The 57,671-nt window shown below is 50.1% G+C and carries 53 protein-coding genes, 1 tRNA gene and 4 pseudogenes (2 of these 58 running past the window's edge); 37 read left to right on the top strand and 21 right to left on the bottom strand.

Annotation, left to right across the window (positions count from 1 at the left end; genetic code table 11):
• The 7 genes from DCL27_RS07745 to DCL27_RS07715 form a co-directional block, all read left to right on the top strand.
• On the top strand, positions 1 to 115 hold the end of the coding sequence (locus DCL27_RS07745) for a hypothetical protein (RefSeq protein WP_223931126.1). 236 nt of this gene lie to the left of the window's left edge; only the last 115 of its 351 coding nucleotides appear in the window; the start codon falls outside the window, past its left edge; it ends in the stop codon at positions 113 to 115.
• Between the two features lie 245 nt (positions 116 to 360).
• A complete protein-coding gene (locus DCL27_RS07740; protein ID WP_146196425.1) occupies positions 361 to 1,944 on the top strand; it encodes a P-loop ATPase, Sll1717 family in 1,584 nt (527 codons plus the stop codon).
• An 823-nt stretch (positions 1,945 to 2,767) separates the two neighbouring features.
• A complete protein-coding gene (locus DCL27_RS07735; protein WP_080582854.1) occupies positions 2,768 to 3,391 on the top strand; it encodes a Rha family transcriptional regulator in 624 nt (207 codons plus the stop codon).
• Between the two features lie 197 nt (positions 3,392 to 3,588).
• On the top strand, positions 3,589 to 3,870 hold the full coding sequence (locus tag DCL27_RS07730; protein WP_035599856.1) for a RecE family exodeoxyribonuclease: 282 nt from the start codon (positions 3,589 to 3,591) through the stop codon (positions 3,868 to 3,870).
• Between the two features lie 75 nt (positions 3,871 to 3,945).
• On the top strand, positions 3,946 to 4,191 hold the full coding sequence (locus tag DCL27_RS07725) for an excisionase (protein WP_035599853.1): 246 nt from the start codon (positions 3,946 to 3,948) through the stop codon (positions 4,189 to 4,191).
• A complete protein-coding gene (locus DCL27_RS07720; protein ID WP_035599850.1) occupies positions 4,178 to 5,293 on the top strand; it encodes a site-specific integrase in 1,116 nt (371 codons plus the stop codon). The genes DCL27_RS07725 and DCL27_RS07720 overlap by 14 nt, the downstream gene beginning before the upstream one ends.
• A gap of 67 nt (positions 5,294 to 5,360) precedes the next feature.
• Positions 5,361 to 5,567 carry a hypothetical protein gene (locus tag DCL27_RS07715; protein ID WP_161598460.1) on the top strand — a complete coding sequence of 69 codons (207 nt, stop codon included), beginning with the start codon at positions 5,361 to 5,363 and terminating at the stop codon, positions 5,565 to 5,567.
• A 450-nt stretch (positions 5,568 to 6,017) separates the two neighbouring features.
• Here the strand turns inward: DCL27_RS07715 and DCL27_RS07710 are convergent, their stop codons facing one another.
• Positions 6,018 to 7,016 (bottom strand): phospholipase D family protein, encoded by a 999-nt coding sequence (locus DCL27_RS07710; protein ID WP_109691537.1) that lies wholly within the window; start codon positions 7,014 to 7,016, stop codon positions 6,018 to 6,020.
• Between the two features lie 610 nt (positions 7,017 to 7,626).
• A complete protein-coding gene (locus DCL27_RS07705) occupies positions 7,627 to 8,112 on the bottom strand; it encodes a hypothetical protein (RefSeq protein WP_223931127.1) in 486 nt (161 codons plus the stop codon).
• A gap of 325 nt (positions 8,113 to 8,437) precedes the next feature.
• Here DCL27_RS07705 and DCL27_RS07700 point away from each other — a divergent pair, with 325 nt between their 5' ends.
• The 4 genes and pseudogenes from DCL27_RS07700 to DCL27_RS07690 all read left to right on the top strand — a co-directional run bounded on the left by DCL27_RS07700 (position 8,438) and on the right by DCL27_RS07690 (position 11,381).
• Complete coding sequence (locus tag DCL27_RS07700) at positions 8,438 to 8,614, top strand: NUDIX hydrolase (protein ID WP_161598457.1); 177 nt, start codon at positions 8,438 to 8,440, stop codon at positions 8,612 to 8,614.
• Between the two features lie 403 nt (positions 8,615 to 9,017).
• Positions 9,018 to 9,293 (top strand): annotated as a pseudogene (locus DCL27_RS17775) (hypothetical protein); the annotation flags it as partial.
• A 289-nt stretch (positions 9,294 to 9,582) separates the two neighbouring features.
• Positions 9,583 to 10,503 (top strand): LysR family transcriptional regulator, encoded by a 921-nt coding sequence (locus DCL27_RS07695; protein ID WP_035598551.1) that lies wholly within the window; start codon positions 9,583 to 9,585, stop codon positions 10,501 to 10,503.
• Complete coding sequence (locus DCL27_RS07690) at positions 10,500 to 11,381, top strand: dihydrodipicolinate synthase family protein (RefSeq protein WP_169315082.1); 882 nt, start codon at positions 10,500 to 10,502, stop codon at positions 11,379 to 11,381. Before DCL27_RS07695 ends, DCL27_RS07690 begins: the two co-directional genes overlap by 4 nt.
• Before the next feature lie 70 nt (positions 11,382 to 11,451).
• Here DCL27_RS07690 and DCL27_RS07685 read toward each other — a convergent pair whose 3' ends face one another.
• Both DCL27_RS07685 and purB read right to left on the bottom strand, forming a co-directional pair.
• Entirely contained in the window at positions 11,452 to 12,837 is a 1,386-nt protein-coding gene (locus DCL27_RS07685) for an MmgE/PrpD family protein (RefSeq protein ID WP_223931128.1), read from the bottom strand.
• A gap of 109 nt (positions 12,838 to 12,946) precedes the next feature.
• Positions 12,947 to 14,311 (bottom strand): adenylosuccinate lyase, encoded by a 1,365-nt coding sequence (purB, locus tag DCL27_RS07680; protein WP_035598545.1) that lies wholly within the window; start codon positions 14,309 to 14,311, stop codon positions 12,947 to 12,949.
• Between the two features lie 504 nt (positions 14,312 to 14,815).
• Here purB and metC point away from each other — a divergent pair.
• From metC to DCL27_RS07660, 4 genes are all read left to right on the top strand, one after another.
• Positions 14,816 to 15,985: a cystathionine beta-lyase gene (gene metC / locus DCL27_RS07675; protein ID WP_035598543.1), complete on the top strand. Its 1,170-nt coding sequence runs from the start codon at positions 14,816 to 14,818 to the stop codon at positions 15,983 to 15,985.
• Between the two features lie 36 nt (positions 15,986 to 16,021).
• The gene (gene dcuC, locus DCL27_RS07670; protein ID WP_035598540.1) at positions 16,022 to 17,386 is read left to right on the top strand and encodes a C4-dicarboxylate transporter DcuC; all 1,365 of its coding nucleotides are present in this window, start codon (positions 16,022 to 16,024) and stop codon (positions 17,384 to 17,386) included.
• A 367-nt stretch (positions 17,387 to 17,753) separates the two neighbouring features.
• The gene (fumC, locus tag DCL27_RS07665; protein ID WP_047059785.1) at positions 17,754 to 19,166 is read left to right on the top strand and encodes a class II fumarate hydratase; all 1,413 of its coding nucleotides are present in this window, start codon (positions 17,754 to 17,756) and stop codon (positions 19,164 to 19,166) included.
• A 441-nt stretch (positions 19,167 to 19,607) separates the two neighbouring features.
• A complete protein-coding gene (locus DCL27_RS07660) occupies positions 19,608 to 19,964 on the top strand; it encodes an ASCH domain-containing protein (RefSeq protein WP_035600564.1) in 357 nt (118 codons plus the stop codon).
• Between the two features lie 183 nt (positions 19,965 to 20,147).
• On the opposite strand, the gene DCL27_RS07655 is transcribed toward DCL27_RS07660, so the two are convergent.
• The gene (locus DCL27_RS07655; protein ID WP_005286518.1) at positions 20,148 to 20,429 is read right to left on the bottom strand and encodes a hypothetical protein; all 282 of its coding nucleotides are present in this window, start codon (positions 20,427 to 20,429) and stop codon (positions 20,148 to 20,150) included.
• 237 nt (positions 20,430 to 20,666) lie between these two features.
• Between DCL27_RS07655 and DCL27_RS07650 the strand changes: the two are divergent.
• Both DCL27_RS07650 and DCL27_RS07645 read left to right on the top strand, forming a co-directional pair.
• Positions 20,667 to 21,593 (top strand): annotated as a pseudogene (locus DCL27_RS07650) (IS5 family transposase).
• A gap of 352 nt (positions 21,594 to 21,945) precedes the next feature.
• On the top strand, positions 21,946 to 22,083 hold the full coding sequence (locus DCL27_RS07645; RefSeq protein WP_158409446.1) for a hypothetical protein: 138 nt from the start codon (positions 21,946 to 21,948) through the stop codon (positions 22,081 to 22,083).
• Positions 22,084 to 22,558: 475 nt separating this feature from the next.
• Here DCL27_RS07645 and DCL27_RS07640 read toward each other — a convergent pair whose 3' ends face one another.
• The 3 genes from DCL27_RS07640 to DCL27_RS07630 all read right to left on the bottom strand — a co-directional run bounded on the left by DCL27_RS07640 (position 22,559) and on the right by DCL27_RS07630 (position 27,470).
• The gene (locus DCL27_RS07640) at positions 22,559 to 24,820 is read right to left on the bottom strand and encodes a hydratase (RefSeq protein ID WP_035600380.1); all 2,262 of its coding nucleotides are present in this window, start codon (positions 24,818 to 24,820) and stop codon (positions 22,559 to 22,561) included.
• Positions 24,821 to 24,905: 85 nt separating this feature from the next.
• Entirely contained in the window at positions 24,906 to 26,339 is a 1,434-nt protein-coding gene (locus DCL27_RS07635; protein ID WP_005294187.1) for an anion permease, read from the bottom strand.
• A gap of 78 nt (positions 26,340 to 26,417) precedes the next feature.
• Complete coding sequence (locus tag DCL27_RS07630; protein ID WP_035600378.1) at positions 26,418 to 27,470, bottom strand: 4-oxalomesaconate tautomerase; 1,053 nt, start codon at positions 27,468 to 27,470, stop codon at positions 26,418 to 26,420.
• A 187-nt stretch (positions 27,471 to 27,657) separates the two neighbouring features.
• Here DCL27_RS07630 and DCL27_RS07625 point away from each other — a divergent pair, with 187 nt between their 5' ends.
• Positions 27,658 to 28,584, top strand: a complete 927-nt coding sequence (locus DCL27_RS07625; protein WP_005286543.1) for a LysR family transcriptional regulator — start codon at positions 27,658 to 27,660, stop codon at positions 28,582 to 28,584.
• A 229-nt stretch (positions 28,585 to 28,813) separates the two neighbouring features.
• Here the strand turns inward: DCL27_RS07625 and DCL27_RS07620 are convergent, their stop codons facing one another.
• The gene (locus DCL27_RS07620; RefSeq protein ID WP_223931129.1) at positions 28,814 to 29,287 is read right to left on the bottom strand and encodes an anti-virulence regulator CigR family protein; all 474 of its coding nucleotides are present in this window, start codon (positions 29,285 to 29,287) and stop codon (positions 28,814 to 28,816) included.
• 524 nt (positions 29,288 to 29,811) lie between these two features.
• Here DCL27_RS07620 and DCL27_RS07615 point away from each other — a divergent pair.
• The 3 genes from DCL27_RS07615 (at position 29,812) to DCL27_RS07605 (ending at position 31,038) form a co-directional block, all read left to right on the top strand.
• Positions 29,812 to 30,093 (top strand): ribbon-helix-helix domain-containing protein, encoded by a 282-nt coding sequence (locus DCL27_RS07615; RefSeq protein ID WP_035594579.1) that lies wholly within the window; start codon positions 29,812 to 29,814, stop codon positions 30,091 to 30,093.
• 211 nt (positions 30,094 to 30,304) lie between these two features.
• Complete coding sequence (locus tag DCL27_RS07610; protein ID WP_035599897.1) at positions 30,305 to 30,700, top strand: VOC family protein; 396 nt, start codon at positions 30,305 to 30,307, stop codon at positions 30,698 to 30,700.
• A gap of 41 nt (positions 30,701 to 30,741) precedes the next feature.
• Positions 30,742 to 31,038, top strand: a complete 297-nt coding sequence (locus DCL27_RS07605) for a putative quinol monooxygenase (RefSeq protein ID WP_035599900.1) — start codon at positions 30,742 to 30,744, stop codon at positions 31,036 to 31,038.
• 228 nt (positions 31,039 to 31,266) lie between these two features.
• Here DCL27_RS07605 and DCL27_RS07600 read toward each other — a convergent pair whose 3' ends face one another.
• Both DCL27_RS07600 and DCL27_RS07595 read right to left on the bottom strand, forming a co-directional pair.
• Positions 31,267 to 32,712: an AbgT family transporter gene (locus tag DCL27_RS07600; protein ID WP_241210826.1), complete on the bottom strand. Its 1,446-nt coding sequence runs from the start codon at positions 32,710 to 32,712 to the stop codon at positions 31,267 to 31,269.
• A 67-nt stretch (positions 32,713 to 32,779) separates the two neighbouring features.
• The gene (locus tag DCL27_RS07595) at positions 32,780 to 33,988 is read right to left on the bottom strand and encodes an amidohydrolase (protein ID WP_035599906.1); all 1,209 of its coding nucleotides are present in this window, start codon (positions 33,986 to 33,988) and stop codon (positions 32,780 to 32,782) included.
• 856 nt (positions 33,989 to 34,844) lie between these two features.
• On the opposite strand from DCL27_RS07595, the pseudogene DCL27_RS07590 reads away from it, so the two are divergent.
• The 5 genes and pseudogenes from DCL27_RS07590 to DCL27_RS07570 all read left to right on the top strand — a co-directional run.
• Positions 34,845 to 35,202, top strand: a pseudogene (locus DCL27_RS07590) (transposase); the annotation flags it as partial.
• A 129-nt stretch (positions 35,203 to 35,331) separates the two neighbouring features.
• The gene (locus DCL27_RS07585; RefSeq protein ID WP_005286570.1) at positions 35,332 to 35,712 is read left to right on the top strand and encodes an ArsR/SmtB family transcription factor; all 381 of its coding nucleotides are present in this window, start codon (positions 35,332 to 35,334) and stop codon (positions 35,710 to 35,712) included.
• Positions 35,713 to 35,716: 4 nt separating this feature from the next.
• Complete coding sequence (locus tag DCL27_RS07580) at positions 35,717 to 36,196, top strand: arsenate reductase ArsC (protein WP_005294177.1); 480 nt, start codon at positions 35,717 to 35,719, stop codon at positions 36,194 to 36,196.
• A gap of 754 nt (positions 36,197 to 36,950) precedes the next feature.
• A complete protein-coding gene (gene arsB / locus DCL27_RS07575) occupies positions 36,951 to 37,979 on the top strand; it encodes an ACR3 family arsenite efflux transporter (protein WP_396120474.1) in 1,029 nt (342 codons plus the stop codon).
• Positions 37,979 to 38,542, top strand: a complete 564-nt coding sequence (locus DCL27_RS07570) for a sigma-70 family RNA polymerase sigma factor (RefSeq protein ID WP_005286587.1) — start codon at positions 37,979 to 37,981, stop codon at positions 38,540 to 38,542. The genes arsB and DCL27_RS07570 overlap by 1 nt, the downstream gene beginning before the upstream one ends.
• A 205-nt stretch (positions 38,543 to 38,747) precedes the next feature.
• On the opposite strand, the gene DCL27_RS07565 is transcribed toward DCL27_RS07570, so the two are convergent.
• On the bottom strand, positions 38,748 to 39,830 hold the full coding sequence (locus DCL27_RS07565) for a permease (protein ID WP_035594585.1): 1,083 nt from the start codon (positions 39,828 to 39,830) through the stop codon (positions 38,748 to 38,750).
• A 100-nt stretch (positions 39,831 to 39,930) separates the two neighbouring features.
• Here DCL27_RS07565 and DCL27_RS07560 point away from each other — a divergent pair, with 100 nt between their 5' ends.
• From DCL27_RS07560 to DCL27_RS07545, 4 genes and pseudogenes are all read left to right on the top strand, one after another.
• Positions 39,931 to 40,230, top strand: a complete 300-nt coding sequence (locus DCL27_RS07560) for an ArsR/SmtB family transcription factor (RefSeq protein ID WP_005286594.1) — start codon at positions 39,931 to 39,933, stop codon at positions 40,228 to 40,230.
• A 179-nt stretch (positions 40,231 to 40,409) separates the two neighbouring features.
• Positions 40,410 to 41,360, top strand: coding sequence for a permease (locus tag DCL27_RS07555; protein WP_200900972.1), 951 nt, complete (start codon positions 40,410 to 40,412; stop codon positions 41,358 to 41,360).
• A gap of 25 nt (positions 41,361 to 41,385) precedes the next feature.
• On the top strand, positions 41,386 to 41,625 hold the full coding sequence (locus DCL27_RS07550; RefSeq protein ID WP_005286599.1) for a thioredoxin family protein: 240 nt from the start codon (positions 41,386 to 41,388) through the stop codon (positions 41,623 to 41,625).
• Positions 41,626 to 41,681: 56 nt separating this feature from the next.
• Positions 41,682 to 41,852: pseudogene (locus DCL27_RS07545) on the top strand (DUF4942 domain-containing protein); the annotation flags it as partial.
• A gap of 387 nt (positions 41,853 to 42,239) precedes the next feature.
• On the opposite strand, the gene DCL27_RS07540 reads toward DCL27_RS07545, so the two are convergent.
• The 5 genes from DCL27_RS07540 to DCL27_RS07520 all read right to left on the bottom strand — a co-directional run bounded on the left by DCL27_RS07540 (position 42,240) and on the right by DCL27_RS07520 (position 45,025).
• Positions 42,240 to 42,327, bottom strand: a tRNA-Ser gene (locus tag DCL27_RS07540).
• Between the two features lie 108 nt (positions 42,328 to 42,435).
• Positions 42,436 to 42,573 (bottom strand): hypothetical protein, encoded by a 138-nt coding sequence (locus DCL27_RS07535; protein WP_165798010.1) that lies wholly within the window; start codon positions 42,571 to 42,573, stop codon positions 42,436 to 42,438.
• Between the two features lie 161 nt (positions 42,574 to 42,734).
• A complete protein-coding gene (locus DCL27_RS07530; RefSeq protein ID WP_005286605.1) occupies positions 42,735 to 43,223 on the bottom strand; it encodes an OmpA family protein in 489 nt (162 codons plus the stop codon).
• Positions 43,224 to 43,245: 22 nt separating this feature from the next.
• Entirely contained in the window at positions 43,246 to 44,472 is a 1,227-nt protein-coding gene (locus tag DCL27_RS07525; RefSeq protein WP_005294166.1) for a diguanylate cyclase domain-containing protein, read from the bottom strand.
• A gap of 4 nt (positions 44,473 to 44,476) precedes the next feature.
• Positions 44,477 to 45,025 (bottom strand): YfiR family protein, encoded by a 549-nt coding sequence (locus DCL27_RS07520; RefSeq protein WP_226086024.1) that lies wholly within the window; start codon positions 45,023 to 45,025, stop codon positions 44,477 to 44,479.
• A gap of 471 nt (positions 45,026 to 45,496) precedes the next feature.
• Between DCL27_RS07520 and DCL27_RS07515 the strand changes: the two genes are divergently transcribed.
• Positions 45,497 to 45,841 (top strand): nitrous oxide-stimulated promoter family protein, encoded by a 345-nt coding sequence (locus DCL27_RS07515; protein WP_080582863.1) that lies wholly within the window; start codon positions 45,497 to 45,499, stop codon positions 45,839 to 45,841.
• Positions 45,842 to 45,883: 42 nt separating this feature from the next.
• Here DCL27_RS07515 and DCL27_RS07510 read toward each other — a convergent pair whose 3' ends face one another.
• Positions 45,884 to 46,315 (bottom strand): universal stress protein, encoded by a 432-nt coding sequence (locus DCL27_RS07510; RefSeq protein ID WP_005294158.1) that lies wholly within the window; start codon positions 46,313 to 46,315, stop codon positions 45,884 to 45,886.
• A gap of 126 nt (positions 46,316 to 46,441) precedes the next feature.
• Positions 46,442 to 46,837 carry an acyl-CoA thioesterase gene (locus tag DCL27_RS07505; RefSeq protein ID WP_035594588.1) on the bottom strand — a complete coding sequence of 132 codons (396 nt, stop codon included), beginning with the start codon at positions 46,835 to 46,837 and terminating at the stop codon, positions 46,442 to 46,444.
• Between the two features lie 239 nt (positions 46,838 to 47,076).
• On the opposite strand from DCL27_RS07505, the gene DCL27_RS07500 reads away from it, so the two are divergent.
• The 4 genes from DCL27_RS07500 (at position 47,077) to DCL27_RS07485 (ending at position 53,997) form a co-directional block, all read left to right on the top strand.
• The gene (locus DCL27_RS07500; protein ID WP_071523961.1) at positions 47,077 to 47,283 is read left to right on the top strand and encodes a hypothetical protein; all 207 of its coding nucleotides are present in this window, start codon (positions 47,077 to 47,079) and stop codon (positions 47,281 to 47,283) included.
• A 976-nt stretch (positions 47,284 to 48,259) separates the two neighbouring features.
• The gene (locus DCL27_RS07495; RefSeq protein WP_035600138.1) at positions 48,260 to 52,825 is read left to right on the top strand and encodes a PAS domain-containing hybrid sensor histidine kinase/response regulator; all 4,566 of its coding nucleotides are present in this window, start codon (positions 48,260 to 48,262) and stop codon (positions 52,823 to 52,825) included.
• Positions 52,809 to 53,756 (top strand): diguanylate cyclase domain-containing protein, encoded by a 948-nt coding sequence (locus DCL27_RS07490; RefSeq protein ID WP_005294150.1) that lies wholly within the window; start codon positions 52,809 to 52,811, stop codon positions 53,754 to 53,756. Before DCL27_RS07495 ends, DCL27_RS07490 begins: the two co-directional genes overlap by 17 nt.
• Before the next feature lie 103 nt (positions 53,757 to 53,859).
• Entirely contained in the window at positions 53,860 to 53,997 is a 138-nt protein-coding gene (locus DCL27_RS07485; protein ID WP_005286630.1) for a hypothetical protein, read from the top strand.
• 69 nt (positions 53,998 to 54,066) lie between these two features.
• Here the strand turns inward: DCL27_RS07485 and DCL27_RS07480 are convergent, their stop codons facing one another.
• Complete coding sequence (locus tag DCL27_RS07480) at positions 54,067 to 54,603, bottom strand: beta/gamma crystallin-related protein (RefSeq protein ID WP_223931131.1); 537 nt, start codon at positions 54,601 to 54,603, stop codon at positions 54,067 to 54,069.
• Positions 54,604 to 54,772: 169 nt separating this feature from the next.
• Positions 54,773 to 56,125 (bottom strand): alpha-glucosidase/alpha-galactosidase, encoded by a 1,353-nt coding sequence (gene melA / locus DCL27_RS07475; RefSeq protein ID WP_035600137.1) that lies wholly within the window; start codon positions 56,123 to 56,125, stop codon positions 54,773 to 54,775.
• Between the two features lie 250 nt (positions 56,126 to 56,375).
• Here melA and melR point away from each other — a divergent pair, with 250 nt between their 5' ends.
• Positions 56,376 to 57,305 (top strand): transcriptional regulator MelR, encoded by a 930-nt coding sequence (melR, locus tag DCL27_RS07470; protein ID WP_035600134.1) that lies wholly within the window; start codon positions 56,376 to 56,378, stop codon positions 57,303 to 57,305.
• Between the two features lie 252 nt (positions 57,306 to 57,557).
• Positions 57,558 to 57,671 carry the 5' portion of a surface lipoprotein assembly modifier gene (locus tag DCL27_RS07465; RefSeq protein ID WP_035600132.1) on the top strand. The gene runs 1,257 nt beyond the window's last position, so 114 of the gene's 1,371 nt are visible here — the first part of the coding sequence; it begins with the start codon at positions 57,558 to 57,560; the stop codon falls past the right edge of the window.

The raw sequence follows: 57,671 nt of genomic DNA, 5'->3' as shown, positions 1-57,671 counted from the left end.
GCTCCAACATAAAACCAAGACCCAACGCCGCGCCTGGCAACAGGTCCACCAAAGCAACCGTCTACCGGGTAAGCGGGAGATCCTGGCGCAGTTGGCAAGGGAGTTGCCGGTGTGAGGGTTCTATTGGGTGGGGAGTATCGGCGTGTATTGAGGGGATGGATGGGAGCCAAGTCTACCCGTGGTAAACCGTTTACCACGGGTGACATTGGAGGCCATCTGTTTAGATGTCCGCTAAGAGCGAGGAACGGACATCATTGTTGCCGGAAACGCTAATATCCTTTGGCTAGTCCTTTAACATTCTAGTAATGGATTTTTTTTGTTTTTAGAGTATCATTAATAATTTATCTAAAGAAAAGCCAAATGCTAACACATTATTTGGCTACGTTAATCCAAGAAAGAGTATTAGGAACTAAAATGGTATTTAAAAATTTTATACGCAAGGAAAAAAATGCCCTCTATATTGGTGCACCTGAAGCAGAGGCAGAATCGTTGCCAACGTCAAAAGTCAATTTGCGAGATGTTTATGAAGATCTTCACAATCTCTACGAAGAACTTTCTGACGAGAAATTTATATTGATTGGACGCAAAGGTTGCGGGAAAAGTGCATTTGCAGAATATACATATTTGTCATCAATCGAACAAGCCAATTTATTTTGTTCATTTGTTAGCCAAGATAATTTAAGTTTGGAAAAGCTCGTTCAGTTAGGCAACGAACATAACTCGGAGCATACAAAAGAACACTTATTTAAATGGCTAATTTACACTAATATCATCAAGATGTTTTTTGAGAATGAAGCTGCTGCTCAAGCAAATGGATACAAATTACTGCAAGAATTCCTCAAAAAGAATAGTGGTTACATTGACATAAATACAGGTGAAATAGTTGAGTTAATAAAGAAACATTCCTTTGAGGTCAGCATTGAGCAATTTAAGAGATTTTTCAAAGGGAAGTTTAATTCTGACATACAAATTAAAGAATCAAGAGCAGCATTCTACAAATTGATACCTCATTTGGAAAAAGTTGTTGTAGAGGTTTTAACGAGTAAGCTCAATACGGATAATCAAAATTCTTACGCTTTGTTTTTTGATGATTTAGATATTGATTTTGATGCCAATGATAATAACTCAACAGACACACTGATACAGCTAATCAGAACATCTAAACATGTAAATAATACCGTGTTTGCTAAAAATAATGCATCCGCGAAAGTTATAATACTAATTAGAGATGATGTGGAGCGACTCTTATCCACACAAGCAGCTGATATATCTAAAATTTTCTCATCTTGCTCCACAAGACTATCTTGGAGTGAGGATGACAATGCTGGAAAGTCTGATGAGAACGATCTAGCCATTAAGAAAATGATAAATAAGCGGATTACAAATGCTTTCCGCCAAGCAAACCTACAGTTAAAAAACAAAAATACACCATGGGAAAGTCTTATAGATGATGACTTCTCTCCAAAGACAAGTTTTAAGTATGTATGCGACCACACACTAATTCGACCACGTGATTTGATACTTTTCTTCAAACCACTTGAGTCCGGTTACTACTCGATACCATTAAATAAAATGGATGTTAATAATTTGTTAGGGTTGTATTCAGCTGAACTTGTTAAGGAGTTAAGTAACGAACTTTCGTCGTTCTATAACCCATTTCAGATTCAAAATATTTTCGATGCTTTAAAAGACATTAGTTTGAAGTATGACTGTACTTATTCGGAAGCTGTTAAATTTATAGAAAACAATTGTGTAAACTTGTCACCTGTAAAATTACTACAAGAACTATATGATCGCTCCATGATTGGTTGTATTAATGGAACTAATGGTTATGCGCATTTTAAACATCGAACAAGTAAAAAAGATGCTCATGAGTATAGACTAGATCCTACAGGACTAGTTATAGTGCATTCAGGAATAAGTATAAACCTGCGTAACCGGTAGCTTATAGTCTCCAATATTTTTACTATAGGTTCAGACTGAATTAAGCCACTCATTGTTAGTTAAGCCTGACTTTTAACAGGCTTAACTATAAAACTAGAGATATGCTGCATAGACCTTACGAAAAAGAATATAAGCGAGTACAATCCAACTATACAAATACTAATATTAAAAGCAATTTTTGAATATTCCAGCTCTTACTAGTTTATATATAAATAGTTTCGATACACGAACTTTCAGATATTGTAATGTAATTTTAAATAAGTATTATATTCACACTTTCTTTCATAAATGTAGGTGCTTATAATTCCAGTAACGCTCGCTTTTGGCACCAAGGCGACTGTCATTATAATGACACCACGCAATCAACTATTAAGTAATATACAATAACCAAGGATATAATTTGCAATTGAAATAACCATGCTCACCTGCGGTCTGCACTGTCATAACGGGCGTCATGGCAGTGAGTCACAGACCGCAGCTGAGTATGCACCAGCCCACCCTGAGTTACTCATATACCGGGAAACCGATGGCCGATAGCCACTATCCTTATTGCACTCCTATGATTTATAAGTAAAGTATCATAAATTGGAATTAGTTTTACCCGCGATGCCGGGGGTATAGTCCGCTCAGGTGCTAGAAACACCTGCAAGCCGGAACCCGCACCTGTCAGACATGCGGATTTTTTATGGTCATATTTCGGATATGGCCGAGTGTGGGCGAATACAATACCAGCAATGGGAATAAGCCCGCTTGCCGCTTGTACAAGTTTCTAGCACTCGGCCACCCGAGCCATTCGGGTATCCTCTAGAAAAGGATACAAGCTATGACCATCTCTCACGCCTCAAACATTACCCGCCCTCCCAAAGTGTCGATCCACGATGGCAGGGCGGTGACAACTACCGATGACGTCGCTGCCTATTTTGGTAAGCAAGCCCATCACGTCGTACAAAAAGTAGAATCCCTTGATTGCTCAAGAGATTTCACCATCCGCAACTTTTCGCGGATGGTTAAAAATAAATCGATAGGCAGTGGTGCTGAGCGCCAAGTGGTCTACTACGAGATGACCAAAGATGGTTTCGTCTTTCTGGTCATGGGCTTCACCGGTAAGCGTGCCGCCGCGTTTAAAGAGGCGTATATCGCCGAGTTTAACCGCATGGAGGCACAGATACGGCATCAACGGCCAGAGCAGGCCGGTTATCTTGGGCGGACACACAAAAACATCAGTCAAGAAGAGCAGGACGCATATAACCTTCAATGTCTGGCGTTACATTACCGCGTGATCCTGGCTGCTTGGAAAGAGCAGATCTATCCCGCCCTGCGCCAGCTGGAGTCACCGTTAGCTGGGAGGCTGTACGATAGGTTTATCGATGGAGCGATATTTTTGACGTATGTCGAAAAATCTTTAAACAATAAGTTGCTGCCTGGGCAATACCCGAGAATTCGGTAGAAAGGCAAAGCGTATGGTGGATACGGCAAGCGCTCGCTGATATCACGCTAATCAAGACAGGCAAATAACCACCACCGCGCCAGCGTTCCCAGCCGTACCGCTGGCCGGATAACTCCCGTGTGCTCCGGCCATCATCCCTCTGATTTTCCCTTTGCTCCGCCCTTTCCGCTTCCTCTTTTCGCCAGGAGAGCCTCGCCATGCCTGAATATTTCGCCTTCTTTATTAAAGCCAAAAAACAGTCCGGTCAGCAGGACATGCTATTTTGCTGCCAGGCCGACAGTATGCGCGTCGCCTATTCTCAACTCTACCGCGCGCTAACGGCCAGCGCCCTGCATCTGGATGATTACTTCACCCCGCGCCGAACGCCTCTGCCGGTCGGTATCAAACTGCCCGCAGAAGGGAAACTCGACCGGGCGTTTTGCCGCCGCTATCACCTGGTCGGCGACCGTTGGTTAAAGCGTCCCCGCCCTGTTTGCTAAGCCCCTTCCTCTGCCCTAGACACGCGGCTGACTCTCTCTTATTAAAACGCATCCCCCAGACTCTCGGAGCCGGCTATGACAACCTACCTCACTATCCAGACGTGGGTGCAGCAGCACTATGGCGATAAACCGCCCTGTGTGGACACCGTCCGGCGCTGGATCCGGCGCGGCTATATTTATCCGCAACCCTACCGCCACGGCGGCGCCTACCGTATCCAGAGCGATGCCCGCTACCTGCCCCCCTGGCAACAGAAAGCCGCCAAAACCACGACGGCCTCCCCCCACACCTTGCTGGAGCGACTGAAACATGGCGAAAAATAGCCGAGGCAACGACGCTAGGCAAAATCTGCCGGATAACCTGGATAACCGGCACGGATTTTTCGTCTGGCGCCATCCCCTCACCGGCAGTGAACTGCCCTTAGGCTACATCACCCGGCGTGAGGCTATCCGCCAAGCCCGGGAGGCCAATCACTATCTCGCCGCGATCACGCCTAGCCCCTTACCCAATCCGCATGAGATCCCCACCGTCAGCCAATGGATCACCGAATACCTCCAACGTCTCGAACAGCGCGGCGTGGCGGCCAATACCTTGCGTGCCCGCCGCTCACAGAGCAAAACGGTACACGCGATGATCGGGCCGCGTTATCTGACGCAGATCAGCACGCGGGATATCGCCATCTTATTGCACCCCTACATACTCGATGGCCGCCTCACCGCCGCCAGCCTGATGCGCTCCTTCCTCAACGCCCTATTTCGTGAAGCGGTCGCGGCAGGCTTTATCGATCACAATCCGGTGGCCCAGACCCGCACGCCTCCCATCCGCGTCAAGCGTCGTCGCCTGAGTGAAGAGACATTGTTAGCCGTCTACCGTCTGGCATTACAAGGCGAGGCCAAAAAACCGTGGCTGGCCCGTGGCATCGAGCTGGCGCTGCTCACCGGTCAGCGGCGAGAAGATCTCTGTACCTTGCGCTGGCAAGATGTCCGGGAGAATAAGCTGTGGCTGATCCAGGGCAAGACCGGTGCCCGCCTGGCCATCACCACCCGCTTGCATCTTCAGTTGGGGCCATACGCGCTGCGTCTGAGCGAGGTGCTAGATCGTTGCCGGGCTCAAGGGCCGAGCGACTACCTGCTCAACTCCCGCCGCCCGCGCCTCCACCGCGCACCGGGCGGCCCGCTAGTGCCGGACACGTTAAGCAAGGGCTTTTCCCGCTTGCTCGATCAGAGTGGGCTGGTACACGCGCCCCATCCCCCCTCCTTCCACGAGATCCGCAGTCTCGCCTCACGGATGTACCAGGCACAGTACGGAACGGAGTTCTGCCAGCACTTGCTCGGCCACAAGAGCCGGCTGATGACGGAGAAGTACCTCGATCTACGGGAGAGCATGTGGAATGTGATCGACATACCGGACGAGGAGGAAGTATAAAAATTACTCAACCTAGGCTTACAATTAATTGTAAGGTTAATAACCCACTCAACTGGAGGCATATGTGATGACGAGTTACACCAGGCCGCAAGCGAAGAATAGTGCTAGATGGGAGATCTGGCGACGTATTGAAGAAGAGAAGGCGACATTAGAGCAGCTTTTAGCTGATCCACCCAAAAAAGCGAATGGTGCCCTTACCACTTCAGGAAACATCCTCACTGAATATCAGCAATGCCGTGGCTGGAACTCTGCGCTTAAAAAGAAAATGGGCTAAAACGGAGGTTAGGCGGGCAATCCATTGCGAAACCGGGCGCAGCGGATTGGGTTGCATGGTTATGCAGTGGGGGAAAAATCGGACGGTGCCATCGGCAGGAAAAGCGAGGGAGAAAATGATGATTTTTGGCGTACTGGGTTGGGAAATCATCACGCAGAGTGATGAGCGGTACGCCGATCAGATGTTATGGTAAATCCAGAACAGTAGTGAGAGAAAAAAGCCCCGCGGGGCTTTAAACCACTCTCGAACCAAGCTAAATGACTGGCGCGCCTAAACCATCGCTGAGAGTTTATGTACAGCCCTACGTCGCATATATAGTCTCTGGTAATAAAATACGTAACATCCACGATGACAAGTCGCTTCATCCTATGTCAAAAACAATCAACAACGATCATATCACCATATGATTATTTATTAATGATCACAATAAGCACAAACCACTTATTCAAGTCATTTGCTCGTATTAATATCTTTGATTTTTTCCTTCATATCATCAATAAGTTTAGGCAATTGTGTTTGCCCATAATTAGTATTATAAAACTCATCATCGGGTTGAACAAAATAATTCCTATTGACACCGCAGGCGACAACTTCCTTAAAGGCCTTAACTACATCCGGAGTTAATTCGAAAGGTGGCTCCGGTTTTTGGAGATCTTTTCGCTGAATAGCTACTTTAGTATAACCATATCCCGGTGTCACGATACCATTTTCAAATAACTCATGTATATAAAGCCAATTTAGCGCTACGCGCTTATGTGGCTTTCCGTCATTCGTTTTTTTCCATGTTAACACCCAACGGTTTTTCTCGATATTATCACTAGGAAGAAAGTGAATGTTATCATCTATATAATCCTCAACACCCTGAAGTTCCGCAGAGTACTCACAGTCGGAAATTTGATACCAACTGATATAGAAGTGATTATTAGATAGTAATTCAAAATCCTTAAATTGAGTTGCATGATGAGTATCATTAAGTAGCTTTTGAGAAACAGCCGCTCCCCAAACCTGAAACAATTCATCCAATTTATGCTTCTTCTGCTCAACGGTAGGATAGCTATCTTTAGCTTTAGACCTAATATGGTCAAAAAAAATCTTGAATGATTTTAGATGTTGTGGATTATGAGTTACCGTACATAATTCATGTAAAATATTTCCAGACAGACCATTTTTAGTTAAATTTGCACTACCACTGATAGCACTGTTCTCTCCCAGATATAATTTAGCATGAAGATTATCAAGAAACTCTACTTTCTCCCAACCCAATTCTTTTACAATCTCATGTATAGCTTTTGGGTTTGATCCCAACGTTGGTGAAACCACTATTGATTTTATTTTCTTCCAGTCAGGAATAAACTCTCGCCAATCAGCCCCAACAAAAGCCACAGCAATATATTCAGGGGAACAATTTTTTATATACTCTGCAATTTTTTCAGCAAAAACTATTCTCATTATATCCTCTAACCAATAGATTACCTGATAAAATAACACACTTACTATAATACAATCGACAATCAACCTGATAGGAAATACTCTATTGCATTAGTTAATGCGTCAGCGTTCTCCTTCAGCAAGATAGGGATGAAACCATATACTTGTTAAAAAGACACACTCTTAATATATCATCTCATTCTGATTAACGACCGTGCAATGAAAGTCTGATATGATTAAGAAAAATAGTATAGACCCACAGCAAAGACAGATCATAAATACATCATACAAATATAATTATACGAAAATAATAAAAAATAGACTTGGCTTTAAATATAAAAAACATGATTCTAATCATGGCAATAGCTATTGCTTTAAAAACCTACACATCAGCGAATAATAAATGAACAATTATATTGTTGTAGATGGTTTATTGTTTTGTCTGTAATAATGCTTAATAGGGAAGAACCGTGAGATATGGAAGAATTATGAAATAGTCTAGAAAAACAATAACCAATTATCTATCTGATAACATAAGATCCGCGTAAGGATCTATGTCAGGAGGCTAAAAAAACACGATAGCGAATGAATTTAACGAATAATCAAATGGATAGACTTAATGAAATCAGATCTACTCAAACCACCGATTCATCCGCTTCACCGCCTGCTGGACGATGTGGTTGCGGCGCGCCAGTAGCTTGTCGATGCGCTGGCGTTTCTCCTCGGCGCTGAGGCGGGTGTGCAGCTGTATCATCTGGATCTGGCTGTTTAGCTGGCGTACCTGCTGCTGCGTCCGGTTAAGCCGTGGCCGGCTGGCTAAGATGTGGCGCTGCTCCCGTTGTAGCGCACGGCTGTCCTGTAGCCGGCGTTCCCGTTTCCAGCGCTGCACCGAGCCATAAACCTGGTTGGCCTGCTGCATCATGCGGTAGAAATCGTCGCTGTACTGGGTCGATTTCGGTGCAGCCGATCCGCGCAGGAACGACTTGATCACCGGCAGTTCATCGACGCGCAGCGCCGGGCGTTCGCCGTACTCCCCCATGCCGTTTTTTCCAGACCCCATCCAGATGATGGTCACCCTGATCGCCGTAGTCAGAATGGCCAGCAGTACGCCACCCACCAGCGTATTACCCCGCCACCAGGATAGCCGCCGTTCACTGGTGGAGGGCTATGGTGCTATTCGCCCTCTCGTTATCCCTAGATCGTTTCAGATATAAAAACTCGGCATTTGCCAGGGGTGGCTATTCAGGGAAATGGGTAGCCATTACCCCCATGAGGTTAATGGTCAGCGTTACAGAGCTATCTCTACTCACGGTAAAAATTTTCGAGGTACCTAATCGTCTAAATCTCCCAGGGGCAAGCCAGCTAAATACGGCAGTCCAGTGCTCAGCATCGAGATTAATTGATAATATGACTTTTTGGGCTCATACAGGAGCAGAGGAAACATGTCAGGCCCCGAGCAACGCGGCGAGCACTTCGTGACCAGGCATGCCGTCAGAGTTATTCTTATTAACAGCAATCAATCCGTGTTACTGCTCAGCACCAAGGATGCTCACAACCCAGACTTTATCGAATCATGGGTGGTACCCGGTGGTAGCGCGCTGGTTCCATCGCCCCTCTGACACCATCGGGTAACCTCCACCCCATCGTATTCCAGGCTGGGATTATACCGCTCAGCATCACTGCCCGAAAAAACCAGTATCGTCGCGCGTGACGAATCCCCCAAGGCAGACACCTCCGCAGAAGGGCTCATCGCACTCCGCCGGCTTTTGATAAAACAGGAACCATCACCACAGGGAATGCCGCGGGAATCTACGATAGCGCGACGGCGTCAGCGGTGATGGAAGAGACTGCCGCTAGCGGTAGGATTAAAACCGCTGGCGCGGATTAGACACTATGCCAACACCGACTCACGCCTGCATTCATGGGAATGAGCCCCATGCTGGCCAAGAAAAAGGTATTGCAAAGCAATAGGTCACCGCTTTCCGATATCGCTCCGCTTGAAGCCTTCTCTTCTCCGCACGATTCTTGGCCGTCGGTAAAACACTGAGCGTTGATCCGCAGAAGGTCAACGCTAACGGTAGCGCAATCGCGTTGGGTCACCCATTAGCACCAGCGGAGCATGAATTTGGGGGGAGACGGGTTTATGCGCGGCCCGCAGGAGATCGGACGCTGGGGCAGGCAGAGGACGGCTTTCGGTATGGGAATGGGGTCCCCTCCTATCTGACAAATAAGCGAAATAGCGCAACCCGTATTCATTACCGCATTTACCCCATTCATGCTCATCTGCACGTCATATAACAGCACGCTACAACAACATACCCCCAAGGCGCTGGCAATATATCTGTGCTGGAGCAGGAGCGGCATTGCTGATAATCTGTTCACCGGATGTCGTCTGCAAGCATTAACGGCAACCGATACAAATGATACACAGAAAAAATTTGAGCAATGCCGACCGGCATATAACTAACACTACCCCCATCCATCGTTAACTGACCCGACGCCGGAAAAATTTCTTCAAAGCCTGCAAAAAAAACGGATTGTTGATTTAGCTTAGCACGGATAGTGTGAAAAGATGAAAGGTCAAACTATGATACAAATACAACGTCCTATACCCAATTTAGAATTGGATCTGTTACGTACTTTCATTGCAGTCGTTGAGGGGAATAGCTTTGCCGCTGCTGCCGAATCAGTACATCGTACGCAATCTGCTATCAGTCAACAAATGCAGCGCCTGGAGTCCCTAATCGGTAAAGAACTCTTTGTCCGCAGCGGTCGAGGCAAATCATTGACCGAGCATGGCGTGAAAATGCTGGGCTATGCCCGCCGTATCCTAAACCTAAACGACGAAGCATGCCTTTCATTAATGTACGACGATGTTGATGGCGTGCTGCGTATCGGTTCACCGGATGATACGGCCAACACAATCCTGCCGGAGTTACTGGCACGCTTTTCGAAAGCTTATCCGCGACTAATCATCGAAATCGTGGTTAAACGTAGTCCTTTCCTGATGGAAATGCTCAAAAACGATGAGATCGATATGGCAATCTCTACGGCAGAATGTACTGATTATTCAGGGTTTATTTTGCGTTCTTCACCTTCGCTATGGTTCTGTGGCCTCAATTACAAGTTTGACGCCGACACACCACTACCGCTGGTCTCGCTGGATGAACCCAGTACCTACCGTAACATGGCTATCAACCACCTGGAGCGCTTTGGTATTACCTGGCGGATTGCTTATACCGCGACCACCTTATCTGGTGCTAGGGCCGCCGTTGCAGCCGGACTTGGGGTAATGGCACGATCTATTGAGTTATTTGGCGATGATTTATGTATTTTAGGGGAGAGCGAAGGGCTTCCCAAACTACCGAATATTAAATTTAACTTATATATACGCAGAAATAACCCACCCAAGGCTGCTAAAGTTTTATTCGAATCTCTGTATCAGGAAAATTTTTCACCTGAGCGGCCTTATGTCAATGCTGTGATTTCTAAGGAGACATTATGCTGACTCAGTTTTCTGGTATTTTTCCCTATCTGGTCTCACCGGTCGATAATCATACTGGCAGAGTATTGGAGCACCCCCTGCGCAGGTTGGTTGAGTATCTGATCGGCTGTGGCGTCCAGGGGCTCAGTCCCCTCGGTAGCACGGGTGAGTTTGCCTATCTATCCCTTGAGCAGCGGGAGGATATCGTGCGCATTGTGCTTGATCAGGCGGCAGGAAGAGTCCCTGTGATTGCGGGTGTGGCAGGGTTCTCCACCCATGAGGCCCTGAGACAGACAGAGCGCTATAGCCGCCTGGGCGTTGATGGCATTGTCTTAATCATGCAGAAGATGTTTCCAGTCTCCCCTGCTGGACAAATGCACTTTTTTACCGATGTAGCGGAAAAATTTAGTGAAACCTCAATGACGCTGTATACCAACCCCGGTCTGCTCGGTGCTGACATCCCATTGGAGGTTCTGGATGAGCTTAGTTATGTAAATAATATTGAATATATTAAGGATGCCTCAGGGAATACCGGGCGTATTCTAACGATGATTAATCGTTTCGGTTCACGCTTACGTATATTTAGCGCCTCGGCACATATCCCACTATTGGTATTTCAGTTAGGGGGCGTGGGCTGGATGGCAGGCCCAGCCTGTGTGATTCCCAAACAGTGTGTCGAGCTCTTTAATCTTTTTCAGACTAATCAGATCGAACAGGCAATGGCACGGCAAAAACAGCTATGGCGAATTAATGAGGTATTTACCCAGTATGCGCTAGCCGCCTGTATCAAGGCGGCATTAAACATTCAGGGGTTTGCCGTCGGGGATCCGATTTCACCGCAGCAACCACTTGGTGCGGATGCCGTTAATGCGTTACATCAAGTGCTCGCTGAGATACAATAAAAATGACATTTGGCATCGTTATTCCGATGCCAAATCCTTTACGCCTTGAGCCTTAGCGCGCCCCATCACTTTAATTAATAATATCGCTTAACTGCTCGGAGAGTTCGGTAATAGGGTTATTGTCGAGAGAATTAACTAAATCAATAATCCGATCCGCTGCCCGTGGCTTAAGGACTCCATTGACATTATCACGGAATTTTCTTTCAACATCGCCAGGTAGCATAGGATTTTCCGGATGTCCATAGTTAATATCGAGGCGCTTAGTCACTTCACGGCCATCGGTTAACGTGACGATAATGCGTCCCGGAAAATATTCCGGGAATGGGATCTCTCCCTCTTCGCAATAACGGAACGAGATCTTTTCGGCCAGCGCGAGAACCTCTGGGCGATCCAGCTCCGTCGCGTCGAACGATCGGAGACTGAGTCCGTCATCGATCATGCCTGTTGCGGCTAACCAAGGCAGGCTAAACTTGGCGGCATAAGGGGTCCCGGGAGTAATTTTAGTTTCTGCCGGCTCACAAATCAGAGCCCCCGCCACCGGATCCACGACACACTGGATCTCAACGATGTCTTCGGGAGCAATGCCATCATGGCGTAACATGCGGACGCAATCGACGCTGGCATGAGCGAAGTGACAGCAGGGGTAAGGCTTGATTGAAACATTCAACAACTCCCACCGCTGCCCCAACCCCCTGCCGATCTGGCCCGGCACGGAGCTATGATGCAGACCGTGGGTCATGAAGAGGCCAAAGCGCCCTTCGAAAATGGTCAGCGGACCCGTCATGCCCGCCTGGGCAAGGCGCGCGGCCAAGATAGCTGAGTGGGCTGCCCAGCCGGCGTGAAAACACTTGGAGGAAGAACTGTTGCTCAGGTACTCCGCCACACCGGAGGCTTGGCTACCGGCCAGGCCGATAGCATGGGCACACTCTTGGCCCGAGAGTCCTAACAGACGAGAGGCCGCGCTGGCGGCACCGAAAATACCGGCGACGGGGGTCGTATGGAAGCCCCGCTTATGGAAACTTCCCTGCGAGGCCAAGCCAACGCGAGCCGCCACTTCCCAACCGATAATATAGGCTGACAGCATCTCTTTACCACTGAGATTCATATCTTCGCTCAGAGCCATCACCAGTGGGACCAATATGGCGCTGCCATGGGTGATCGAGTCGGTATGGGTATCATCAAAATCCAGCACATGAGCCGCGATGCCATTAGCCAGTACAGCATACTCCGGTGAGAGCGTAATCGTGCTTGCCCAAACATGGCAGTGGCTTGGGGCCTTCGCCAGGGTACTCAGTACACAGCGAGCATTAACCGCGGCCGCCTGACGTGTTCCGGCGATGGCAACCCCCAGCGTATCCAACAAATGGAGACGCGCCCGTACAATCACAGCTTCCGGAATAGTATCTAGATCAAATCGAGTAATAAATTCACTGATCTGTTCGCTTAAGGTCATCATATTCATTCCAAATCAGGATATATTTTCCAGAATAGTCATCTGAGAATTATCAATGCAGGGATAACGCCCCTGGAGTAATGCGGGAGGCCTCCCCCGCAATCCCCCGTGACTAATTCAACCATCCCTTCGCGTTGACTTGTGCGATAACCTGATCCACCTGCTCTGGTGCGCTACCAATATAAGTGGTGGGATCTAAGGCTGCATTCAGCTCAGACTGACTGAGTATCGCCATGATTCGTGGGTTTTCGGTCAGGGCGTGGGCAAAGGTAGTCCCCCCTTCCAGCCCCTGCATTGCGGCCTCATAGATCAACTCATGGGCAGTCTGCTTGCCAGCCTTCTCGGAGAGAATAAACATGACCCGCTCTGCCAGCATGAAGCCACCGAGGAGATCGAGATTACTGCGCATCTTATTTTTATTTACTACCAGGCCTGACAAGGTAAATTTCATGTTATCCAAGATGATGGACAACATCAGGCAAATCTCAGGCAGAACCTTCCACTCCATTTTCCAGATGGCGCCATCACGCTCATGCTGGTGTTTCATTAGGTCGAGAAGTAGGGAAACGTTACCTTTCAGTGTATTGCTAACACAGGCCGCATTCTCGGTCGTCGCGGGGTTACGTTTATGGGGCATTGTAGAGGAGCCGATCTGCCCCTTAGCAAACGGCTCGGCCACTTCATCCAGCTCATTATGGGCCAGCAAGAGAATTTCATTAGCAATTTTCCCCAGCGTCGCACCGATCATCCCGAGAACCATGCCATATTCACAGAAGCGGTCACGGGCCGGCTGCCAAGAGATCTCCGGCACATTCAGCCCCAAACGTGACAGAACGCGCCGCTCCAACTCATCGGCCTGCTCTCCAAATGAGGCTTTGGTCCCCACCGCGCCAACCACACTTCCAACAAAGAAACGCGACTCCAGCTGTACCAGACGCTCGTAATGGCGGGTAATCTCAGCGAGCCAGATAGCGCTCTTGTGGCCAAAGGTAATCGGAATGGCCTGCAGGGCCAGAGTACGGCCCGCCATCGGCGTATTACGGTGAGTTTCCGATAGGGTTAGCAATGCACGGCCAATGGATTTCAGCTCACGTAAAAAAACGTTATGGGCCATTTTAAATTGCAGCATCATCCCGGTATCCATCACATCTTGAGTCGTCGGACCGAAATGTACATACTCACCAAATCCCTTAGCACAGGCATGCTCTAGGCCGCGGATAGTCGGAACCAGCGGGTGTTTGGTCAGTCTGACCTGTTCCAGAATGTAATCCATATCCAAACATTCTACGTTGGCACATGCCACTATCTCATCAGCGGCTTCGCTGGGAATAATGCCTAGCTCAGCCTGCTCAATAGCCAGCGCGGCCTCGTAATCCAGCCACATCTGTATCCGAGTATTGTCAGAGAAGATTTCACGCATTTCTTCAGTAGACCATAGATTTTTTAGCAAAGCTGAGTCAAAAACACCGGTAGACATCGTATTTAATCTCCTGATAGTAGAATCCACCAAGCAGAGGAATATAATTACATTGGTCAGGCTTACGCTAATGTAAATATTTCCTAGAGCAAACAACCTGCCAACCAATACTAAAATAAAACGTACCCTGTTGATACGGACATAGGATTAATAATCCTTGATGACTCTTAAATATTTTTTATCTAAAACATGAAAATGCACATACCCATACCTGTTATTTATCCAACTCTTCTTCAACCCTCTATTTTTTATAAGATATTTGAAACTCATTAATTTAACTTTGGTTACCTTTAGAATAATTAACATTTCAAGATGAGAACTGGATCTATTTTTAGTGATGAATGATTTTCAAGCCAATTCGGACTATGTTAGCGTAATTAAGGCAAATAAAACCGGCTAATGCCACGTCTCCAACTAAAAGTAGTTTAGTATTTTGCGCATACACCTTTCTATAGGTGTATATGCATCATTTCATTAATGTATTTATTATAAGGCATGGACAAAATGACGCGAAACCGTAAAACACAACTAATTCATAGTGGTCGAAAGACATATCAGGGCATGACACCGGTAAACCCACCGGTAATGCGCGCAAGTACCATTCTTTTCGATTCATTAGAAATCTGGCGCGATGTCCGCAAACGTAGAGAAAGCGAACGGTTACTCAGCTACGGCGCTCGTGGTACGGATAATGCATTTGCTCTGGAGCAATTAGTCACCGAATTGGAGGGCGGATACCGTGCTTGGCTATTCCCTACGGGACTAGCGGCAATTGCGATGACCATCATGGGCTATGCCCGTTCCGGGGGACACGTTCTATTTGCAGATTCGATTTATGAACCGGTCCGGAAAATTGCCAACGCCTTCTTGGCCCCCAATAATATCCAATATGATTTTTTTAAAACTGACGGGAGTGATTTTGAGTCACTACTACGCCCGGAGACCCAACTAATATTCGTAGAGTCACCGGGCTCCTTGCTGTATGAAATTCTTGATCTGCCTGCTATCTGCCACATTGCCCATCAACGGGGAATTCCTGTTGCAGTGGATAATACCTGGGGATCTGGGTATCTCTATAATCCGCTGAAGCTAGGTGCCGATGTATCCGTCATTGCCGCGACCAAATACCTGTGCGGCCATTCTGATGTCATGATGGGAATCATTGTTGCCAATCAAGATGCATGGGAAAAGATTGGCTCTCTGCCGGAGGCATTGGGCCAGTGCAGTAGCCCTGATGATGCCGCTTTAGTCTTACGTGGGGCGAGAACTCTAGCCCCCCGCCTTGAGGTTCATGGCCAGTCGGCCCTGCTCGTTGCCAAATGGCTACAGCAACGTCGTGAAGTCAAAAAAGTATGGTTCCCCGCACTGGAAGATCATCCTGGCCATGGGTTGTGGGAACGTGATTGCATGGGAAGTAATGGATTACTGACCATTGAATTTAAAACGCAATACAACACGACGGATAGTGATAATTTTATTAATAGCCTAACGCTGTTTGGTATCGGCGCGTCTTGGGGGGGCTTTGAGAGTCTCGTATTACCGGCCAATGTGCACGGAGCCCGCAGCGCCACCGACTGGAGTACGCACGGCCCATTCGTTCGTCTACATATTGGGCTAGAAGATGTCAATGACCTTATTAACGATCTAGCACAAGCATTCCGGGTATTTCAATAAAGACTAAACCGTTGCCAATGGTGATGGGAGGAAACCATGTTGGAACTTATTTTAGCAGGACTAGTAACTACACTGGTGGTGTATCTACTGGCTAAAGGATACAAACCCCAACCAGTACTTTTACTGGGAGGGATACTATTACTTACCCTAACGGCAGTATTTGACTTAGGTACAATATTACCCGCAGAGAAAAGCACTCACTTAAAGTATTTTGATATCTTTAAGATATTTTCTGACATTCTTAGCCTAAGATTAGCAGGACTTGGCTTAACATTGATGGCGATAGCGGGTTTTGCCCGCTATATGGAGCACGTGGGGGCGAGTAAAGCGTTATTCTCAATTTTTGAAAAACCACTAAAATCGGTACGCTCACCTTATATGCTGTTAGTTATTTCATTCCTGGTAACCCAGATCTTGGTGATCTTTATCCCAAGCCATGCAGGATTGGGTATGCTGCTAATGGTGACAATGTATCCAATCCTGATCCGTGCAGGGGTCAGTCCACTCTCTGCCCTAGCCGTCATCGGTTGTTGCCAGTTTATTGATCACGGCCCGGGCTCCGGTAACGTCATCATGGCAGCTAAAACGGCTAATCTGGACACAGCGACATACTTTATAAAATATCAATTACCCGTGTCCCTTCCTATCATCTTTGTTGTGGCAATTACTCACTTTTTTATCCAGAAATGGTGGGATAAGCGTGAGGGCTTTGTATTCAACCCAGCACACATTGATAAGATCGATCACCAGGATAACGACTGCCCACCACGTTATTATGCCATATTGCCGATCATTCCGTTGATCCTAATTATAGGCTTCAGCCCATTAATGCAGAATGTAATCAAATTAGACGTTACTACTGCAATGATTATCAGCACCATTATCGCACTGTTCTTTGAATATTTTCGCCTACGTAGTGCTAAGGCCGTACTTGATAGCTTCATGCTCTTCTTTGAGGGGATGGGTAAACAATTTGTGGTAGTGGTATCGCTGATCGTTTCCGGCGAGTTATTTGCCAACGGCCTGCTCAAAATAGGTGCCGTAGATAAACTGATTACTACAGCGCAAAGCGCTGGCCTAGGCATTGGAACCATGATCGTTGTCATGAGTTTTATCCTGGCGCTGGCAGCTTTCCTGATGGGGTCAGGAAACGCGGCATTTTTCTCATTCGCGGCACTCACGCCAAGAATCGCCGCTTTCTTGAAGATCGATGTGGTGACCCTCATTTTGCCGATGCAGATTATGACCAGTTTTGGTCGAACGGTATCGCCCATTACAGCAGCAATAGTTGCCATCTCTGGCATCGCGGGCGTATCGCCATTCCAGGTAGTTAAACGCACGGCGATCCCTATGGCTGCCGCGGCAATAACCAACCTGACATTGACCTTTATCTACCTATGATAATATTACCTCTTATCTATCGCGTCGTGGAAAATAGAGAGAACAGCACTTGGTAAAATAGGCCTACTCAGCTCCCATCAGTATCATTAGGCTGGCGGACACTCTATTTTTAGAGTGTCTACTCCCTCATGTTTTATATAACGATAGAGAGCAAAACAGAGCGTGACCTAATTCCAAGATAAATAGCACACCAGCAATAGCAATGCACGTATTCACTCCCTCGTGAAGATCATGCCAGAGGTATCTAAAAACCAACGCAAGTTACAGAGAGAAGTTAGCGCTCTCCCCTGCTATCAATATACTTTGAGTAAATGTTGGATTACCACGATGCCCCGTTATTTATCACAATGTAACTAAGGAATTAATTATGGTAGATCACCGCAGTGAAAAAGACTCGATGGGGGTTATAGATGTAGCATCTGATAGACTATGGGGGGCGCAAACTCAACGCTCTCTGGAGTATTTCCAGATTTCTACCGAGAAAATGCCGCAGGTGTTGATCCATGCCTTGGCGCTGACCAAAAAGGCGGCGGCCAAGGTTAATCAGGATTTGGGACTGTTGGATACGGATAAAGCTGTGGCAATTATGCAGGCAGCGGATGAGGTTCTCGCCGATCGCCATCCCGATGAGTTTCCCCTGGTTATCTGGCAAACGGGCTCCGGTACCCAAAGTAATATGAATATAAATGAGGTATTAGCGAACAGGGCCAGCGAACTGCTGGGTGGGGAGCGCGGTATGATGCGGAAAGTTCACCCCAACGACGATGTCAATAAAAGCCAAAGTTCGAATGATGTCTTCCCCACCGCAATGCACATCGCCGCCGTACTGGCGTTACATCGTCATCTCACGCCACAACTAAACCAGTTGATAGCAACCTTAGAAAAAAAATCGCAGGCATTTTCCAATATAGTGAAGATAGGCCGAACCCATTTGCAAGATGCCACGCCACTGACGCTAGGACAGGAGATCTCCGGCTGGGTGGCGGCGCTAGAACATAGCCTAAAACATATTGAATCCACCTTACCGCATCTATCTGAATTGGCACTGGGGGGAACTGCTGTCGGCACCGGGTTAAATACCCATCCTGAATATGCCTGCAGCGTCGCCGATGAACTGACAGCGCTTACCTCAGAGCCCTTTGTCACCGCCCCAAATAAATTCGAGGCCCTGGCAGCCTGTGATGCGCTGGTTCATGCACACGGCGCGTTAAAAGGCCTAGCGGCGTCATTAATGAAAATTGCCAACGATGTCCGCTGGCTAGCTTCGGGTCCTCGTTGTGGGATCGGTGAGATCGTAATACCGGAGAACGAGCCTGGCAGTTCGATTATGCCGGGTAAAGTTAACCCGACGCAGTGCGAGGCGATGACCATGCTCTGCTGCCAAGTCATGGGAAATGACTTAGCCATCAATATGGGCGGGGCATCAGGGAATTTTGAACTCAATGTCTACCGCCCGATGGTGATCTATAACTTCTTGCAGTCGGTACGGTTGCTGGCCGATGGTATAGACAGTTTTAACCGGCACTGCGCGGTCGGTATCGAACCCAACCATCAGCGGATCGATCAGTTGCTCAATGAATCATTAATGTTAGTTACGGCGTTGAATACCCATATCGGTTATGACAAGGCCGCGGAAATTGCCAAGAAAGCGCACAAAGAGGGACTCACATTGAAAGCGGCGGCATTGGCACTCAACTACCTGACCGAGGTGGAGTTTGACACTTGGGTACGCCCGGAGGTCATGGTTGGCAACATGAAACCTACGCTAGGCAATGCATAGTGAATGGCCAGTAGACTTATTCAGGGCAGAAAATATCCCTCGGGGAACACTGCTGAGGAGCGGGCGCATTAAGTTTTTTACTGGGTGCGCCCCACTCAGCAGCACTATCTGCATGATGATCTCTTCCTGGACGATATGCAGGGAAATATCGAGCAGTGGCAACATGCATATAACCGAAACAGCCCCTATATATCGTTAAACAGCCAGATCCCGGAGAAATTTATCCAAAGTCTACAAAGGATCCGATGCTCTGATTTAGCCAAGTTCTAAGTTAGAACGAATAGCTAACTACATTATTCGAAGAAAATAATCACGGGTAATATTGGGACAACCCATAAAAAAAACTGTATAACACTTCTCTTCATCGACAATTAAGAGGAACTTTTAATGGTTGCGATTGATAAAATAACAATGAAGTATCCAGGCGTAGATGCCTGACAAATGGGTGACAGCCCGGAACTGGCTAGCGAGCTTGCAGACCTGATCAAAAGGGGAATCAAAACGGCCTCCTGCGGATCTTTTTTCTCCTACCAGCGGGAAGAGTCTGCCCCGAGGATCGGGGGATATAACATTATCCTTGATGGCCAGAATGTTCCGGTCTGCGTGATCAGACTGGTTTCAATGCGACTAATGCGTTTTTGTGATGTGACTGAGGCGTTTGCCCGCAAAGAGGGTGAAGGCGATTTAAGTCTTGAATACTGGCGGAAAGAGCACCAGCGATTTTTCACCCGCGAAGGTCATTTTTCTGAAGAGATGGAGTTGATCGCAGAAGAATTTGAACTGGTTGAACTGCTGTAAGGTGAGATAAGCGGGCTGACATCTTATCCATAGTCATTCATGACAATGTCCACTCCTGGCACAGGACAGACCAGCATAATAAACGAGTCAACATCATTAATAATGACAAGCGTAACAATATGCGCGTGATAATATCCAGCCACGCGCCATCTTGCCTTTGCAATATATCAACGACCTACCCCTCTATCCCTGTATCGCCTCTACCCGTGCCTCGGGCGGCAGCGACCAGCCCTCCATCTCCAGGGCCAGCGCTAAACGAATATCCTCATGAGACATCACCCGACTCTGCGCAATCGACCAATGATACTTATTGCACAAGTACAAGTAGATCGCCTCAAAGCCCGCGACTGCCGATGGATAGCCGTGCATCCTGGCCAGATAGTCGCCAAAACAGTCGAGAGTATAAGCGAGTTCGGCGCGGGCTTGATAATGCTGCCAACGGTCGGCGTAGTACGTATGGCTCATAAAGAAACTCCTAACGAATTTAGTTTAGTAAGGTAGCACCGCTATTTAACGCAATAACGCGACCGGGCGCACATCCCCTAGGCACCATGTGATCGAGCGCCGTTTTTATCACCGCTCGGATCGCCTCGTCATGCCTGCATACTGTGCCTTCTTCATTAAAGCGGTCTTGTTGAATAAATCGAACGTTTAGGTGACTGGCGGATCTGATCGCTATTGTCGTTTCAGCATCGGCAGCCCATGGCAAAGTTAACGTTTAAAATGACCAACGGGTCAGTCTACCTCAAGGCGCTCAGGCAACGCGGTTTGCTGACGATCTGGTTTGATGGGTCTGCCATTGCTGCATGGTCTGAGCCTGTACAGCCTGACGCTGAAGGTCGTGGTCGACCGCCTCATTACACCGACATGGCCGTCAGCATGCGGTTGATGATGAAACGCCTGTTCAATCTTTCGCGCCGGGCTTCGCAAGGCTTCGTTGAGTCCATTTTTAAGCTAATGGCTCCACCGCTGCGCTACCCGGGCTACCGCGGCATCAGTAAGCGTGCCACGCCGGTTAACGTCAGCTTTAAAACGTCCTGTTGGGGTGAAATCGCTCATTGAGTGATAGACTCCAGAAGTCTGAAGGTCTTGGGCGAAAACGAATGACGGGTCCGACAACATGGGCTGACAAACACTGGGTGTGGCACAAGCTTCACCTGGCAATAGACAGTGTGACGCATGAGATTATCTGTGCAATTTACCGCTCCATGATACGACATGCACAGGCACTGCCGAGATGACTTAGCCTGGCCCACCGAAAAATCAGAGAGGCCTCAGCAAAAGGCATTCATGGTACGCGGGACGTTCATCATGCATTACAGCGGGAAAAGATCAGGCTATTTATCCCACCACGGAGTGATACGCGATACTGGCCTGATACATACCATGTGTCACCACGCGGTGGCGGATCCATATCTGAACGGTAGCAATGGCATCTGGAAAAAGAAAGTGAGTTATTAGCAGTGTTCGATAGACGAAACGGCTACGATGCTCCACATCAAAACCTTGCTAGGTGGTCATCTGAGCCTGCGTGACGATGACGCGCAGGTGGGAGAAGCGATGGCAATGGTCAACGCGTTGAACCGCATGACGTTGCCAGGTATGCCGCACAGCGTCCAGATCGTATAACAAGCGCACCAGTGGGAACCATCTTACCGCTTAACGCTGATTTACTCAATACAGCCCGCATATCCAGCCATATTTTTGGGCCATTTGTCGAATGACGACTTCGGATACGCACTATTGAGCGCCGATGGCTCGCAAGGAGAGCTCACCGTTCTAGAATGCCACACCAATCGCCGCCCAGTTCGATTTTGTCATGATGGTTATCCTAGTTAGGATCGCACTATCGCCGTTTTTCATGAAAATTTATCGATGTGAAAAACGATCTCAACAGCACGATTTGTCATACTCACTGCGGTCATCACAACCTTATGGTGATAAATTAAAAGGCTAACGTTCATACATCCGGGATGAAAATATGAAAATTGTGTTCTCCTTACTGGTAACCCTCACCTTAACCGCCTGTACCGGCCCCTTTAACGCCAACTGGGGCGTTCTACCGGCCAGCAGCCAAGTCTGCCCTAATGGCACAAATAGCGCAGGTCAGTGCCATTGACTTTCTCCCCCGCGCTAAAAGGTGGGATTTTACGGCGCACTGGATAAAGTCATCGTAAGTGTCACATACAGAACTGCCCGGTAGGGCCTGACATCCCTGAGAGGATAATGGGCATTAAATATGGTGGATCCCCTCCACCAAATCACGCTCCTTTATTCGTAATAAAAACCGAATTACCCCGTTGAATTCAAGATTAAAATCGTACGTACAGTACGTGAGGATTATTCGCTTCGCTCACCCTTCGGGCCGCCCTGAAGGGCGTTCAAAACTTTGTTAAGTTTTTTGTGAACCCTGCCCAGAATCAAAATAGAAAATAAAATAGCCTAATGGGAGGCTCTCAGATACGCAATAAGACTAACGGGGTATTCAGCAAACGGCACTTAGCCACTTGGCACAGCTAACCCCGTCTCCCCGGCATGAGCGGGGGAGACAGAGGGAAACACGATTCAGAAAGCAAAAAAACAAAGCATTAATGTCACATATGGCGCTGCTTGTTGAAATTAATCAGACTCCCCGCCTTGATGATTTCACGCTCCTCTGCGGTCAGACTCTCCAGATAGAGAGCGATTTCTGTTATCACTGCTGTTTGATGAATAACATAAGCAGTAATTTCTGAGTCTTGATTGTCCAGTGCCGTTTTAATTCCCGGGATATAGATATAATCCCCAACCTCAAAGGTCGGTGCGTCAGCCATCAGTAATGGTAACATTCCCCAATTGATCATATTGGAGCGATAGCGTTTAGTAGCATACTCCTGGGCAATATTTGCCAAGCCCCCAATCACTCGTTGGCAGCTAGCCGCTTGCTCACGCGCGGAGCCATCTCCAGGCTTAATGGCGTAGATCACACTACCAACCTCGGTCTGCAACGGATCGACATGCTCTTGCCCGGCAATTTGCCGAATACGCTCAAAGAGTATGCTCAGTTCACTAACGTTACCCGCCTGCCTTTGTGCCTCCAGCATGGCACTCGCCTTGCTACGCGCCACATAGCCCGGATCACGACGAGACAGGGTAAACTCCGCCAGTCCCAATGGATTCGAGCGATAGGAGGAGGTTTCACCAGACGGGATTAATTCATCCGTGGTGGTCACCTCGTCGAGAATTTTCGCACACACCTGCAGAACGATATTCTCGGTTAGCGCGCCTAACTCTGGCCAATCTTTAATATTAGGACCATAAATCAGCGCTTGCGGTGTGACACCTTTAACGAACCCCTGATACACACGATTTTTATACGGCGTTTGATCAAAGACATAATCCGGCACGTTATCCCAACACGCCAGTTCGCTCGCTGCGGTTAGGTATCCACCATTCGCAGCGGTCGCGGCAATGGAGCGAGCATCCATCAGCGCAACCGCCGACATCTGTCCGTTACCCGGCTTAGAACCTTCGCGATTTGGAAAATTACGCGTCGTATGGCGAATACTCAAACCGTTGTTAATCGGCGTATCCCCCGCTCCGAAGCAGGGTCCACAAAATGCCGTTCTAATAATTGCCCCAGCACTAATCAGGTCAGCGACTATACCCTTTTTCGCTAAATCGAGTAGTACCGGTTGCGAAGAGGGATAAACCGCCAGAGAGAATGCATCATTACCACAAGCGTGTCCACGTAGGGCATTCGCGGCCGCAATAATGTTTTCGTAGCTACCGCCGGAACAGCCGGCGATAATCCCCTGTTGAATTCTTAGACGTCCTTTTTCCACCTTATCGACAAGCGAGAGTTTCGCTTTACCTTGGGCGATACGCTCAGACTCAATTTCGACCTCACGCAAAATATCACACAGATTTTGATTGAGTGTATCAATCTCGTAGACATTGCTTGGATGAAATGGCAAGGCAATCATCGGTTTAATTGCACTTAAATCAACGTGGATACAGCCATCGTAATAAGCTAATGGCTGTGGATGCAATGGGCGATAATCCTGCTCACGACCATGCAATCGTAGCCAGCGCTCAACCGTCTCATCCGTTTGCCAGACTGAACTTAAACAGGTTGTTTCGGTTGTCATCACATCGACACTATTACGGAAATCCATCGATAATGAACTAATCCCCGGGCCGACAAATTCCATGACCTTATTCTTAACGTAGCCATTTTTAAATACTGCAGCAATAATCGCCAACGCCACATCCTGTGGCCCTATCCCGGGAGCAGGTTTACCCGTCAGGTAGACAGCGACGACGTCGGGATAGTCAATATCCCAGGTATCACTAAGCAGTTGTTTTACCAATTCACCGCCGCCTTCACCGACAGCCATGGTTCCCAAGGCACCATAGCGGGTATGACTGTCTGATCCTAGGATCATCTTCCCGCCACCGGCCATCATTTCACGCATATATTGATGGATCACTGCAATATGAGGCGGGACGAAAATTCCCCCATAACGCTGTGCCGCCGATAGGCCAAAGAGATGATCATCACCATTAATCGTCCCCCCAACAGCACAGAGTGAATTATGGCAATTTGTTAATACATAAGGTAACGGGAAACGCTCCATACCCGAGGCCTTGGCAGTCTGAATGATACCAACAAAAGTAATATCATGAGAGGCTAAGGCATCAAATTTTATTCTAAGTTTAGCCATATTGCCCGAGGTGTTATGAGCAGATAGGATAGACCATGCTATCGTTCCTTGCTTAGCACGATCTTTATCCTTCTCATTGACATAGCACTCCTCAGTTATCAGCTCTTCATTATTAACGAGATATACACCATTTTCAGATAACGTGATCATCAGCGACTCCAACCATCCATGTGCCAATAGCACACAGATCTATACAAATATATATTCAGATAAGAGATTAACCGTTCGTGAATAATTACAGCATATTCCAGCCGATCAACAGATTCCACCACCAGACCCCGAGAGTCATATGTACCAAGAAGGTTAACAATGTCAGCACGGCACCGACTGACCACCATGACTTAATATCGTTATAACCCACACCAAAAATAATGGGGCCCGCTGCACCACCGTAGTGAGTCACCATGCCACCATAGGAGTTGGAGAAGAGTAAAGCCAATGCTGTTAACATGAGTGGCGCCCCAGAGACATCCGCCAACATGGCAAAGACGGGTAGCATTGCAACAATATAAGCACTACCCGAAGCAAAGAAATAGCGAACAATAATACTCATAAAGATAATGATAAAAAATGCAACATTACCATGATCGCCAAAAGCCAGGTTATTTTTAAAGAGTTCAGCCAACCAATCGAAGAAGTGAACCTTGGAGAGCATCGAACTTAAGCCAATAATGCCGCCGTACCAAATTAATGTGTTCCATCCCCCCTTGTTTTTCACCACATCATCCCAGGTAACGATCCCTAACAACAGCATGGCCGCCATAACCACCAGGGCGACGGTAGATTGATCGACACCGAGGCTCTTACTGAAGATCCAACCTAACAATGCTAGGATAAATACCCCAAGCAACATTTTTTCGCGGCACTTTATCGCGCCTAGCTCCGCCAGACCAGCCTTAGCAATCGCTTTGTTATCCACTTTTTTGATTTCAGGTGGATATAAGATATAAATAATCAACGGCACCAACAACAGCATCAGTAGACCGGGTAAACAGGCAGCCAATGCCCACCCCCCCCAACTAATTTGCAGATGCAAAATGTCATTAATCATTTTCAGCGCCAGAATATTTCCCGCCATCGCCGTAAAAAACATATAACTGGTGGTTTTGGTGACCATATAGATCGACATCATCAAATAGTGGCCAATACGACGTGGGCTTTTCTCCGGATCGGAGCCCAAGGCTACCGCCACACTATTAATGATCGGTAATACAATACCACCGGCACGGGCGGTATTAGACGGTGTCGCCGGTGCGAGGACTAAATCGAGGAAGACGGTAACGTACCCCAACCCCAGTGTGGTATGACCGATTTTACCAATCAGATGGTAGGCAATTCGTTTACCTAATCCGGTGGTAACAAAAGCCGCACTTAAGGTAAATGCGGAAAAGACTAACCAGGTAGTCCCGGAGGTATAGCCACTCAATACCGCAGTCGTTTTAAATGCTCCTGCGGATAAATTTCCTACTACCACCATCGATGCAGCCAGTGCCACTAATAATACAACGGGTTCCGGGAATGGTTTAAGCACCAATCCGACAATCGCCGCCAGATAAATACCAAACAGTACCCAAGCCAGCGTGCTTAATCCTGCCGGGGCGGGAATTATCCCAATAACACATGGAACCGCTAACATTAAAATTAGCTTCCATAAAGATTTCTTATTCATGGTGAATCCTTATTTATGCATTGTGGATTTAACAGTCCTTGCTTTGCTCTCCTTATCACAACCAAAGCGCATCACTCATCAGGGAAGATAAACCTCTCCGGAAAAAATTTTCCGCGCAGTGCGAATCACTGAAGCGCGTAATGTTGAAATTTCCTGCCCTGAGTTACTCAAATAAACATCGAGTGAGCCGCTGGGATGCTCAATATTAATATTTCCATAAGTCACCGCAGAAGATACTTGACGCGTCACCGTTTCCCCCAACACACAACTCGTCGAGATGGCAATAGCCCCGGTAATCGCTAATGCACGATGACAGGCATGCGGCATAAAATAACGCACATTAATCGCACCACCTCGTTGTGCCGGTGATATCAGCACAGGTTTCGGTATCACCTTATTACTGACATCCCCTAAGCCCATGGCCTTACCCGCTTGTAGACGAATAGATTCGATTCGCGCTAATAACTCTTTATCGGCATCCAACTCGGCTGGTGATTCATAACCCGTTTTATCCAGACATGCGGCCTTAATAATGACCAGTGGCATTGCCATATCAATACAGGTTACTGGTACACCATCGAAATAGTCGATCGGTTTATCCGTCGGAAAGAGCTTCCCGGTTTTTGCTCCCGCGGCATTCAGAAAGGTTAACGCCACTGGCGCCGCAGTACCCGGCACGCCATCGATTCTTGCGTTACCGTCATACTGCACAACACCATCGGGCGTCTGTACATCGGCCTCAATATAAGTGCCCGTATTGACATTGCGAATACGTACACGGGTGAGTGGCTGTGTAGCCTTAATCAAATTCTGTTCAATCGCAAAGGCACCCACGGCAGAGAGCATATTTCCGCAATTTGGGGTGGTATCAACGCGCCGCTCATGGACTAATACCTGGGCAAAGAGATAATCGACATCCGCACAAGGGTCATCGGAACGACTAATAATAGCGACTTTGCTAGTAAGTGGATTACCGCCACCAATACCATCTATCTCCAGTTCGTTACCAGACCCCATTATTGTTATTAGTATGTTATCTCGCCGTATGGGATCTGTCGGCAGATGCTCCGCTAACAGGAATGCCCCCCGTGACGTTCCTCCTCGCATCATAACGCAAGGTATTCTTTTCATAACCACGCCCTCTACTTAGGATGACTCACGCTATGGTTGCATCAAGAGAAAAGCAGAGCTAATGACTTTAGCTCGGCGATTGATAAGTTTTTTTTATTAATTTACTCTCTCTGTATTCCACCACACTACTCAAACCCCGTGATATGGGCTATGGCAAAGCCAGGCACTTTAGTTTCTTGGAGTGATAATGAAGCATGATTTATCAAGCATGAAGGCATTTGTGATGCTGGCAGAGTCGGGATCGTTTAACAACACCGCCAAGATGCTTAACATTACCCAGCCGGCGTTAACGCGTCGTATACAAAAGATGGAGGATGACTTACATGTTCAGCTCTTCGAGAGAACCACACGTCATGTTACGTTGACCAACGTAGGAGAGATGCTACTGCCAGAAGCGAAAGAACTAATAAAAAAATTCGATGAAACGCTATTTAACATTAGCAACATGAGCGCCTACCACCGCGGCATGGTTACCTTGTCCTGTATCCCAACCGCCGTGTTCTATTTTTTACCCTTGGCGATCGGCAAATTTAATGAGCTGTATCCCAACATTAAAGTACGGATTCTTGAGCAAGGTACAAATGACTGCATGGAATCTGTCTTGTGCAACGAGGTTGACTTTGGGATAAACATGAACAACATCACAAATTCATCCATTGACTTTACCCCACTGGTCAATGAACCGTTTGTGCTCGCCTGCCGGCGCGATCATCCGTTAGCGAAGAAACAATTGGTCGAATGGCAGGAGTTGATCGACTACAAGCTGATCGGGGTACGCTCCTCCAGTGGCAATCGATTATTGATAGAACAAAAGTTGGCGGATAAGCCCTGGAAACTGGACTGGTTTTACGAGGTGCGCCATTTATCGACATCTCTCGGTCTGGTTGAGGCGGGTCTGGGTATCTCGGCGCTCCCCGGGCTGGCGATGCCACAAACAGCACATGCCACGATCATGGGTATCCCCCTGGTCGAACCGGTTATCCGCCGCACGCTGGGCATTATTCGCCGCAAGGAGTCGGTACTCTCCCCTGCTGCCGAGCACTTTTTTACGCTACTGCTTAATTTATGGACCGACGATAAAGATAATCTGTGGACCAATATCGTCGAAAAATAATGAGCGGATATCTTTCCATCGTGTCCGCAACGCGTTACCTCGTCTCTTACAGGGAATCGATGCCACTCACCAATGACGCATCTGGACGCGTGATGTGGATCTCCTTTTCCCCAGATATCCACCATGAACTCAATATAAGAATATAACGCTACGCGTCCCCACGAGGGATCGCTCTCCGGGTAGATGTGATGGCCCCTTGTCTTTGATGACCATCAGCGAGCCGTTGCCCTCAATCAAACGCATGACGAATAATCTCGGCAACAATGGCCGTGCCGGTGATCACCGAGACCAAATCATTTCCCACGATGTTCCATTCGCGTCCCGGATAGCGCGGTAACAAGCGGGCAAGACTCGCTGGCAGAGCCTGTTTGGCGATCCCCGGGGGAAGCGGTTTTCCTTTAGCCAGGTTCTTGGCGATCCCTGGTGGTAAGGGCTTATAACCCGCGATCCCCAGTAGCCGACTCTGGCGACGAAAGTCGTGCCAATCGAAGGTTTCCTCCCGCCCTCGGGCGTTACCTTTCTCCCACTTCTCCGCGCGTTGCCACTCCTCTGAATCGCGCCATGCGCCATGGCGCTCTGCATTATGAGCACCATGTCCATGGCCGTTTCCGTTGCCATGCCCATTCCCAGCACAGGCCGCCATCGGCAGCAATGCGCCACTCCCCCATATTGCTAGCAGTGCGATCAAGCTCATTCTTCTCATCGGTGACGCTTCCCTATTAGAGACGTTATATGTCTGAACTAATTTTATCAGTGAATAACTCACTCACCTGCCATCTACATAGCCGCGGAGCTAGCAAATCGGAAACATCTGAGCTAGAGGGGGTCGCCTTCGCATCCTGTCGATTACGGCAATCCTCGTCATGGATCGCTCCGTTCCATCGCTTATCCGCTCACTCTGCTCACTGGCGATAACGAGGTGTATGCGTCACGCATTGTTCGCTATTGAGCGAATCACTCAAATCGCATGCTACAGTGAATACGCATCAACGTGCTCGGCGCGCCACCCAGCACTAAACCAGCACTCAGCACTCAGCACTCAGCACTCAGCACTCAGCACTCAGCACTCAGCACTCAGCACACCATAAGAAAAAAGAAGCAAGAAACAGAGTATTAGTGTGGTCGTTTCACCGCACGCCACCCTGGGCGTCAGGCGTAGTATTGGGGTACTACGTGATAACTGATGGCTATGTTATAGTGAGTGTGTTTAATGATAGGGTATATCTTATGTGTACGGTTTTTTCTGGACAAAATCCTTTTAATTACACCAGCAGCGCTCGCTCTGTGCGTATCTGTGGCCACGTCACCAGCATACGCCTGGAAAATAAATTTTGGCAAATATTGGAAAGCCTCGCGATCTCTCAAAATAAAACCTTAGGGCAGTTTATCTCTAAGCTGTATATGGAAGCCTTAGATAATAATATCGATATGAAAAACTTTTCTTCGCTACTCAGATGTTCATGCCTCATTCACCTCGAAAATCGTGTCGATCAAGTTAACGCGGCGTAAGGTTGATACACCTAACGTGCTACGCTGGCATCCCCATATGACTCACTCACGCGCGCACATAGCCTCGATATTAGTGACGGCAAACGCTATTATTCTGTTATTCCCCCCTGCCCTCTACCAATAAAGTCCCCCGCGTAGTAAATAACTACTACCTTACGTCTACGATAACACTTTATCTTATATTCATTGATGACTAGTGGAGTAACCCATTATGGCTAAAATGATACACTCAATGATTCGAGTGTTTGACTTGGATCGTTCAATTAAATTCTACGCTCAAGCATTACAACTCAAAGTCAAACAACGATGTGATTTTGATGTTTTTTCTCTCGTCTATCTCGCCAATGAGGAGAGCAGTTTCGAGTTGGAGTTAACCTATAACGCGGATAGATGCACACCCTATTCCCATGGCTCTGGCTATGGGCATCTTGCCGTCACGGTTGATGATATCAACGCCACGCATAATGCGTTACTGACTGCGCAATTAATGCCGGGTGAGGTTAAAGTATTCCATCAACAAGATCAGGTATTGGCAAAATTTTTCTTTATCACCGATCCGGATGGCTACCAAATTGAGTTTATCGAGAGAGCGGGCAGATATCAATAAGCTTTAAGCCGCGACAACGGCAATATAAAAAAGGAGTAACGATGATAAACCTAACCGCGACCTTCACTGCGAAGAAGGGGAAAGAGGCTATTCTGCGTGATATTTTGTTAAAGATGGTCAAGGTCAGCAGACAAGAGCCTGGCTGTATCCGCTATTTCTTATATGAGGATGCGATGAAATCTCATGTCTTAGTATTCCAAGAGCAATTTATCGATCAAATCGCCTTCGATCAACACTGTAAGATGCCCTACTTTATCTCACTACTCAACGAGATAAAGGGAATTGTAGAAAAAGATCCTGATATTCAATTTTTCAAACAAGTTGATCCGGCAGCATAAGCGCCACATGACTGTCAATTTTTAAGTGTGCGCATGAATATCCCCCTGTCATGCGACTCCTTTTGATTATCGGCACTACGGACTAGCGTTTAAATATCGAGTAACGATCTCTTTCGGGGTAGCGCGACTACCCCGCCTATGCGTCGCTTTCCCTACATGACTCGGGGACACATACCAACCTTGCTCCACCATACTCAGGCCACTACGCCCTCAAGCAGCACGATAGGCTCAAGAGAGCCAGATAACCCCCCCAGGGCCGACAGGCAGATCGAAGGTCATCCAAACGATCACCTGAAGAATAAACACGCCAAGAAAGGTCAATGAATACGGCAGCATCGCGGCAAAAAGTGTCCCCATTCCAGTATGTTTATCATAGCGTTGTGCCGTCGTCAGCAAAATAGCGAAATAGGCAAATAACGGGGTAAGATGGTTAGTAGAACAGTCACCTAATCTATATATCGCCTGAGTGAATGCCGGATGTATGTTGAGTTGCATCAGCATCGGAATAAAGATAGGCCCCATCAATAACCATTTCGTACCACCGCTGCCAATAAACAGATTGATCAAGGCAGTCAGTAACAGAAAACACACCACGATAATCTGGCTAGGGATGGGAAGAAAGGCCAGGAATCCTCCCCCCTTGATCGCTAAAATCTGCGCCAAATGAGATTTATCGAAGAGGAAGAGAAACTGTCCAATCACGACGGCTAAGGCGATAAACCCCGCCAACGAGGCGATCGATTCAGACATCATCGTATAAGCATCGCTAATATTTTTTATCTTCTTAACACTGATTGCATAGCTCAAGTCAGCAATGGAAAAAATAATAATGATGATAAATTGTAGACATTGCATCAAGGGGGCGCCAAAAATCAACGAATGTGTATTGGGATTACGCAGAAAGCTATTCTGTGGTATACAACTAAGGACTAATATAATTAAAAATATCAATACATTTCGCCCAGCCTTTCTGACGCCTCGCCGCTCCTCCTCACTCACGCTCATCTCTGCGTTACCCTGCTCGGCGAAATGATACGTGCCAAGCATCGGTTCAATTACTTTTATCGTAATGATTGAGGCAGAGAGGATCACCAACAGGGCCGAGACGAAGAGAAAGAAATAGCCATTTAATAGCGGCATGTCAAAGTCAGGACGAATACTGGCTGCAGATTGGATGGAGATCGGCGTGAGGATGATATCCCATCCTCCGGGGATCAAGGCGGTACTAAACCCGCCACCGACGGCGGCGTATCCTAAAAATACACCCGCGAGCGGATGCCTACGGATCCCATAGAATATGGCTCCCGCGATCGCAGGAATGAGGATGAAGGCAGCATCACCAGCCTGATTACTCAGCACGCCGATCGTCGCGATGACATAGATGGCGATATTCCCTTTCCGACCGGATAAACCCATCTTAATCGCCGCAGAGAAAAAACCGCTCCTATCGCAAAATCCGGTGGCAATGCCTAGGATAATCACCACACCCAGTACAGGGAAGCGTTGAAAGTTCTCCACGAAGCTCGTTGCAAATAGCATCAGCCCCTGCAGGCTGACTAAATTAACCACGGCAATCGTCTCACCGGAGGTCGGATGTAAGGCAGATACCTGCAAAGAACTTAAGATAAGCGAGAGAGCTAAAACTATCGCGATAATATAGAGAAAAAGGGCCATAGGGTGCGGCATCCTATTCCCCACCTGCTCTATCCAACTAAAAAAATCCACCAGCCTGTTTCATCACTCAGTCACTCCCCCAACCGTTGAGAAAAGCGTCAGCAAATTTCACTGTCGCGATAACGCCGTTCAAAAAGGCTCGCTCATCCAGGTCAAAATGGCTGCTATGATGCTCGGCTTGCGATCCGGCTGCCTCATCACCCGCACCGAGAAAGACAAAGAGGGCTGGGCAGAGTGAAGCGTAACGATTGAATGATTCCGAGGCATACCAACGAGGTTGATGAACCAGCGTACCGTCAGGAAAGATGTCTGTTAACTGCCGCTGCGCAAAGGCGGATAAACGCGCATCGTTGATCGTCGGACCCACCAGCAGTTTCATCTCTGCGGCAAACTCAATTTGACAGGCTTGCGACGCCGCAGCATGAGCCGCAACCGTCTTGATCAGGTTAAACGCCCTTTCCCCCTCGCTAACGTTGAAATATCGGATAGTCCCTGAAATAGAAACGCGATCGGGTATCACATTCGCCGCGGTTCCGCCATGGATCGTTGCCAGCCCTAAGGTAACCGTTTCATTCACATCGATACGATTAACCCAGGCCGAAGCGAGCGCCATCACCACATTCGCGGCGCCAAATAACGGATTGATGGAGAGATCGGGACGCGAACCATGCCCGCCTCGTCCGATCACATCCATATTGATCAACGCGGCGCCGGCCATTCTCGGGCCGGGATCGACACAGATCGTGCCCGACCGCATAAAAGAGACGATATGCATCCCCCAGACCGCATCCGGTGCCTTACGCGAGAGCGCGTGTAACATCTTCTCGATGCCGCAGCCCGTCTCCTCGCCCTCCTCAAAGCAAAAAAGCAGTGTGCCAGCCAGTGTATGCCGATACTTCACCAGAACTTTCATTGCGCCCAGCAACATCGCCATGTGGCTATCATGGCCGCAGGCATGGCAAGCGCCGGCGCGCTGTGAAACGTATCGCTTCTTCCCGGCCAGATTCATTTCGCTCTCATCCATCGCCAGCGCATCGATATCACAGCGTAAGGCTAAGGTTTTACCCGGCCGCTCACAGGATAAGATGGCAATAAAACCGGTATGCTCAACGTCTTCGATAGGCAAGCCTAACGCCCCCACCTCTTGCTTGAGAAAGGCGCTGGTTGCAAACTCTCTCCCCGATATCTCGGGATTCTGGTGCAGATAGCCACGCGTCGATCTGACATAGCCATCCACCTCCTGTGCCGCCGCGATAATCGCTTCATGGGATAACATACCCTTGCCTCCAGAGACCGATTGATGATCAGCCATAATATATATTTATCATTACGGTATTTATTTATCTTATTTATGCTCTCTACTGAGGGATATTTCACCCATCTCAATCGTGTACTAACGCCATCGACAAATACTGCTAGTGCATCAGCTTGTCAAAGCTATAAAGTAAAAATGAGAGGCCGAAAGAGGAAAAGCGTAAAACGAAGCGAATTTACCATTATTAAAGGAGCCATTATCAGCACCAGACTGACCCTTTATCACCATAACGAGTCATTTCCCCATTCCATCTCCCTCAGTGATTTTTTCTTCTATTTCTATTAGTAAGATATGATGTTATAAATTCCATAGCAAAATGCATGCATCAAGATATATTTAACATGCTGAAAATATTAATATATATCAATTAGATAGAAATATACAACGATGTGACCTAAAACGAACGGCTAGAATGCAAACCAAGCATCTTATTCAGGCTCCGGTGTCCTCACCATCTGCTCATCGCTATGCGATCTTACCCCTTCCCTAACTCGCGACATCACATGGATAATCGTAAAGATTACGCCTCCCTCAGTATCGGCTCTCCGATTATTTCGATTAATCATTATCTGCTAATTAGATAATGATGATTTGGGAAATTTCGTCATCTTCGACAAGACTCGCCCACATTAAGAGCAAACCCCATATTTTTTACGCGCGCTCTCACACCACGCCACACGCGCAAAATCACTCGAGATCACATAATACGAAATCTAATTTGCATTTATTTTATAAATATAATTTTATTTAATAGTGTGAGATAGATTAGGAATTCATTTCAATAGGGCTTTATTGAATAAATCGAACTTTTATTGAATTGAAGGATCAGAGCACGCATCCTCTGATAACGCAAGCAATCCCGTGGCAAAATAGAAGTCCAGGATCACCAACTGGCGCACTGACAACAAGCCCTTATCCATCGAGGTTCCATCACTTTCTGGCTGGATGACGAGTCGATTCAGGCCTGGTATGAGTCAGCAATACCTTCATCACGGGGGAGACCTCTGCGCTATTCTGATCTTGCCATCACGCCTGTCCTCGTGATTAAACGCCTATTCCGACAGATCCACCGAAAAATCAGGTCAGCAGCAGCCGATGGGGCTTACGATACCCGGTTATGTCACGATGAGCTACGCCGCAGGAAAATCAGCCTCCTCACTCCTCCCTCGAAAGGGAACAGCATCGTCTTTAGAGTAGTTTCTTTGTGAGTTACAGTACGCCTGACTTAAGCTAGAAGCGAGTCAGTATTCCCAAACGAGTTAAACTTCGATTGATTACTTCAATAACTCTTGTATCATTGAAGTATGAATAAAGAAACTGCGACACACGTATTTGAATCCCTGGCCTCCGGCGTACGGCTGGATATCTACCGCTTGCTGGTGAAGGCCGGGCTGGAGGGCATGGTGGCGGGGAAAATTGCTTCGACTCTAGCCATTGCGCCTAACAACCTCTCCTTTCATCTCAAGGCAATGACCCATGCGGGTCTACTGTCGGTGGTGCAAGAGGGGCGTTTCCAGCGCTATCGAGCCAATATTCCCTTGATGTTGGAGCTCATTGCCTTTCTGACCGAGGAGTGTTGCTCCGGTCATCCGGAACAATGCGCGTCGCTACGCAGCGCCTCCAGTTGTTCACCTGCGTTGTTGCCCACGCTTGACTTACCAACTCCTTGTGACTGTAAGGACTAATCTGATGAACGTACTATTCCTGTGTACCGGTAACTCGTGTCGCTCCATCCTTGGTGAAGCTACATTTAACCATCTGGCACCAGAAGGATGGCAGGCCATGAGTGCCGGGAGTAACCCCACCGGTCAGGTGCATCCGCGCTCACTGGCGCTATTGTCCCGTGAGGGCATCAATACCGATGGCTACTTCAGCAAGTCATGGGAAGATCTGTCCCAAGTGCCGGATATTGTCATTAGCGTGTGTGGCAATGCCGCCAATGAGCCCTGTCCAGTCTATCTGGGCCCTGTACTGCGGACCCATTGGGGGGTTGAAGACCCGGCTCATGCCACCGGCACCGATGAAGAGATCGACGCCGCTTTTATGACCGCCTACCGTATTCTGCGCGACCGCATCGAGGCATTTTTCGCCCTGCCACTGGCCGAACTGCAACAGGACAAGGCTAAACTCAAGGTCGAAATGGACCGCATTGCCGACCAGATTTCTTAAGGAAATCTATCTATGACCCAGCCTTATCATGAACTGATTGCCGGATATAGTGCCCAAGATATCCAGCTGATAGCCAACAGTGCGAATCGACTGGCTGCGCGGCCTGCCAGCCCGAACTGCAATGGGTACAGATCTCCCTGGGTAATCATGCTGGGCAACCCGAAGATGAGCTATTCCTTGATGCCATTCACGCTGTAGTTGAGGTCTATCAGCATGGCCAGAAGGCGGCCTTCCATTGTGGTGGTAAAGGTCGTACCGATACCTTCGCCTCAGGCGTGCTGCCGGCGTTAGGCGTATGCAAGACTCTGGTTAAGGCGGCAATCATGGCCAAGGTGACTCGTCAAGATATCAACATCAAGTCGGATCAATACTCGATATTGAGTCGCCTCTATCTGGATAGCCAACTGATGAGAGTGTCCTGATGCCCCCGCTTCCCAATTTTGAACCCGCGCAATGCTACTACACCGGGAGTGTACGAAGTGAGAGCGGATCAGTCATTGGTCATCTTTGCCGAACCAGCAACATCCGAGGGAAGTGAAGCGCAGCAATTGCATGAGTTCTGCCGTATTTACAACGAAATCGGTAACTGGAGCCGCATTTTCATGAGCCTGCCTCAGAACAAACTGGATCGGTTGTCCCCCCTACGGGAGCTAAACAGTATTGGCTTGATGCAAACCGCCGTTATCACAATACAAGGAGAACAATGATGTCGGCACAAAGTAAAATCACCGCTAAACAGGCGGCAGGTGCTCCCATGAGCTTTTTCGAACGCTACCTGACGGCTTGGGTTGCGCTGTGTATCGTTATCGGTATCGCCTTAGGGCAAGGCATGCCTAGCTTGTTCAAGGTCATCGGAGCCATGGAGATCGCCCAGGTCAACCTGCCTGTCGGTATACTCATCTGGGTGATGATCATCCCCATGCTGCTTAAAATCGACTTCGCAGCGTTGCATCAGGTCAAGGAGCATGTACGCGGCATCGGTGTCACTCTGTTCATCAACTGGTTAGTGAAGCCTTTCTCCATGGCGTTTCTTGGCTGGTTGTTCATCCGGGTGTTGTTTGCCGACTGGTTGCCTGCAGAGCAGCTCGATAGCTATATTGCTGGCCTCATTCTGCTGGCCGCTGCACCTTGCACTGCCATGGTGTTTGTCTGGAGTCGACTGACCAATGGTGATCCCTACTTCACCCTATCTCAGGTGGCGGTGAATGATCTCATCATGGTGTTTGTTTTTGCCCCCTTGGTTGGCTTGCTGTTAGGGGTGTCCAGCATCACGGTACCCTGGGATACCCTGCTGACTTCGGTAGTGCTCTATATCGTCATTCCGGTGATCATGGCACAGCTCATTCGTCGCGCGTTATTGCGCCAAGGAGCAGACGCCTTCGATAGCACCATGCATCGCATCCAGCCTTGGTCCATCGCGGCTCTGCTGCTGACTCTGGTGCTGCTGTTTGCCTTTCAAGGTGATGCCATCATCCAGCAACCGTTGGTGATCGCCCTCTTGGCGGTGCCTATTCTGATCCAGGTATTTTTCAACTCCAGCTTAGCTTACTGGCTAAATCGCAAGGTCGGCGAGAAGCACTCGGTGGCTTGTCCGTCAGCATTGATTGGCGCTTCCAACTTTTTCGAGCTAGCAGTGGCAACAGCCATCAGCCTGTTTGGCTTCCACTCCGGTGCCGCATTGGCGACTGTCGTAGGGGTGCTGATTGAAGTCCCTGTTATGCTGTTGGTGGTGAAGGTTGTCAATCGTAGCAAGCATTGGTACGAACAGGGGCTTCCTCGATAATGAAAACAGTTGCCCCGATCCCGGCTTGCTTGTTGCGGGCCTGGCAACAGCATAAAAGAGAATTACGCAGTTGGTTATTTCAGCAACTACGAGAGCCGGATCGTGTTGATGATGCATTGCAGGAAATCTTTATCAAAGCAATGAAACAGGGAACAGCGTTCTGCGCCATTGCCCAACCCCGCGCCTGGTTATTTGAAGTGGCGCGACATCACTTGATTGATGAATACCGCAAGCGGCGTGAGATGTTGCCCTTGTCCGATGAGCTCCCCCAGGATGAGCCAGAGCAAGCGGTGGTTGACCAACTGACCGCTTGCCTACCACGGGTTTTAGCAGAGCTCGAGAGCGCAGATCGTGACATTCTGATCCGCTGTGACATCGAAGGGATGACTCAGCAAGCGTATGCTAACCAGCAGGGGTTAAGCCTCTCTGCCGTCAAGTCTCGCCTACTACGAGCTCGAGTCCGCCTGAAAAACCGGCTCCACACCACCTGCGCTGTTCAACTCGACGACCAAGGTCAGGTCTGCTGCTACATTCCGCGCGCTCCGATGTCAGAACAGAAATGACCACTAAAGACAGATCAAGCCTTGGATAGTTTTTCGGTTAGTGGACAACAGCGCTTGGTTCCCCTCCAAAACGACTCACGGACAAGCAATCACGCGGTAACCGTACTTTTGGGAAACACTCGGTATCCTGAGCCAACCAATGGCGTCTTCTTGAATAAGATAGAACATTCGCTCATCAACCGACGATGGGTAGCAGCGCCTCTCGTTAGAAAAACAACAATGCGATATATCCCATGAGGATGGCCATACCCAATATGATGGATACGAACGCGACAATCATAGGCATTCTGAACATGGATTTGAGCAAAATTACTTCGGTAATACTGGCACCAGCACTGCCAATAATCAGTGCCATAACGGCACCGATGCTCATCCCTTTACCCAGTAATACTGATGCCAGAGGGATAACTGCTTCGGCTCGGATATAGAGCGGGATGCCAATCACGGCACTCAGAATGATAGCAAATGGATTATTTGAGCCAGCATGATTTGAAATCCATTCTGCGGGTACAAAGCCATAAATGATAGAACCAATAAGAATCCCGATGATGAGATAAGGAGCCACTTTTTTGAATTGTTGCCATGCTTCAGCAAATGAGCTCTTTAAGACAGACGATGACCACTGTGTTCTTCTCACGGAATTCTGCTTGGGACTGCAACAGATTGTGTTGATCATCCTCTTTTGTGATGGGCTCTTAATCGCCGAATTGGAACGGCAAGAGGTTGTCGTTGGCGAGAACAACTGGATCTGCAATTTCATGTTACCACTCACCTCTTGAGCCTCCTGCGGCTTAGATAGAGATGCTGATGGGCAGCTAATGGCATCGCGTTGCGCGTTGTCCCTCATCGGAATCACAAACCGACTGAACTCCAGCTTGTTTAGGGCCCAACCCGCTACTACGGAAACACTCAATGCGATCAGCGAATACAGGGTCGTAATTTTCCAGCCAAATGTAGCCCACATTAAGCCGATAATAATCGGATTCAGCAATGGGGAGACAAAAAGAAACGTCAATGTTGGCCCAAAACCCGCTCTGGCTTGCAGCATTCCTCTGAGCATGGGAATGGTGGAGCAACTGCAAAACGGTGTAATAGCACCGAGTAAAGAAGCGATAAGATAGCCTTTACCCTGTCGACTTCCCATGATCGTTTGGATCTTGTTGTTAGGTACTTTACAACGCAACCAATTGACTCCCGTACTGATTAACAAAAATAGCAATGATAATTCTATTGCCAGTACAAGTAGCATTTGGGCAGCATTTTGAACCATAAGTAACCAGTCAGTCATTTTCATCTCCTTCATTTCCTTATTTCTAGAATACTCGAAATATGTGCCATGGCAATATATTTCTGTTATTGTCGAAATATCAAGATTCGTTGGAGAGTATATGCAGTTAGATGAAGTCGCCAAGGCATTGAAGGAGTTGGGGCATCCAACTCGTTTGTTCATATACAAGCACCTAGTGAAGGCTGGTAGCGAGGGGCTCGCCGTCGGTGAGTTGCAACAACAACTGGCCATCCCCGGATCTACTCTAAGCCATCACATAGCAGCACTCGTTTCCGCTGGTCTTATCCGACAAAACCGGGAGGGTAGAACATTATTGTGCATTTCTCGATACGAAGTACTGGATGAGATCATTCGTTTTCTGCAAGAAGAGTGTTGTACCAATAGCAATGCCAAGGAGTAATTAACCGGAACAACAACTTTTCTTGCATCCTTTTGTGCACTCATGCGTCTTCATAAGCAGAATCACATTGTTTATGGGTAACCATCATGAGAGCGCTTGTTTCCATTAAAAAACTTCCCGAGCGGAGGCCGTCCTTATTTTTGTTCCTTAGTGCTGTTATCTGGTTGGGATTGTACCAATTGATTCTGCCGACTTCGGAGTTGCTGGTCGGTTGGCTACCGCTGGATCCCACAAGTCATCTAGGGGAAGCCTTACAATTCTTCCTCTACGACACACCTAAGGTACTGTTGCTGCTAACCGGCATCGTCTTCGTCATGGGGATGATCAACTCCTGGTTCACTCCAGAGCGGACTCGTGCCCTACTGGCTAAACGTGGCGAGGGGGACGCTAATGTATTAGCTGCCCTGCTCGGCATCGTTACCCCCTTTTGCTCTTGCTCGGCGGTGCCGCTGTTTATCGGCTTTGTCCAAGCTGGAGTGCCACTCGGCGTCACCTTCTCGTTTCTAATCTCGGCACCGATGGTCAATGAGGTCGCCTTGACTTTACTGTTCGGCCTATTTGGCTGGAAGATTGCTTTGCTCTATCTGGGATTAGGGCTCAGCGTCGCCATAGTGGCGGGTTGGATTATCGGTCGGATTAAAATGGAGGTGCAGCTTGAGGAATGGGTGCAACAGATGCCCCGCATCCATACGAATGATCCGTTGCAATCGATGACGCTGGCGGATCGGATACAGAGTGGCTTCAGTGCCGTGCGGCAGATCGTGGGGAAGGTGTGGCCTTACATATTGGTGGGGATCGCCATCGGTGCTGGTATTCACGGTTATGTGCCGGAATCCTTCATGGCCTCATTTATGGGTAAAGAGGCCTGGTGGTCGGTACCGCTGGCCGTGATCATGGGCGTACCCATGTATACCAACGCCGCCGGTATCATCCCCATCGTCCAGGCACTGCTAGCCAAAGGGGCGGCGTTGGGAACTGTATTGGCGTTTATGATGGCCGTCATTGCCTTGTCTTTTCCCGAGATGGTCATATTACGTAAGGTGCTAAAACCCAAGTTGATTGCCACCTTTGTGGCCGTGGTTGCTAGCGGCATCTTGTTGGTGGGTTATATCTTCAATGCGGTGTTATAGCCGCTATTCTTAAACCAGAGATAACATGATGAAAAACATTAAAGTACTGGGATCAGGCTGTGCCAACTGTAAAGCCGTTGCCAAACTAATCGCTGCCGTGGCAGAGGATAAAGGCATCGCCATCGAACTGGAAAAGATCGAGGAAATCCGCGAGATTATGAGCTTCGGTATCCTCTCTACACCAGGAGTAGTGGTAGATGGCCAAGTCGTGCACTCCGGTGGTATTCCCTCACGCGACAAAATTGAACAATGGCTTACCGCCTGATTCTTAAACAATGGAAACACACAACTTGTCATTCATAGGGACAAAATTACTATGATTGCAGAGGAGAAACATTTGAACGCAGTATCATTAATGTCTTCAGATCCCTGAGTTGGGGCTATCGCACCCACCGCCCGTATTACTTTGAGGAGAAGATTATCGTGAATACGCTGGTCAGAATGGCCAGTGAGGATTTCACTTCAGACCGGGCGCTCGTGCTCATCAATTGATCGGTCTGGAACACAGGCGACATCCACTGGACGGCAAACCTGTACCGGATAATCGAGCCAATATTGCATCACGTTTTGATGCGCACGCGAGCCGTCACAGAAAAAGTGCCGGGGACTACAGCGATGTAGTATCTCTTGATCCGCTACGTTCCAGAAACAGTCAGCATACATCACCTTAGGCAACTTAAGCTGGTAGAAAAATAGCATCGACGCAAAGCACTATCTGTAGATGATGGCAGCAAGATAGGGGGAGAAAACACGCCATACCGTCCGAGGAGAAACCATCGTGTCTCATACAAACCAAGCACTGATAGCATACTGGATGGCATACTGAAAAATACAGAAATGAAAAAACCCCAAGTTAATCAATAACTTGGGGTTAAAATTTGGCGGAAGGACAGAGATTCGAACTCTGGGAGCTGTTACACTCGACGGTTTTCAAGACCGTTGCCTTAAACCACTCGGCCATCCTTCCAATGGCTGAGGATATTAATCGGCTCGGCGTTTCTTGTCCAGTCCTAAAATCATCTTTTCACTCAAGCGGCTAGCAAATGAACGACATGTTCTCTTTCTATACGCCGCCTCAGCGCCGTGGTCCCATCTGGAGGCCGATGAGGGAGGCTTTGAGCATCTTCATCGCAATATTCCAACGGCTAGCGCTATGACTAGCCAAGGCGTATTTCGCGACACAACGGGCTACGTGTACTCTTCTGCTATTCATCAGCACCTCCTCATCAACATATTTCAGATAAAGCCTATACCCGTCGGCTTCAGTATATGTATGACTAATGTAAAGTTGCCGGAGGATTTGCCGTTTGCTGTAAAGCGCAGAGGTGGTCGACCGCACGGCTACCCCGCTAAGATAGCCGCTGACAATTGCGATTAAGGTGCCTGGATGATAATGGCGACGCGCCGGTTCTCCGCTCGCCCTTGCCGTGTCGCATTATCGGCAATCGGATCACGTTTGCCCATGCCACGCGTGGTGAGGTTCGCGCGAGGCATACCGCCGCTGGCCAGGGCATCCGCGACCTTATCGGCCCGCTTCAGGGACAACTGTTGATTATAGGCATCCGTCCCATAGTTATCGGTATAACCGTCCAAACGAGCATGCAGGATGGCGACCTTCGATAACGCTCGGCCAATCTCGGCGACATGCGCCTGGCTCTCTGGACGTAGAACAAATTGGTTATTACCGAATAGCACCTTCTCTGACATGCCAAAACTCCACCCATCATTACCTTGAATGAAGCCTTGTTGTTGTAACACCGCCACCTGCTGCGCCGAGAAGGTCTCTTTTCGCTGACAACCACTCAGCGCCATACCACCGATCAGCACGCCCATCAACCAGGCAATATGCTTCGTTCTGACCATATCTATTCCTTATTATTAGTAGCTAACCAATACTCCAACCACCGCCCCGCTGTTTACTCTGGTACATGGCGCTATCTGCCCTCTCCAACAAGTCACTCAGCTGACTATCAGGCACAGAAAAGGTCAACCCAATACTGAACGTCATGCTAACGTGTACCCCATTAGCCAGCGTGATCGGTTGTGGTACCGCCTGTAATATCCCCTGGGCAACGCGCTCAGCTTCGTCGGTATGCTCGATATTGCGCAATAAAATGGCAAACTCATCCCCGCCCAAACGCGCCACCATATCCGTTTTTCGAATCTGTTTGCTCAGGCGACTGGCCACCTCGATTAATACGTGGTCCCCTGCCGCATGACCCCAGCCGTCGTTAATACTCTTAAAACCATCCCCATCCAGAAACATCACGCATATCTGCTCCTGTTGCGGATTCAAGCTCTCCAACATATTCATAAAGCAGGTACGATTCGGCAAACCGGTCAACGGATCGTGTAACGCCTTATAGCTTAAGACCCCATTCTCATTCACTAATGAGTCATGTTGTGACTCCACTTCGATCAACAAGCTGTTAAACCCTCGGCTTAACTCTTCGATCTCCGCGATCTGCGAATGCGGTACGCGCAGCGAATAGCTGCGCCGCTCACGAACCTGACGCGCCACCTTCGCGATGGCATATAACTCATCCACAATACCGGTATGCATCCGCTGCACGAGATAGAGCGAAAGTAAGGCAATCAAGATCAGGCAACACAACATACCTAAGAGGAAATAGCCCAAGAAATGCATCAGCATCGAGCCATCCGCCTTCAAGGAAACATAACCGATCAATTGGCCATTGTGTTCGATCGGCCCGCTCACGGCGCTGGGTAGTAGCCAACCACGCAGCAGGCGGTTCACCCGCTCATCGGTCGGCGTCGGCGAATACCAACGAACCCAGACTTGATGTTGTGCATTACTAATCGTCGCCTCGGCGATCTGCTCGCGCTTAGCGATCATATTCAGGGCATCTAACGCAGCGGGTTTATCATTAAATACCACCGCCGCCTCACTGGTATAACTGATGGTCATCGCCACCAATTGCAGATTATGTTCTGCATAACTACGTAGCGTGAATAGCGATAATAATGATAGCGGTATTCCCGCCAGTAATAACGTCACGGCAATGATCATCAGGTGAATACGCTGAAACATGCGCCGTAATGTCGGGCGAGTTTGACGTGAGCTGACTCCCTTGGAAAATAAGCGTTTCACCCTGTTACCCTTTTCTCTTTGCCAAGAGCAGCACATTGGGGTTGACCTGTATGTTGCTGCGCGCCAGCGTATCCAAATTTAACTCGAAGTTGACGCTTTGTTTCCCCAATTGCAGGCAAAACGCACTGCCTTTACTGCATTCACGGTTATCTTCCGCGATGGTTAACAAACTTTTCCCCTGTAGCAAACTGATCACTGACTGTTGCTGTTCGGGCGTGACATCACCGTAATAGACGGCATCGCACTGCTGCAGAATAGTCTGCGGCGCAAAAGCAACCTCGCGCACACTGAGCTGAGCTGTCGCCGGCATAGACACTAACTGATGGGCAAAGCGTGTCGGTGGAATGATGCATAGGCGGATCGGCTGCGATGGCGGGCGCCAGCGAGTAAAGCTGATCATTCCAGTCACGATGCGGGCGACGTCTCGCTCCCGCTGCTGTTGTAGGTCATCCCGCTGCTCACCGCTAAGCGCATGCGCCGGCGAACAAAGGATCCCGAACAAGAGACAACAGGCCAGCACACACATGACCCCGTATTTAAGCGGATGATACATTGTGAAATTCATGCAGCAGACTCAATCACTCCCCATTTTATCTCTGTGAAAACTGGGGCTATTATCCCCACAACTATTTCATCCGCTCGAGGATGAAACCATTAAGTCTAAAAAAAGTACACAATTAAAGAATAGGATTTTTCTTTAGTCTGGATGCATGATAGCGCCAAACCAAATAAATGTGAGGCGAACCAGCACGGCAGAGGAAGAACGTATAGATAGCTGACGCTTCCCTCCGCTTAGGATCTATCGGACGCGATACGCTATTCTTTAATCGCTGTAGATAAGCGAGAGAAAATAGGTGACAACAGTGCGACTACAACCTCACGCAGACGCTATCCTCTTAACAATTTAGCGTAACTACCGTTATTATAGACAAGTTTGGTTAAACGGTACTGACCGCCCGGTCCGCATAGGGTCATCACATGCCATCGGCAACTGGCGCCAGCGGCGTCCCACAAGGGGTTAATGATGGGAAAACGGTTACAACGAGAGAAACTCACCATCCAGCGTATGATCGCGCTGTATCAATCGAGCGCCCCGGCAGCATTGGCCGATCCGGCACACTACCAGCAACTCTATCAGTACGCCTGCAATCGCCTAGACCGTTGCCCCTTTGGTGAGGAGAAGCCCGCCTGTAAACAATGCCCCATCCATTGTTACCAGCCGGCTAAACGGGAGGAGATGAAAAGCATCATGCGTTGGGCAGGGCCTCGCATGATATGGCGCCACCCGATCCTCGCGCTACGCCATCTACACGATGATCGCCGCCCGGTGCCGCCTATCCCTGAACGAAAACGGCGTGAGCGCAACTAATGTGGCTCACGCCGTCTGGCTGATGATGCCGCGTGGCGCGACTCAACGCACCACCAAGACGCTGGTCGCCGCATGGCGGACGATCTTGGTCGCGTTAGAACCGAGCAAATAGGTGGACATGCTCGGCCGGCGTGAGCCAATCACGATCAGATCGGCGTCGATCTCTTGGGCCTGTTTCAGCACCTCATCGTAGATCGACCCCTTGCGGATCTGACAGCTAATACGACTTGGCTCCGTCAACGGAATCGACTCGGCGAGCGTCTGCATCTTCGCCAGGCACTCGTCCGCCAAGATATCTTCGAAGCGCTGCGTCTCTTTATTTAAGCGACTCAAGGAGCAATCCGGAACCTGCATCACATAGAGCAAACTGATCTGCACGACATCCTGCGCCGCTAGCGCTCTCACCTCGGTCAGGGCGGCCTCGGTCAACGTCATCTCATCCAGATCGACAGGAACCAAAATCGTCTTATACATCATAAACCTCCTGTTATGTTTGCCTATTAGCGATGTTAGCACCGCCAAAATCAAAAAGGGCGCTATGTCGCTGGTTTATCGAGCCAGTTAACATTTTTCCCACAGGCAAACGTTTTAACAGGATGATCACGCGAATAAAGGCTGGGGCCGCCCATCATCATCCACCGCCACGAAGTTGAACTGACCATTGATCACTTCTTCGCACCCTTCGTGATACATATCCTCAAGAAAAATGGTCACACTCACCGTTAGGCTGGTACGGCCTACGCGAGTGACTCGCCCCACTAACTCGACGATCGATCCCGAAGGGATCGGGTGCTGAAAATTAATACGCTCCGTGGAGACCGTCACCAGGCGTTTACGACAGAAACGGGTGGCGGTAATAAAGGCGACCTCATCCATCCAGGCCAGGGCGGTGCCGCCAAACAGTGTGGAGTGATGATTAATCGTGGTGGGAAAAACGACTTTTGCCACCCGAGTGGCCGACTGGGCGATCTTTTGTTCGATAGCAGGTGAATTCATAATAATGATGTACAGCAAGCATAACTTATAGGAGCAATGATTTTACCATGCTGACGCTGCTAGCTAGGCCACATATTTTCCCCTTGCCAGCAATAATAGATTGAATTTCTGCATAGTAAGCACCATATACATAACAGCAGGTCGGACGAAGCCGCTATGCTAGCTAGCCATAAGCTGGCAATAGACTCGATAACACGCTAGACACATTACGCGGGTAGCATGAGGAATGGGATAGATAGATGGTCGATGTTTTAGTCGGATTTGTTCTGCTGGTCAGCCCATGTGGCCATGATGCCTGTGATGCTCTGCCCGTCACAGAAGATATATACCCCACACACCGCGAGTGCCAGCAGATGATCGACAAACTGCATCAGCGTCGTCCCAACGCGGTTCTCTTCTGCGGGGAAGTCTACCGCGACGAGCACGAAAAACCGCCACAGCCCTAGTACAACGCAATACACAACAGATGGGGCGCCGCCTCACGCCGCGCCCCATCACTCATCGTTCCTCATACCGCCTCAGAGCCATAAAACAGCGGGGACGCGTCTCTACGCGACTCACCCCGGCCCTCACCTTACTTCCCCTGGCCTTACAGCTTCTCCGGCGTAATCGGTGACGGCGCATCATTGGGGCCAAAGGCAATCAATGCCAGGAGACTCAACAGGTAGCTGACATAGCAGCTACGCAGGATTTGCCTGACCAGCTTCATAAGAAACTCCTTCGCAAGGATATCCTGTCTTACTCTACCCTTTCGCCCATAAAGCGCCAGCCCGCCACATGATGGCGCTCACACTCCCATCATCTTTTGTCGTACTCACGCTGAACGCAAGGATCTTTGAAGGGCCGCATGGGCGGGAGGGAGAGCAGGATCGGCGGTGGGCAGTTGGGCAGTTGGGCAGTTGGGCAGTTGGGCAGTTGGGCAGTTGGGCAGTTGGGCAGTTGGGCAGTTGGGCAGGCAAGGTGTAAACGGGCACGCAGCCAACAAACCGGCCGCGTGCGTGCCGCTATGCTCAGTAGTAAGTCTGAGCCGTCAATTTCAACAAAACAGAGTTCAAGTCATGCATAAAGGATTTAACGTTTTTCATCATAAACTCCATAAAAGTGTGAGCTACATCTCTATTTCGTGAGTGATATTAGCGCATCTCTGGCGTTAATCAACACCTAATCCAAACTTTTTTTTAATTGTTCAAAAATAGTTTGAACACTAATCCTCGCGCAAGCCGCGCCGCTCCTGGGCTCAGGATGTTTCACAGCAAGATTAAATGTTGCGAAAAAGCATGTGATGTAAGCACCTTTCCTGGTATTCGGATAACAAAAGCGCGCGCATCGAACTCACCAACGCGAGGCGGGATGGGTTTCACACGATGGGTAAAATTGGACTAGCCTTGGAGAAAGGTGAACGAGATTAGGATCGCATCGTCCATGACAGCCTATACCGCACAGGCAGTAAAGCCCCCCGCCTCGGCCTACCGTCTCTCCCTGGCGGTATTGGTCCTGGGTATCCTCTTATCCGCGCTCAGCGCACACTGGCTCTACAACCAGATCAAGGACAATACCGAAGCGGAGTTCACCCGTAACGTTGAACGTGTCGCAGGTGAGGTCACACGCCGTTTCACACTGCCACTCTATGGATTAAACGCCGCCAAGGGGCTCTATGAAACCTATCATCAGATCAACGCAAATCAATTCAGCGACTATATTCGTGCGTTAGATCTCCCACGGCAATATCCCGGAGTGCGTGGTATTGGCTTTATCCAACGCGTCCCACGCGATGATTTACAACGTTTCACCCAGGCAACCCGTAACGACAACAGCCCCGGTTTTACGCCACACCAGCTACAACCCAATAATGTCGGAGACCTTTACCTGATTAAATATATTCAGCCTCTTTCACCTAACCAGGGTGCACAGGGGCTCGATGTGCGCTCCGAACCGGTGCGCTGGGCCGCACTACAGAAAGCCATCGACAGTGGCCAACCCTCGCTCACTGGCCCCATCCATCTGGTACAGGATAAACAGCGACAACCCGGCGCACTACTTTATCTACCGGTCTACACCATGGAGAGCGCGCTACTCCAAACGCCCGAACAGCGCCGCGCCGCGCTGCTCGGCATCATCTACTCACCGCTGGTGATCGCCGAACTACTGCATAACATTCCCGAATACACTTCCGGGCGGGTAGACATAGAACTCTATGACAATACCCACGAGTTAAAACGCGACAACCTGATCTTCGACGCTGATAACAGTAAACTACTGGAGCCCGATACCGTCATTCCACACAGTCAGCAGGATGTCAGTGCGCGCGTATTTATCCGCACCATTCCGATCACGCTAGCCGGACGCGCCATGCTGCTACGCGTTAGCAGCACCTCACATTTCGAGGCCTCGATCAACCACTACTCGCCTTGGCTATTGTTCGCCTTCGGCGTCCTGTTGAGCGTGCTATTCACCTCCCTGTTACGCCAACAGATCCTTAGCCGTTACCGCGCCGAACGCCTCGCGCTCAATATGACCGCCGATCTGGAACGTCTGGCTCTGGTCGCCCGTAACACCTCTAACGCGGTGATCCTGACCGATCCTCAACGGCGTATCACCTGGGTCAATGACGGCTTCGAGCGTATCACCGGTTACCGCCACGACGATGTACTGGGTAAGTCGCCTGGCCAGTTGCTGCAATGCGAAAATACCCAGCCCGAAACGGTACTCGCCATTCGCCAGGCACTGAATGACGGCCTCCCCTTCAAGGGCGAATTGCTGAATCGCACCAAAACCGGCATCGACTACTGGATCGAGATGGAGATCCAGCCACGTTACGACGCCAATCATGCCCTGATCGGCTATATGGCGGTCGAATCGGATATCACCGAACGTAAGAATACTCAGCATCGCCTTGAAGCCGCCCTGCGCGACAACGATGCGCTCCTCACCACGCTGAACGTTCACGGTATCATCGCCATCACCGATCGCCAGCGCCGGCTGATCGAGGTCAACGACGCCTACTGTCAGATCACCGGCTATCGTCGCGAGGAACTCCTGGGCAATTCTCCCTCGATCGTCAACTCCGGCATTCATCCACCGGCCTTCTGGCGCCAGCTGTGGGAGACCTTACGCCAAGAGGAGGCCTGGCGCGGCGAGATCTGCAATCGTACCTTGGACGGGCGCCTGTATTGGGTCGACACCACCATCGCCCCCTTCAAGGATGCCGAGGGGCGGATCGAGAAATATATCGCCATTCAGTTCGACATCACCCAGGCGAAGACCCTGCAGATCAACCTGAGCATCGCGCGTAACCAACTGCAACGCGCGACCGAGGTGGCCGAACTTGGGGTCTGGAGCTGGAGCATGGCCGACGGCACCCTCACCTTTGACGATACCATGAACGCGATCTACGCCATCCCACCGGCGATGCAAGACCCCCACCGGCTGTATGGTTACTGGCACACGCTGATCCACCCCGACGACGTCGCCGAGGTCGATCGCACCCTACAAGCCACCCTGCGAGCCGGCCAGGGGCAGGTATGTCGTCAAGTATTCCGTATTCACGTCAACGGCCAGGAGCGCATCATCGAATCCGCCGCCGTCGTCGAATACCAAGGCGTCGGCGATACCCTGATGCTCGTCGGTATCAACCGCGACATCACCCGTCAGCGTCAGGCCGAAGCCACACTACAAGCCGCCAAACTGGCGGCCGAAAATGCCAACCAAGCCAAGTCGGCCTTCCTGGCAAACATGAGCCACGAGCTGCGCACCCCCCTCAATGCGATCCTGGGCATGCTGGCCCTGCTGCTCAAGTCTGGCCTGACTCACCGCCAGACGGACTACGCTACCAAGAGTGAGGCGGCGGCCCAGGCGCTATTACGCCTGCTCAACGACATCCTGGACTACTCCAAGATCGAAGCCGGCAAGATGGAGCTGGAGGCCGAGCCCTTTAATCTCTGCGCCCTGCTGCAAGATCTCGCCGTCATCCTCGCCAGCAACTCGCACAAGAAACCGGTCGAAGTACTGTTTGACATCGATCCGCGTCTTCCCCGCTGGCTGATCGGCGACAGCCTGCGCCTGCAACAGGTGCTGATCAATCTCGGCGGCAACGCCCTCAAGTTTACCGAGCAGGGCGAAGTAGTACTCTTCATCCATCTGATCGAACAGGATGCGCAAAACGCCACGCTACACTTCGGGGTCCGCGACACCGGTATCGGCATCGCGCCGGAGAAACAGCGCCTGATCTTTAGTGGTTTCTCACAGGCCGAGGCCTCCATCACCCGCCGCTTCGGCGGTACCGGTCTGGGGCTCTCCATCAGCCAACGCTTTGTCGCCATGATGGGGAGTACCCTAGAACTCGAGAGCGAGCCGGGTAAAGGTAGCCTGTTTCACTTCACCCTGACGCTGCCGCTGGCGGCAGAGCAACATAGCGACGACGAACAACGACGTCAGGCTTTGTTAGGGCTGCATGTACTGATGGTGGACGACAATCCCACCGCACGTAGCCTGCTGCAACAGATGGCACTGACTCTAGGTTGGCGAGTCGACTGTGCGGCAGAGGGGGAACAGGCGCTGACACTGATTGCCCAGCAACAACAGGCGGGCGATCCCTATGATGTGTTATTTATCGACTGGCTCATGCCAGGACTCGATGGCTGGCAAACCATCCAGCGACTACGCAGCCGCCTGCATGAAAAACAGTTGCCGCTCTTGGTGATGGTCACCGCCAACGACCGCGAATGCCTGCTGCAACGCAGTAGCGAGGAGCAAGGCATTCTCGACGGTTTCCTGCTGAAACCCGTCACCCCCTTGATGCTGCTGGATAGCGTCGCCGGTGCATTGCGCGAACGACAAAACCTGACGCAGATCGCACCTCCCGCCCCCGTGCCGCACAGCGGCAAACCGTTGAACGGCGTCCGCATCCTGGTGGTTGAGGACAACCAGAATAACCAACAGATCGCCCGCGAGTTACTGGAGGATGAGGGCGCCATCGTGACCCTCGCCGCCCACGGGCAGGAGGCCATCGATCGCCTGAAGGCCACACCGCAAGGTTTCGATCTGGTGTTGATGGATCTCCAGATGCCGGTGATGGATGGTATCAACGCGACCCAATATATTCGTAGCCATCTCGCGCTCCACACCTTACCGATCATCGCCATGACGGCCAACGCCATGGTCTCCGATCGCCAAGCCTGTCTCGCGGCCGGCATGAACGACCATATCGGCAAACCCTTTAATCTGCGTGAGCTGATCCAGACCATTCAGAAACATCTGCTCACCCCACCGCTCACGGCGCCACAGGCGATAGCACCGAGCATGCCAGCGCCACTACCCGCGACACTGGAGCAGCTCGCCTGCCAGCATGGCATTGCCCTAAGTGGCGCGTTGGCACGCTTAGAGGGGGATTTGGCGCTCTACCACCATCTATTAAGCCTGTTCCTGGATGAGTTACGTGACTTCCCGGCACAGCTGGAGCGCCACATGGCCGACGCCGATCTCGCGGCCGCCACCCGCGCGCTGCATTCGCTGAAGGGGTTGGCGGCCCAACTCGGCCACGACGCACTCTTTACCCGGGCGCGTGACGGCGAATCCCGTCTGCGACAGATCGAAGATGGCAACATCACGCCAGCCATCCGAGAGTGCGTCGCCGACATCACGGCGTTCTGCCGCCAACTGGAGACTCAACTACGCACCTTTAGCCAACAGCTCGCCGCCGAGTTGCACCGCGAGGAGCCTGCCGCCATGCCGAGCACGCCGTCGCTGCCGCTAGACGAACAACTGCAACGACTGCTCACCCTGCTGGAAAATAGCGACATGGCGGCGCTAGAGCAGATGCGGCAACTGGCCGCTCATCCAGAGGGCCATACACTGGGCGATACATTAACGGCTCTCGAAACCGCCATCAGTCGCCTCGACTTTAGCCGGGCCCAAGGCCTATGCCGCGACTACCTGGCCCACACACATCGCGCCCAACAGGAGCATGACGGCTATGCAGACCCCCTATAGCGCCTTTAACTTGCCGGGACGCGAACGCCCACGGCTGTTAATCGTCGATGACGAACCGCTCAACATCCAGCTGCTTTACCAGCTGTTCGCCGATGATCACACCGTCTTTATGGCCACTAACGGCCAGCAGGCGCTCAATATCTGTATGAATCAGCATCCCGATCTGGTGTTATTGGATATTGAGATGCCTGACATGAATGGATTGGAGGTCTGCCAACGCCTCAAGGCGGCACCGCAGACACAAGACATTCCGGTGATCTTCATCACCGCCCATATCGACGAGAACAGCGAGACCGCGGGCCTACGCGCTGGCGCGGTCGACTTCATCAGCAAACCGATCAACCACAACATCGTGCGCGCTCGGGTCAACACCCATATGCTCCTAAAGATGCAGTCGGATCTGCTGCGCCAACTAGCCTACCTGGATGGGTTAACCGGTGTCTATAACCGGCGTTACTTCGACACCCAATTCAGCCACGAATGGCATCACGTACAGCGCTACCAGACGCCGCTCAGCCTGATCCTATTCGATGTCGACCGCTTCAAAGACTATAACGATCGCTACGGCCACCTACGCGGCGACGATGCCTTACGTCAAGTCGCGGCCGCCTTACGCGGCGCGTTGACCCATCCCGGCGACCTGGTGGCGCGTTATGGCGGTGAGGAGTTCATCTGCCTGTTACCCGCCACGGCCCTGATCGATGCGCAGGCATGCGCGGAGCGAATACGTAATAGTGTTCAAGCACTCAGTATCGAGCATCCGGGCGGGAGCGTACCATTCCTCACCGTCAGCGCCGGCGTCTGCTGCGCGACCCTGACCGGTGACGCCCAGGCGGCCGACTTTCTCCAGCAGACGGATAGCCTGCTGTATCAGGCGAAGGCCCAAGGGCGTAATCGCTGCTGCGCGGCGCCATTCCACGCGCAAGATTAATCGGAGGATTCATTTGGCCCCTCCCGCTATGCTACAGTGAAGATCATGTGAGAGGAGGAGCGGCAGGGGCCGCACCGCTAAACGAGTACGCGTGGAGCGCACGATGAAGAAGGTAAGTACACTGCTGATTGTGATGGGGTTGTCTGGCGGTGTCTGCCTCTTGGGCAGCCTGCTCTTCCTCGCCGCCATCTATCTGGATAAAGCCAGCGTCATGTCGCTGCTGGGGTTGGCTCCCCGCTAGCGCCCTGTCGCCTCAGTCATCGCGCTAGTCATGAGGCCAGGCGGCGCGACCGCCGCCATACGGTTTGACTCAACGGCTCAGAATGCGAATCGATTGGACCCGATCGTTAAAATCGGTTGCCTCCTGCGCCCCACCATGACGGGTATAGTAGCCGCCGCTATAGTTACGCCCCTCATAGAAACGCACCGTCCATCCTCGTGGCACCGAGAAGGAGGAGATGCGATCGGCGAAGCCATAGTTCGACAGATCGGGAATATCTCGATCGATGATCAATGAGGCGCCACGCTGCCGCGCGTCCTCATACACCACCAATTGCGCCGATCCCTCACCCGCCGAGCCGTCCAAGGTGGTGGTGGTGCAGACCGCCTCCTTGGTACGGCAGAACAGGCTGCCCTCACCCTGGCCCCGTTCGCAACGCTGCCCCACTTTATAACGGGCGATCTGTTCGCTACGCCCGGCATCGGCGTAGACGTTGTTAAACGGCGTCAAGGTGCAGACGTAGATCTGCCCGCCGCCGCTCTCGCCCCGATACCCCGAGAAATTATCGACATGATTGATCACGATGGAGGCATCGGCGCAACCCCCCAATGCCAATAACGATGCCACACATAATCCTTTCAACATAGCTGCCATACCCTATCCGCTAACACCTGTTATTATCTGTCCTCCGCCGCACAACGCGCCGCAGGCAGGGCCATAGTAGCCGATAATGTTAGGTCAGCCATTGCGGCATCGTCTGATTTTATGCCCCCCGGCGTGCAAAGGCGGCAACGCGTCAGGCGCGCAACCAGGCAGGCAACCAATCGCCATGCGCGGCGATCAGATCATCCATCAGGGCATAGATCTCATCGAGACCCAGCACCGCCGCCGTATGCGGGTCGAGCAGCGCAGCATGATATACCCGCTCGCGATCCTCCGTCAGCACCGCCTCGGTCAGCAGCGTCTGCACGTTGATATTGGTCTGCATCAGCGCCGCCAGATGCGACGGCAAGGCGCCAATCTGTGTCGGCTGGATCCCGTTGGCGTCCACCAGGCAAGGCACCTCGACACAACAGCCGGCCGGCAGGTTATCGATCAGGCCATCGTTGCGCACATTACCGTAAATCACGCTCGGCTCCCCGGTCCAGATGGCGTTCATAATGCTACTGGCATATTCGCGGGAGGGACGCACCTCAATACGCTCCGCCGCCTGATAGGCCGCCAACTCACGTTGCCAATTCTCCCGTTGCTCCACACAACGGCGCGGGTACTCATCCAATGGGATCTGGTAGTGTGCGATCAGATCCTCACGTCCCGGCTTGATAAACCACGGAGTATATTCGGCAAAATGCTCCGATGACTCGGTGACGAAGTAACCGAGCTTCTGCAACAACTCATACCGTACGATGTTCGGGCAGCGCAGATTGCCATGAATATTTGGCTTGGGCGCCTGCCCCTGACGGTAGGCCTGCAACAGGCGGGGATAGAGGTCGTGATAATGACCATCCACCCCCTTCTGCTCCAGCGAGAGGAAGAACGCCATATGGTTGATGCCGGCGCAACGATAACGCAGCGTCGCCGGATCGATATCCAGATCACGCGCCAACTCCTGCGCTGTGCCCTGTACCGAATGACACAGGCCGACCTGCTTGATCTGCGGATAACGCGCATACATCGCCCAAGTGTTCATCGCCATCGGGTTAACGTAATTTAGCATCGTCGCCTGCGGGCAGACTTCGCTCATCACCTCGCAGATCTGCCACAGATGGGGGATGGTGCGCAGCGCCCGCATGATCCCGGCGGGCCCGAGGGTGTCGCCGATGGTTTGTCGCAATCCATGGCGGTTACAGACCTCGAAGTCGGTTACCGTGCACGGGGTGTAGCCCCCGATCTGGAAGGCCACCACCACGAAATCGGCGTCACGCAACGCCGGACGTAACTCGCTATAGCAATGGATGCGCCCACCGGCGGCGCTGGAGTCCATCAACTTACGCACCACGATCTGCGACTCCGCCAGGCGTTGCGCGTCGATATCCATCAAGGCGATCTCGGCCCCCCGTAAGGCCGGGCGCTGAAACACATCGCCAAGGATATTCTTGACGAAAATAGTAGAACCGGCGCCGATAAAGGCGATCTTAGCTGTAGACATCTCTGTTCTCCGCTCAGGCTATCAATGGCATTATCGTGCCAGTCACAGAGGACAACAGGCGTCCGCATTCTGCTAAGGAAACTCCCGTTTTGTTAGATTAAGTGCTATAAGTCATTAAATCTGAGTTTTTGGGAGTCATCATCGGATAACACAGAGGCCGGACACGCGCGGATAGGCGTAAGGTAGCCAGTAGCACACGCCGGGAAAGGCGCGCCACCCACCGCCGACCGTCAGATTCAGGGAGAGAGCCATGCCGGATACATCACACCGCGCACCGATGTGCAATAGTACCGATCCGCAGCCGCACAGCCCGTTGATGCTCTATTCGGAAGCCCAGCGTCTCGAGGTGACCCTCTGTACACCACAGGTCATGGCGAGCAATCATTGGCATGGCCAGTTAGAGATCAATCTCCCCTTCGATGGTGACCTCCACTACCGCATCGACGATCGCCAACTCACCATTCCGCAGGGGCATATGGCCCTATTCTGGGCCTGTACCCCCCACCGCCTGGTCGATCCCGGTCGGTGCCGCCAGATGGCGCTGTTCAGCCTGCCGATGCATCTCTTCCTCTCCTGGCCGCTGGATCGCCAACTGATCAACCACGTCACGCATGGTCGCGTCGTGATATCGCAACAGGCGTTACCCCTGACGTCCCAGGAGATACAACGCTGGCAGCAGGATCTGGCCAGCACCAGCCCGGCCATGCATCAATTGGCCAGCGAGGAAATCTACTTAATGTTAAAACGCTTTAGCCTCTCCGGCTGGCATTCGCAGCAGGCCGAGCAGGCGGCACATACGCGTGGCGGCGAGCAGGCGTTGTCGCGTCATGCCCTATTTTACGTCAGCCAGATGCTGAGCTACATCGCCGGTCACTACGATCGGGCGCTGACGATCGATCAGGTGGCACAGCATGTCCGTCTCAACCCTCACTATGCGATGACACTGTTTCAGCGGGTGATGAAAATGACGCTGAAGCAATACATCACGTCGATGCGCATCAACCATGTGCGCGTACTACTGAGCGATACCGACCGCACGATCCTCGACATCGCCCTAACCGCCGGCTTCCACTCCAGCAGTCGCTTCTACAGCACCTTCAGTAAGTATGTTGGTATGTCGCCACAGCAGTACCGTCGACTGGCGCGCACGGGCGCGACGCAGTGCTTGTCAGTAGATTAATTTATCACCACACTGCCATTTATTAGCAATAAACACTAAATTTAAATTTTTTAATAGCTATAAAACCTATCAAAACAGCATTGTCAGGCTCAAGTCGCTAGCCGAACACATTCATCACACATAATCAACCAAACTGGCTGATACTCCCGTGTGGTTTAACATTGGTTTAGTTTCAAAATGAATGCGTATGTAATAATTTATTACCAACGAAAGCATCGCTTTTACAAGCGTGTATTATAAGCCATTCATTAGATGCTGATTAAAATAGAAGCGCAACTTTTACAGATAGGGTCCGCTATTCTGTTAAGCGTATTAACGATGAGCGCAGCGGATGCCGCCAGCGCACCTCAAGCGGTAAAAAACACC

The organism is Edwardsiella tarda ATCC 15947 = NBRC 105688 (assembly GCF_003113495.2).
GTDB classification, from domain to species: Bacteria; Pseudomonadota; Gammaproteobacteria; order Enterobacterales; family Enterobacteriaceae; genus Edwardsiella; species Edwardsiella tarda.
The sequence above is the reverse complement of the archived record's forward strand: the minus strand, read 5'-3'. Positions and strand labels throughout refer to the sequence as shown.

Coding starts and splice junctions, on each gene's coding strand:
- DCL27_RS07740 (WP_146196425.1), top strand. CDS start 361: ATGCTAACACATTATTTGGCTACGTTAATCCAAGAAAGAGTATTAGGA.
- DCL27_RS07735 (WP_080582854.1), top strand. CDS start 2,768: ATGACCATCTCTCACGCCTCAAACATTACCCGCCCTCCCAAAGTGTCG.
- DCL27_RS07730 (WP_035599856.1), top strand. CDS start 3,589: ATGCCTGAATATTTCGCCTTCTTTATTAAAGCCAAAAAACAGTCCGGT.
- DCL27_RS07725 (WP_035599853.1), top strand. CDS start 3,946: ATGACAACCTACCTCACTATCCAGACGTGGGTGCAGCAGCACTATGGC.
- DCL27_RS07720 (WP_035599850.1), top strand. CDS start 4,178: ATGGCGAAAAATAGCCGAGGCAACGACGCTAGGCAAAATCTGCCGGAT.
- DCL27_RS07715 (WP_161598460.1), top strand. CDS start 5,361: ATGACGAGTTACACCAGGCCGCAAGCGAAGAATAGTGCTAGATGGGAG.
- DCL27_RS07710 (WP_109691537.1), bottom strand. CDS start 7,016: ATGAGAATAGTTTTTGCTGAAAAAATTGCAGAGTATATAAAAAATTGT.
- DCL27_RS07700 (WP_161598457.1), top strand. CDS start 8,438: ATGTCAGGCCCCGAGCAACGCGGCGAGCACTTCGTGACCAGGCATGCC.
- DCL27_RS07695 (WP_035598551.1), top strand. CDS start 9,583: ATGATACAAATACAACGTCCTATACCCAATTTAGAATTGGATCTGTTA.
- DCL27_RS07685 (WP_223931128.1), bottom strand. CDS start 12,837: ATGATGACCTTAAGCGAACAGATCAGTGAATTTATTACTCGATTTGAT.
- purB (WP_035598545.1), bottom strand. CDS start 14,311: ATGTCTACCGGTGTTTTTGACTCAGCTTTGCTAAAAAATCTATGGTCT.
- metC (WP_035598543.1), top strand. CDS start 14,816: ATGACGCGAAACCGTAAAACACAACTAATTCATAGTGGTCGAAAGACA.
- dcuC (WP_035598540.1), top strand. CDS start 16,022: ATGTTGGAACTTATTTTAGCAGGACTAGTAACTACACTGGTGGTGTAT.
- fumC (WP_047059785.1), top strand. CDS start 17,754: ATGGTAGATCACCGCAGTGAAAAAGACTCGATGGGGGTTATAGATGTA.
- DCL27_RS07660 (WP_035600564.1), top strand. CDS start 19,608: ATGGGTGACAGCCCGGAACTGGCTAGCGAGCTTGCAGACCTGATCAAA.
- DCL27_RS07655 (WP_005286518.1), bottom strand. CDS start 20,429: ATGAGCCATACGTACTACGCCGACCGTTGGCAGCATTATCAAGCCCGC.
- DCL27_RS07645 (WP_158409446.1), top strand. CDS start 21,946: ATGAAAATTGTGTTCTCCTTACTGGTAACCCTCACCTTAACCGCCTGT.
- DCL27_RS07640 (WP_035600380.1), bottom strand. CDS start 24,820: ATGATCACGTTATCTGAAAATGGTGTATATCTCGTTAATAATGAAGAG.
- DCL27_RS07635 (WP_005294187.1), bottom strand. CDS start 26,339: ATGAATAAGAAATCTTTATGGAAGCTAATTTTAATGTTAGCGGTTCCA.
- DCL27_RS07630 (WP_035600378.1), bottom strand. CDS start 27,470: ATGAAAAGAATACCTTGCGTTATGATGCGAGGAGGAACGTCACGGGGG.
- DCL27_RS07625 (WP_005286543.1), top strand. CDS start 27,658: ATGAAGCATGATTTATCAAGCATGAAGGCATTTGTGATGCTGGCAGAG.
- DCL27_RS07620 (WP_223931129.1), bottom strand. CDS start 29,287: ATGAGAAGAATGAGCTTGATCGCACTGCTAGCAATATGGGGGAGTGGC.
- DCL27_RS07615 (WP_035594579.1), top strand. CDS start 29,812: ATGTGTACGGTTTTTTCTGGACAAAATCCTTTTAATTACACCAGCAGC.
- DCL27_RS07610 (WP_035599897.1), top strand. CDS start 30,305: ATGGCTAAAATGATACACTCAATGATTCGAGTGTTTGACTTGGATCGT.
- DCL27_RS07605 (WP_035599900.1), top strand. CDS start 30,742: ATGATAAACCTAACCGCGACCTTCACTGCGAAGAAGGGGAAAGAGGCT.
- DCL27_RS07600 (WP_241210826.1), bottom strand. CDS start 32,712: ATGGCCCTTTTTCTCTATATTATCGCGATAGTTTTAGCTCTCTCGCTT.
- DCL27_RS07595 (WP_035599906.1), bottom strand. CDS start 33,988: ATGTTATCCCATGAAGCGATTATCGCGGCGGCACAGGAGGTGGATGGC.
- DCL27_RS07585 (WP_005286570.1), top strand. CDS start 35,332: ATGAATAAAGAAACTGCGACACACGTATTTGAATCCCTGGCCTCCGGC.
- DCL27_RS07580 (WP_005294177.1), top strand. CDS start 35,717: ATGAACGTACTATTCCTGTGTACCGGTAACTCGTGTCGCTCCATCCTT.
- arsB (WP_396120474.1), top strand. CDS start 36,951: ATGAGCTTTTTCGAACGCTACCTGACGGCTTGGGTTGCGCTGTGTATC.
- DCL27_RS07570 (WP_005286587.1), top strand. CDS start 37,979: ATGAAAACAGTTGCCCCGATCCCGGCTTGCTTGTTGCGGGCCTGGCAA.
- DCL27_RS07565 (WP_035594585.1), bottom strand. CDS start 39,830: ATGACTGACTGGTTACTTATGGTTCAAAATGCTGCCCAAATGCTACTT.
- DCL27_RS07560 (WP_005286594.1), top strand. CDS start 39,931: ATGCAGTTAGATGAAGTCGCCAAGGCATTGAAGGAGTTGGGGCATCCA.
- DCL27_RS07550 (WP_005286599.1), top strand. CDS start 41,386: ATGATGAAAAACATTAAAGTACTGGGATCAGGCTGTGCCAACTGTAAA.
- DCL27_RS07535 (WP_165798010.1), bottom strand. CDS start 42,573: ATGAATAGCAGAAGAGTACACGTAGCCCGTTGTGTCGCGAAATACGCC.
- DCL27_RS07530 (WP_005286605.1), bottom strand. CDS start 43,223: ATGGTCAGAACGAAGCATATTGCCTGGTTGATGGGCGTGCTGATCGGT.
- DCL27_RS07520 (WP_226086024.1), bottom strand. CDS start 45,025: ATGTATCATCCGCTTAAATACGGGGTCATGTGTGTGCTGGCCTGTTGT.
- DCL27_RS07515 (WP_080582863.1), top strand. CDS start 45,497: ATGGGAAAACGGTTACAACGAGAGAAACTCACCATCCAGCGTATGATC.
- DCL27_RS07510 (WP_005294158.1), bottom strand. CDS start 46,315: ATGTATAAGACGATTTTGGTTCCTGTCGATCTGGATGAGATGACGTTG.
- DCL27_RS07505 (WP_035594588.1), bottom strand. CDS start 46,837: ATGAATTCACCTGCTATCGAACAAAAGATCGCCCAGTCGGCCACTCGG.
- DCL27_RS07500 (WP_071523961.1), top strand. CDS start 47,077: ATGGTCGATGTTTTAGTCGGATTTGTTCTGCTGGTCAGCCCATGTGGC.
- DCL27_RS07495 (WP_035600138.1), top strand. CDS start 48,260: ATGACAGCCTATACCGCACAGGCAGTAAAGCCCCCCGCCTCGGCCTAC.
- DCL27_RS07490 (WP_005294150.1), top strand. CDS start 52,809: ATGCAGACCCCCTATAGCGCCTTTAACTTGCCGGGACGCGAACGCCCA.
- DCL27_RS07485 (WP_005286630.1), top strand. CDS start 53,860: ATGAAGAAGGTAAGTACACTGCTGATTGTGATGGGGTTGTCTGGCGGT.
- melA (WP_035600137.1), bottom strand. CDS start 56,125: ATGTCTACAGCTAAGATCGCCTTTATCGGCGCCGGTTCTACTATTTTC.
- melR (WP_035600134.1), top strand. CDS start 56,376: ATGCCGGATACATCACACCGCGCACCGATGTGCAATAGTACCGATCCG.